General features: G+C 36.3%; 53 protein-coding genes and 1 other annotated feature (1 of these 54 running past the window's edge). Of the genes, 6 read left to right on the top strand and 47 right to left on the bottom strand.

What is annotated here, in order from left to right; genetic code table 11:
* From Q0E08_RS02140 to recA, 7 genes are all read right to left on the bottom strand, one after another.
* A protein-coding gene (locus tag Q0E08_RS02140) for an aldo/keto reductase (protein ID WP_294775756.1) crosses the window boundary here: on the bottom strand, positions 1 to 771 show its 5' portion. It extends 360 nt beyond the left edge of the window; only the first 771 of its 1,131 coding nucleotides appear in the window; it begins with the start codon at positions 769 to 771; its stop codon lies beyond the left edge, outside the window.
* Between the two features lie 3 nt (positions 772 to 774).
* Positions 775 to 2,169 (bottom strand): cysteine--tRNA ligase, encoded by a 1,395-nt coding sequence (cysS, locus tag Q0E08_RS02135; protein WP_294775753.1) that lies wholly within the window; start codon positions 2,167 to 2,169, stop codon positions 775 to 777.
* Positions 2,156 to 2,809 carry a serine O-acetyltransferase gene (gene cysE, locus Q0E08_RS02130; protein WP_294775750.1) on the bottom strand — a complete coding sequence of 218 codons (654 nt, stop codon included), beginning with the start codon at positions 2,807 to 2,809 and terminating at the stop codon, positions 2,156 to 2,158. The genes cysS and cysE overlap by 14 nt, the downstream gene beginning before the upstream one ends.
* 42 nt (positions 2,810 to 2,851) lie before the next feature.
* Positions 2,852 to 3,063: a binding site (T-box leader), on the bottom strand.
* Between the two features lie 36 nt (positions 3,064 to 3,099).
* Complete coding sequence (gene pgsA / locus Q0E08_RS02125) at positions 3,100 to 3,684, bottom strand: CDP-diacylglycerol--glycerol-3-phosphate 3-phosphatidyltransferase (RefSeq protein ID WP_294775747.1); 585 nt, start codon at positions 3,682 to 3,684, stop codon at positions 3,100 to 3,102.
* Positions 3,671 to 5,005, bottom strand: coding sequence for a 30S ribosomal protein S12 methylthiotransferase RimO (rimO, locus tag Q0E08_RS02120; protein ID WP_294775745.1), 1,335 nt, complete (start codon positions 5,003 to 5,005; stop codon positions 3,671 to 3,673). The genes pgsA and rimO overlap by 14 nt, the downstream gene beginning before the upstream one ends.
* A complete protein-coding gene (locus Q0E08_RS02115; protein ID WP_294775742.1) occupies positions 5,005 to 5,616 on the bottom strand; it encodes a regulatory protein RecX in 612 nt (203 codons plus the stop codon). The genes rimO and Q0E08_RS02115 overlap by 1 nt, the downstream gene beginning before the upstream one ends.
* Positions 5,616 to 6,740 carry a recombinase RecA gene (recA, locus tag Q0E08_RS02110; protein WP_294775739.1) on the bottom strand — a complete coding sequence of 375 codons (1,125 nt, stop codon included), beginning with the start codon at positions 6,738 to 6,740 and terminating at the stop codon, positions 5,616 to 5,618. Before recA ends, Q0E08_RS02115 begins: the two co-directional genes overlap by 1 nt.
* A 192-nt stretch (positions 6,741 to 6,932) precedes the next feature.
* Here recA and rpmB point away from each other — a divergent pair, with 192 nt between their 5' ends.
* Positions 6,933 to 7,118, top strand: a complete 186-nt coding sequence (gene rpmB / locus Q0E08_RS02105) for a 50S ribosomal protein L28 (RefSeq protein WP_078768495.1) — start codon at positions 6,933 to 6,935, stop codon at positions 7,116 to 7,118.
* Positions 7,119 to 7,225: 107 nt separating this feature from the next.
* On the opposite strand, the gene plsY is transcribed toward rpmB, so the two are convergent.
* The 7 genes from plsY to Q0E08_RS02070 form a co-directional block, all read right to left on the bottom strand.
* Positions 7,226 to 7,882 carry a glycerol-3-phosphate 1-O-acyltransferase PlsY gene (gene plsY / locus Q0E08_RS02100; protein WP_294775734.1) on the bottom strand — a complete coding sequence of 219 codons (657 nt, stop codon included), beginning with the start codon at positions 7,880 to 7,882 and terminating at the stop codon, positions 7,226 to 7,228.
* Positions 7,879 to 9,210 (bottom strand): ribosome biogenesis GTPase Der, encoded by a 1,332-nt coding sequence (der, locus tag Q0E08_RS02095; protein ID WP_294775731.1) that lies wholly within the window; start codon positions 9,208 to 9,210, stop codon positions 7,879 to 7,881. Before der ends, plsY begins: the two co-directional genes overlap by 4 nt.
* A 68-nt stretch (positions 9,211 to 9,278) precedes the next feature.
* Positions 9,279 to 9,458, bottom strand: coding sequence for a 50S ribosomal protein L32 (gene rpmF, locus Q0E08_RS02090; protein ID WP_177662600.1), 180 nt, complete (start codon positions 9,456 to 9,458; stop codon positions 9,279 to 9,281).
* 35 nt (positions 9,459 to 9,493) lie between these two features.
* Positions 9,494 to 9,997: a DUF177 domain-containing protein gene (locus tag Q0E08_RS02085; RefSeq protein ID WP_290912584.1), complete on the bottom strand. Its 504-nt coding sequence runs from the start codon at positions 9,995 to 9,997 to the stop codon at positions 9,494 to 9,496.
* Positions 9,998 to 10,106: 109 nt separating this feature from the next.
* Positions 10,107 to 10,523, bottom strand: a complete 417-nt coding sequence (locus Q0E08_RS02080; protein WP_177662596.1) for a hypothetical protein — start codon at positions 10,521 to 10,523, stop codon at positions 10,107 to 10,109.
* 43 nt (positions 10,524 to 10,566) lie between these two features.
* Positions 10,567 to 11,910 carry a glucose-6-phosphate isomerase gene (locus Q0E08_RS02075; protein ID WP_294775725.1) on the bottom strand — a complete coding sequence of 448 codons (1,344 nt, stop codon included), beginning with the start codon at positions 11,908 to 11,910 and terminating at the stop codon, positions 10,567 to 10,569.
* Between the two features lie 88 nt (positions 11,911 to 11,998).
* On the bottom strand, positions 11,999 to 13,141 hold the full coding sequence (locus Q0E08_RS02070) for a D-alanyl-D-alanine carboxypeptidase family protein (RefSeq protein WP_294775722.1): 1,143 nt from the start codon (positions 13,139 to 13,141) through the stop codon (positions 11,999 to 12,001).
* Positions 13,142 to 13,221: 80 nt separating this feature from the next.
* Between Q0E08_RS02070 and mtaB the strand changes: the two genes are divergently transcribed.
* Positions 13,222 to 14,508, top strand: coding sequence for a tRNA (N(6)-L-threonylcarbamoyladenosine(37)-C(2))-methylthiotransferase MtaB (gene mtaB / locus Q0E08_RS02065; protein ID WP_294775719.1), 1,287 nt, complete (start codon positions 13,222 to 13,224; stop codon positions 14,506 to 14,508).
* On the opposite strand, the gene Q0E08_RS02060 is transcribed toward mtaB, so the two are convergent.
* A complete protein-coding gene (locus tag Q0E08_RS02060) occupies positions 14,483 to 15,664 on the bottom strand; it encodes a glycoside hydrolase family 10 protein (protein WP_294775716.1) in 1,182 nt (393 codons plus the stop codon). The genes mtaB and Q0E08_RS02060 overlap by 26 nt on opposite strands.
* 50 nt (positions 15,665 to 15,714) lie before the next feature.
* On the opposite strand from Q0E08_RS02060, the gene Q0E08_RS02055 reads away from it, so the two are divergent.
* Together Q0E08_RS02055 and Q0E08_RS02050 are read left to right on the top strand one after the other, a co-directional pair.
* Entirely contained in the window at positions 15,715 to 16,005 is a 291-nt protein-coding gene (locus Q0E08_RS02055) for a hypothetical protein (RefSeq protein WP_294775713.1), read from the top strand.
* Between the two features lies 1 nt (position 16,006).
* Positions 16,007 to 16,282 (top strand): DUF1294 domain-containing protein, encoded by a 276-nt coding sequence (locus tag Q0E08_RS02050; protein ID WP_294776816.1) that lies wholly within the window; start codon positions 16,007 to 16,009, stop codon positions 16,280 to 16,282.
* 16 nt (positions 16,283 to 16,298) lie between these two features.
* Here Q0E08_RS02050 and spoIVA read toward each other — a convergent pair whose 3' ends face one another.
* The 6 genes from spoIVA to Q0E08_RS02020 all read right to left on the bottom strand — a co-directional run bounded on the left by spoIVA (position 16,299) and on the right by Q0E08_RS02020 (position 23,372).
* Complete coding sequence (gene spoIVA / locus Q0E08_RS02045) at positions 16,299 to 17,774, bottom strand: stage IV sporulation protein A (RefSeq protein WP_294775710.1); 1,476 nt, start codon at positions 17,772 to 17,774, stop codon at positions 16,299 to 16,301.
* Between the two features lie 8 nt (positions 17,775 to 17,782).
* A complete protein-coding gene (locus Q0E08_RS02040) occupies positions 17,783 to 19,264 on the bottom strand; it encodes a LysM peptidoglycan-binding domain-containing protein (RefSeq protein WP_294775706.1) in 1,482 nt (493 codons plus the stop codon).
* A gap of 120 nt (positions 19,265 to 19,384) precedes the next feature.
* Positions 19,385 to 20,650 (bottom strand): ATP-dependent Clp protease ATP-binding subunit ClpX, encoded by a 1,266-nt coding sequence (clpX, locus tag Q0E08_RS02035; protein WP_294776801.1) that lies wholly within the window; start codon positions 20,648 to 20,650, stop codon positions 19,385 to 19,387.
* 33 nt (positions 20,651 to 20,683) lie between these two features.
* Positions 20,684 to 21,274 (bottom strand): ATP-dependent Clp protease proteolytic subunit, encoded by a 591-nt coding sequence (locus Q0E08_RS02030; RefSeq protein WP_177662581.1) that lies wholly within the window; start codon positions 21,272 to 21,274, stop codon positions 20,684 to 20,686.
* A 32-nt stretch (positions 21,275 to 21,306) separates the two neighbouring features.
* Positions 21,307 to 22,587: a trigger factor gene (gene tig, locus Q0E08_RS02025; protein ID WP_294775698.1), complete on the bottom strand. Its 1,281-nt coding sequence runs from the start codon at positions 22,585 to 22,587 to the stop codon at positions 21,307 to 21,309.
* Between the two features lie 104 nt (positions 22,588 to 22,691).
* A complete protein-coding gene (locus Q0E08_RS02020; RefSeq protein ID WP_294775695.1) occupies positions 22,692 to 23,372 on the bottom strand; it encodes a metallophosphoesterase in 681 nt (226 codons plus the stop codon).
* A gap of 62 nt (positions 23,373 to 23,434) precedes the next feature.
* Between Q0E08_RS02020 and Q0E08_RS02015 the strand changes: the two genes are divergently transcribed.
* Positions 23,435 to 23,605 carry a DUF1540 domain-containing protein gene (locus Q0E08_RS02015; RefSeq protein WP_177662574.1) on the top strand — a complete coding sequence of 57 codons (171 nt, stop codon included), beginning with the start codon at positions 23,435 to 23,437 and terminating at the stop codon, positions 23,603 to 23,605.
* Between the two features lie 47 nt (positions 23,606 to 23,652).
* Here the strand turns inward: Q0E08_RS02015 and thrC are convergent, their stop codons facing one another.
* The 22 genes from thrC to Q0E08_RS01905 form a co-directional block, all read right to left on the bottom strand.
* Positions 23,653 to 25,149: a threonine synthase gene (gene thrC, locus Q0E08_RS02010; RefSeq protein ID WP_294775691.1), complete on the bottom strand. Its 1,497-nt coding sequence runs from the start codon at positions 25,147 to 25,149 to the stop codon at positions 23,653 to 23,655.
* 36 nt (positions 25,150 to 25,185) lie between these two features.
* On the bottom strand, positions 25,186 to 25,536 hold the full coding sequence (locus Q0E08_RS02005) for a YraN family protein (protein WP_294775687.1): 351 nt from the start codon (positions 25,534 to 25,536) through the stop codon (positions 25,186 to 25,188).
* On the bottom strand, positions 25,533 to 26,159 hold the full coding sequence (locus Q0E08_RS02000) for a ribonuclease HII (RefSeq protein ID WP_294775684.1): 627 nt from the start codon (positions 26,157 to 26,159) through the stop codon (positions 25,533 to 25,535). Before Q0E08_RS02000 ends, Q0E08_RS02005 begins: the two co-directional genes overlap by 4 nt.
* Positions 26,159 to 27,022: a ribosome biogenesis GTPase YlqF gene (gene ylqF / locus Q0E08_RS01995; RefSeq protein WP_294775681.1), complete on the bottom strand. Its 864-nt coding sequence runs from the start codon at positions 27,020 to 27,022 to the stop codon at positions 26,159 to 26,161. The genes Q0E08_RS02000 and ylqF overlap by 1 nt, the downstream gene beginning before the upstream one ends.
* Positions 27,023 to 27,130: 108 nt before the next feature.
* Positions 27,131 to 27,475, bottom strand: coding sequence for a 50S ribosomal protein L19 (gene rplS, locus Q0E08_RS01990; RefSeq protein WP_177662564.1), 345 nt, complete (start codon positions 27,473 to 27,475; stop codon positions 27,131 to 27,133).
* A gap of 156 nt (positions 27,476 to 27,631) precedes the next feature.
* A complete protein-coding gene (locus Q0E08_RS01985) occupies positions 27,632 to 28,297 on the bottom strand; it encodes a TIGR03936 family radical SAM-associated protein (protein ID WP_294775677.1) in 666 nt (221 codons plus the stop codon).
* Positions 28,284 to 30,128 (bottom strand): TIGR03960 family B12-binding radical SAM protein, encoded by a 1,845-nt coding sequence (locus tag Q0E08_RS01980; RefSeq protein WP_294775674.1) that lies wholly within the window; start codon positions 30,126 to 30,128, stop codon positions 28,284 to 28,286. The genes Q0E08_RS01985 and Q0E08_RS01980 overlap by 14 nt, the downstream gene beginning before the upstream one ends.
* Positions 30,125 to 30,664 (bottom strand): hypothetical protein, encoded by a 540-nt coding sequence (locus Q0E08_RS01975; protein WP_294775671.1) that lies wholly within the window; start codon positions 30,662 to 30,664, stop codon positions 30,125 to 30,127. Before Q0E08_RS01975 ends, Q0E08_RS01980 begins: the two co-directional genes overlap by 4 nt.
* A gap of 40 nt (positions 30,665 to 30,704) precedes the next feature.
* The gene (gene ruvX, locus Q0E08_RS01970; RefSeq protein ID WP_294775668.1) at positions 30,705 to 31,115 is read right to left on the bottom strand and encodes a Holliday junction resolvase RuvX; all 411 of its coding nucleotides are present in this window, start codon (positions 31,113 to 31,115) and stop codon (positions 30,705 to 30,707) included.
* Between the two features lie 52 nt (positions 31,116 to 31,167).
* Entirely contained in the window at positions 31,168 to 33,627 is a 2,460-nt protein-coding gene (locus Q0E08_RS01965; RefSeq protein WP_294775665.1) for a transglycosylase domain-containing protein, read from the bottom strand.
* A 100-nt stretch (positions 33,628 to 33,727) separates the two neighbouring features.
* Positions 33,728 to 34,600 (bottom strand): 3'-5' exonuclease, encoded by an 873-nt coding sequence (locus tag Q0E08_RS01960; protein WP_294775662.1) that lies wholly within the window; start codon positions 34,598 to 34,600, stop codon positions 33,728 to 33,730.
* Between the two features lie 60 nt (positions 34,601 to 34,660).
* On the bottom strand, positions 34,661 to 34,909 hold the full coding sequence (gene secG, locus Q0E08_RS01955) for a preprotein translocase subunit SecG (protein ID WP_294775659.1): 249 nt from the start codon (positions 34,907 to 34,909) through the stop codon (positions 34,661 to 34,663).
* 78 nt (positions 34,910 to 34,987) lie between these two features.
* Complete coding sequence (locus tag Q0E08_RS01950; protein WP_294775656.1) at positions 34,988 to 37,225, bottom strand: DNA topoisomerase (ATP-hydrolyzing) subunit A; 2,238 nt, start codon at positions 37,223 to 37,225, stop codon at positions 34,988 to 34,990.
* A gap of 17 nt (positions 37,226 to 37,242) precedes the next feature.
* Entirely contained in the window at positions 37,243 to 39,225 is a 1,983-nt protein-coding gene (locus tag Q0E08_RS01945) for a type IIA DNA topoisomerase subunit B (RefSeq protein WP_294775652.1), read from the bottom strand.
* 107 nt (positions 39,226 to 39,332) lie between these two features.
* A complete protein-coding gene (locus tag Q0E08_RS01940) occupies positions 39,333 to 40,700 on the bottom strand; it encodes a leucine-rich repeat protein (protein WP_294775648.1) in 1,368 nt (455 codons plus the stop codon).
* 145 nt (positions 40,701 to 40,845) lie between these two features.
* A complete protein-coding gene (locus Q0E08_RS01935) occupies positions 40,846 to 41,160 on the bottom strand; it encodes a hypothetical protein (protein ID WP_294775645.1) in 315 nt (104 codons plus the stop codon).
* A 122-nt stretch (positions 41,161 to 41,282) separates the two neighbouring features.
* Positions 41,283 to 41,912 (bottom strand): GDSL-type esterase/lipase family protein, encoded by a 630-nt coding sequence (locus Q0E08_RS01930; RefSeq protein ID WP_294775642.1) that lies wholly within the window; start codon positions 41,910 to 41,912, stop codon positions 41,283 to 41,285.
* A 444-nt stretch (positions 41,913 to 42,356) separates the two neighbouring features.
* Positions 42,357 to 42,827 carry a hypothetical protein gene (locus Q0E08_RS01925; RefSeq protein WP_294775639.1) on the bottom strand — a complete coding sequence of 157 codons (471 nt, stop codon included), beginning with the start codon at positions 42,825 to 42,827 and terminating at the stop codon, positions 42,357 to 42,359.
* A gap of 70 nt (positions 42,828 to 42,897) precedes the next feature.
* On the bottom strand, positions 42,898 to 43,632 hold the full coding sequence (locus tag Q0E08_RS01920; RefSeq protein ID WP_294775636.1) for an MgtC/SapB family protein: 735 nt from the start codon (positions 43,630 to 43,632) through the stop codon (positions 42,898 to 42,900).
* 328 nt (positions 43,633 to 43,960) lie between these two features.
* Positions 43,961 to 44,608: a hypothetical protein gene (locus tag Q0E08_RS01915; protein ID WP_294775634.1), complete on the bottom strand. Its 648-nt coding sequence runs from the start codon at positions 44,606 to 44,608 to the stop codon at positions 43,961 to 43,963.
* The gene (locus Q0E08_RS01910; RefSeq protein ID WP_294775631.1) at positions 44,584 to 45,417 is read right to left on the bottom strand and encodes an ABC transporter ATP-binding protein; all 834 of its coding nucleotides are present in this window, start codon (positions 45,415 to 45,417) and stop codon (positions 44,584 to 44,586) included. Before Q0E08_RS01910 ends, Q0E08_RS01915 begins: the two co-directional genes overlap by 25 nt.
* 4 nt (positions 45,418 to 45,421) lie before the next feature.
* The gene (locus Q0E08_RS01905; RefSeq protein WP_294775628.1) at positions 45,422 to 46,753 is read right to left on the bottom strand and encodes a hypothetical protein; all 1,332 of its coding nucleotides are present in this window, start codon (positions 46,751 to 46,753) and stop codon (positions 45,422 to 45,424) included.
* A gap of 945 nt (positions 46,754 to 47,698) precedes the next feature.
* Here Q0E08_RS01905 and Q0E08_RS01900 point away from each other — a divergent pair.
* Positions 47,699 to 49,024, top strand: a complete 1,326-nt coding sequence (locus Q0E08_RS01900) for an MATE family efflux transporter (protein WP_294775625.1) — start codon at positions 47,699 to 47,701, stop codon at positions 49,022 to 49,024.
* Positions 49,025 to 49,308: 284 nt separating this feature from the next.
* Here Q0E08_RS01900 and Q0E08_RS01895 read toward each other — a convergent pair whose 3' ends face one another.
* The 4 genes from Q0E08_RS01895 to Q0E08_RS01880 all read right to left on the bottom strand — a co-directional run bounded on the left by Q0E08_RS01895 (position 49,309) and on the right by Q0E08_RS01880 (position 57,574).
* Positions 49,309 to 53,862 (bottom strand): leucine-rich repeat protein, encoded by a 4,554-nt coding sequence (locus tag Q0E08_RS01895; RefSeq protein WP_294775622.1) that lies wholly within the window; start codon positions 53,860 to 53,862, stop codon positions 49,309 to 49,311.
* A gap of 162 nt (positions 53,863 to 54,024) precedes the next feature.
* On the bottom strand, positions 54,025 to 54,918 hold the full coding sequence (locus tag Q0E08_RS01890; protein ID WP_294775619.1) for a sensor histidine kinase: 894 nt from the start codon (positions 54,916 to 54,918) through the stop codon (positions 54,025 to 54,027).
* 386 nt (positions 54,919 to 55,304) lie between these two features.
* The gene (locus tag Q0E08_RS01885; RefSeq protein ID WP_294775617.1) at positions 55,305 to 56,003 is read right to left on the bottom strand and encodes a LytTR family DNA-binding domain-containing protein; all 699 of its coding nucleotides are present in this window, start codon (positions 56,001 to 56,003) and stop codon (positions 55,305 to 55,307) included.
* 959 nt (positions 56,004 to 56,962) lie between these two features.
* Positions 56,963 to 57,574: a YitT family protein gene (locus Q0E08_RS01880; RefSeq protein WP_294775614.1), complete on the bottom strand. Its 612-nt coding sequence runs from the start codon at positions 57,572 to 57,574 to the stop codon at positions 56,963 to 56,965.
* Positions 57,575 to 57,671: the final 97 nt, after the last annotated feature.

Genomic DNA, 57,671 nt, shown 5'->3' with positions numbered 1-57,671 from the left:
ATTCATACCACTGAGAATGGTGATAACATTATCATAACTCGCAACAAACTTCATAGCCCAAGATGCAATGCTTTTATCCGGAGCGTTTTGCTTCAAAACAGCCTCTGCATCTTTCGGCAAATCTGCAAGTTTACCGCCTCTGACCGGCTCCATAACTATAACAGGAATACCTGCATCGGTCAAAATTTGATATTGCGTTTTTGCGTCCTGATTTTTCCAATCAAGATAGTTCATTTGAATTTGAGCAAAGTCCCAATGATGAGCCGAAACGATTTTCTTTAAATCTTCAACAGTTCCGTGGAATGAAAAACCGATATTTTTGACCAATCCCTCTGCCTGTTTTTTAAGAACAAAGTCATAAGCACCGTATTTTTCGCACTTTTCAAAATTACTCTTATCAAGCGAATGAAGAAGATAAAAATCAAAACAATCAATACCTGTGCGTTGAAGCTGTTTGTTGAATATCTTTTCCATATCGGCAGGAAATTTGCACATCCAAATAGGAAGTTTATCAGCTAAAAAATAAGAATCTCTCGGGTATTTTTTAAGTGCCTGACCGATAAACTTTTCGCTCTTACCACAATGGTACATATACGCCGTATCAAAATAATTAACGCCGTTTTCGTATGCCATATCAACTATTTGTTGTGCCTTGTCGTAATCAATTAAAGGGTTAGCCTCTCGTTTAATCGGAGTTTTACACGGAAGCCGCATATTACCAAGCCCCAAACGGGAAACTTCAACATTTTTAAACTTAACTCTGTCTACCATAGTTTATTCCTTAATCCAAGTTACACCTTGAGGTGTATCTTTGAGCGTAATTCCCTGAGCTTTAAGTTCATCACGAATTCTGTCGGCAGTTGCCCAATCTTTGTTTGCTCTAGCTTGCTGACGCTCCTCAATAAGCTTTTCAATATCGTCATTGATATCATTTGACTTTCTGTTATAAACAAGCCCCAAAACGCCTGTAAGCTCATCGAACATATCGGCAGCCTTTTGGCAAACATTCTTTGAAACTTCCTTGTTGATGATTTTTGTATTGATATCACTTACCAAATCAAATACAGCGGAAATACCGTCAGCTGTATTAAGGTCATCATCCATAGAGTTGATAAACTGCTCTTTTCTTCCGGCAATCAAAGCCAAGATTTCTTCATCATCAGCAATATCGCTCTTTGCGTTTTTAATGGCAAAATCAAGGCTTTCACGGCAGTTATAAAGTCTTTCAAGTGCAGACTTGCACTGCTCGATAATCTCAAGATTGTAGTTGATCGGTGAACGATAATGTGAAGAAATAAGGAAGTATCTGATTACCTCATAGCCGTAAACATCGGCAATTTCTCTAACAGTTTTAAAGTTGCCGAGTGACTTGCTCATCTTTACATTATCTACATTTATATAACCGTTGTGCATCCAATATTTTGAAAACATACAACCGTTTGCGGCTTCGGACTGAGCAATTTCATTTTCGTGATGAGGGAAAATAAGGTCCTGACCGCCACAATGAATATCAATTGTATTACCGAGATATCTTTTATTCATTGCAGAACATTCAATATGCCAACCCGGTCTGCCTTTGCCCCATGGAGAATCCCAGTAAGGTTCGCCTTCTTTTGCGGCTTTCCACAAAGCAAAATCAAGTGGGTCTTCTTTTTTATCTCCGACAGCAATTCTTGCACCCGATTGTAAATCGTCAATAGGTTGATGAGAAAGCTTGCCGTAATCCTTAAACTTTAATGTTCTGTAATAAACATCTCCGTCAACGGCATAAGCGTAGCCCTTTTCTTCAAGAGTTTTGATAATTTCTATAATTTCATCAATGTTTTCCGTTGCCTTTGGATGAACGGTAGCATCTTTAAAATTAAGACCGTGTGCATCAGTCCAAAATTCTTTGATATACTTTTCTGAAATTTCTTCAAAAGTGCTGTTTTCTTCATTTGCTCTCTTGATAATTTTATCATCTACATCGGTAAAATTCTGAACAAACTTTACATTATATCCTCTGTATTCCAAATATCTGCGAAGTACATCAAAAACGCAGAGCGGTCTTGCGTTACCGATATGAATAAAATTGTATACGGTAGGTCCGCAAGCATAGATTTTTACTTCATTTGGATCAACAGGAATAAACTCTTCCTTTCTTCTTGACATTGTGTTAAATATTTTCATTACCAGCAATCTCCTTTAATTTTTCAACTTCATTTTGCAATTTTTTGATTTGCTCTTCATTATTTCTTATTGCATTCATAATCGGATCGGGAATATTGATTTGGTCCAAATCATCCACTCTTTCACCGTCTATTCTGACGATTTCACCCGGAACACCCACAACCGTACAGTTAGGTTCTACATCCTTAACCACAACCGCACCTGCGGCGATTTTAGCGTTTTTTCCGATTGTGATAGGTCCGAGTACCTTTGCTCCTGCACCTATCATTACACCGCTTTCTACGGTAGGATGGCGTTTACCGACATCTTTACCGGTACCGCCGAGCGTTACGCCCTGATATATCATAACATCGTCGCCGACTTCTGCGGTTTCGCCGATAACAATACCATGACCGTGGTCAATTACAACTCTTCTGCCGATTTTTGCACCCGGGTGAATTTCTATACCGGTTTTATGTGCGGAGCGTTGACTTATCGCCCTTGCGATAAACGGCATATTATGATTGTAAAACCAATATGCTTTTTTATGAGAACGAAGTGCTTTAAAGCCCGGATAAAGCAAAATAATCTCTAACGGATTATCTGTTGCCGGATCATGGTCAATAAAGCTCTGGATATCTTCTTTATATTGCTTAAACATTAATATATCTGCCTTTCAAAAAATAAAAAGCCCCTGTCAAACGACAGAGGCAGTAATACTGCGGTTCCACTCTGATTTATACTCAAGCTACATATATAGCCGTTGCAAATAACGGTGCCTACCGTCTCAAAATACTAAAATTCCTTTGAGAAGCTCATGGGTGCATTTCGCAATATGACCTATACAAACTTTCACCGACCGTTTGCTCTCTGAATAGGTACAATATCGGTACTTCTCCCAATCACAGCCTTTATATACATTATATTCATTTTGTGTATAAAATGCAAGTATTATTTTGTTTTGATATAATGCCAGCCGTCCATAGTATATTTTATGCCTGACAAGGCAGTTACTATGCCGGCAATCCAAAATGCGATTGTACAGTAAACACTGAGCCAATGCGGTGCATTAAATCCGTTGGTTGCAATAATGATTTCTCCGTCTTTTTCCATAATAGCAAGGATTAGGAATGTCATACCCGTTGTTGCCATTTGAATAAATGTTTTTGCTTTACCGAAAACATTTGCCGCAATAACTTCGCCCTCAACCGTTGCCGCCATACGCATACCGGCAACCAAAAACTCTCTCGCCATCATAATCATAATGACAATATCGGTTCTCACTCCGAGATTAATTTGGATAAGGAAAGCGGCTAACACAAGAGCTTTATCCGAAAGCGGGTCCATAAGCTTACCGAAATCCGTAACAAGCTTTTTCTTTCTTGCGATATTACCGTCAACGGTGTCACTTACACACGCCACAAAATAAATCAACAAAGCCACTACCCAATGGTATCTAAACTGCCATATTGAAAAGAGCCACAAAAAAGGTATACAGCAAAATCTGAAAACAGTAATTTTATTAGGTAAATTCATAATGCTCTCCTATCAAATCATATCCGTCAAAATCAGTGATTTTTACATTAACAAAATCACCGATATTAAGTTTTTTATTAGAAGTAAAAATAATTCCGCTGTCAATCTCCGGCGAATCCATATAAGAACGGCCTGTATACTTTCCGTCGGCAAATGAATCGATAATCACCTTGTAAACATTACCTACCCTGTTTTTATTTGAAGCTTCCGTAATAGAATACTGAGCGTTCATTAAAACCTCTTGACGGCGTTTTTTAACATCTTCGTCAATTTGATTATCCATATCAAAAGCAGGAGTATCCTCTTCGGGAGAAAATGTAAAGCAGCCCATTTTGTCAAACTTCATATCTTTTACAAAATCACAAAGATTTTCAAACTGCTCATCCGTTTCACCAGGAAAACCAACCATAAAAGTTGTGCGGAGTGCCAAATCGGGAATAGCTTTTCTCATTTTGTCAAGGAGCACTCTGTAATCATTTCCGTCCCCTACTCTGTTCATATTTTTTAGAACAGTGGTATCCGAATGCTGAAGCGGTATGTCAATATATTTGCATACTTTATCTTCGTTTGCAATTACATCAATCAGGCTGTCGGTAATTCTTTGCGGATAACAATAGAAAAGCCTTATCCATTCAAGTCCGTCGATTTTAACAAGTTCCTTGAGAAGTTTGTCGAGTGAATATTCGCCGTACAAATCCTGTCCGTATTTAGTTGTATCCTGTGCAACTAAAATTATTTCTTTAACACCACGATTTACAAGACTTTTTGCTTCATTAATAACAGACTCGATTTTTCTTGAACGAAACTTACCTCTGATACCGGGAATAGCACAATACGAACACCTGTTGTCACATCCCTCGGCAATCTTCAAATACGCCCAGTGAGAAGGCGTAGAAATCACTCTTTCATCATCAATGGGAAGATAACACTTATTTGGATAATTAGAGGTTTGAATGCCGCACAGAGCCTTGTCGCAAACTTTAACAATATCGGCATTTGCACCGATACCGATAACCGCGTCAACCTCAGGCATTTCTTTTAATATTTCATCTTGATACCTTTCGGCAAGGCAACCCGTAACAACAAGAGCGGATATTACTCCGGCTTCTTTATACTGTGCTACCTCAAGAATTGTATCAATCGCTTCTCTTTTTGCGTCCTCGATAAATCCGCATGTATTAACAATCATAACATCCGAATTTTCTATTTCGTTTACAATCTGATACCCTGCCGCCGCAAGTTTTGCAAGGAGTGCCTCCCCGTCAACCTGATTTTTCGGACAGCCGAGGGAAATCATTCCGACTTTATAACCCTTTGCCATTAATCGTATTCTTCATTTTCTATTCTTTCAAAAGCTTCTCTTATGTCAGAATAGGAAAATCCCTTTCTCATCAAGGCGGCAATAACTTTTTTATTACCGTCTTGAGCATCTAATTTGTTTCTGTATTTTGTAAAAATCAAATCAACAACAGCCGACACATTGTCTATTTCAGTTTCTTCAAGAGTGTAAGCAATTATGTCATTTGGTACGCCTCGCTTATACATTTCTTGTTTTATATGATTTCTTGACATTCGCTTTGTTTCGGACAGATATTTTACAAGATTTTTGGCATACTTTTCGTCATCCAAATATCCGTAGTCTATCATTTTTTCAATAGCTCTGTCTGCATTTTCTTCATCAACGGTACGAAGAAGTTTTGTTTTAAGTTCCTTTACCGAATGGTCACGCCTCGAAAGCAAATCATAGCACTTATCAACAGCTTTCTTATAATGAATGCCATTGCAAAGTTCCTGCCACTGCTCATCGGTTATTTCCTGACCGTCTTTAAAAAAGTGTTCTGCCCAAAAGTCAATATCTGTTGTTATTGTATATTCGTCATCAACAAAAATATGAATCTTTTTGCCTCTGCCCTTTGTATGAGATATTTTCATTAATCTTCATCATCGTCTATTGCAATATCAAGCTTAGCTCTTGCGGCTGCTCTTGTTTGAGTAACAGGAGCCTTTGCCTCAACAGGTGCTTTTGCAGGTGCGGGAGCTTCCTCCTGTGCGTCATTGTTTGCCAAAGCGTCCTTGATTTTCTTTTCAAGTTCTGCCTGAACATCAGGATTTGACTTGATATATTCCTTAAACTTTTCTTTACCCTGGAATCTTTCTTCTCCGTAAGTAAACCAAGCGCCGCCCTTTGTTGCAATACCGAGTGCAACGGAAAGGTCTGCAATTTCACCGACCTTATCAATACCTGTGCCGTACATAATATCAAATTCAGCCTGTTTGAACGGCGGAGCAACCTTATTTTTAACAATTTTTGCTCTTGTTCTTGAACCGATAAATTCATTGCCCGGTGCTTTAAGTTGCTCAACCTTTCTTACATCAATACGCATAGAAGAATAGAACTTAAGCGCTCTGCCGCCGGTTGTAACCTCGGGACTGCCGTAAATAACGCCAACCTTTTCACGAAGCTGATTGATAAAGATAATTATACAATTTGACTTATTGATTGCACCTGTAAGTTTACGAAGAGCCTGCGACATAAGTCTTGCATGCAAGCCTACATGAGAATCACCCATATCGCCCTCGATTTCCGAACGAGGAACAAGTGCCGCAACGGAGTCAACAACGATAATATCAACAGCACCGCTTCTTACAAGCTGTTCGGTAATTTCAAGAGCCTGTTCGCCGTTATCGGGTTGAGAAACCAAAAGCGAATCAACATCAACACCAAGATTTTTTGCATAACCCGGGTCAAGTGCATGTTCGGCATCAATAAATGCCGCTTCACCGCCGAGTTTTTGACATTCGGCAACGCAGTGAAGTGCAAGCGTTGTTTTACCTGATGATTCAGGACCGTAAATTTCAATAATTCTTCCCTTTGGAAGTCCTCCGATACCTGTTGCAAGGTCAAGAGTAAGTGAACCGGTTGATATAGCATCAACCTTTAAATGTGCGTTTTCGCCAAGACGCATAATTGCACCTTGTCCGTATTGTTTTTCAATTTGCTTCAATGCGGATTCAAGGGCAGTTTTTTTGTCATTTGCTTTCTTATCAACAGCCATTGACAATTCCTCCGAATAATACTTAAAATTTTACTGTTTTATTATACTATATATTGTATACAAAATCAAGAATTTATAGTACAAATATACCATAAATATCACCTTTACAAAAATTATTAAAAAAATGCTTGCATTTTATGTAACTTTCTGTTATTATATTTCCGTTGTAAATTATTAAGGAGGTGTTCGCAAATGGCTAAATGTGAATACTGTGGTAAGGAAATGTCCTTCGGTATCAAGGTATCCCACTCACACAGAAGATCAAACAGAACATGGAAACCAAACATTAAGAGAGTTAAGGCTATCGTAAACGGATCTCCAAAGAGAGTTTATGTTTGCACAAGATGCCTTCGTTCAGGTAAGGTTGAAAGAGCGTAAGAGTTACGCAAAAGATAAAGCTGTTCATTTTGAACAGCTTATTTTTTATGTAAAATCAATAAAAACAAAAACGAGCAGAAACGGAAGTAAACCGCTCTGCTCTTTGTTTATGTTTTCTTTTTCTTTTTTGAACCGATCTTATTTTCGGTATGATTAAAGAGTCGTTTTACATTTTCTCTGTGTGCCACAACCACTATAACCGTAAAGACAAGAGCGATGAGCACAAGAATAATATCTTTGTAAAAAATTCCGATAAACACAGGATAGAATATTGCCATAAGAATCGAACCGAGGCTGACATATTTTGTTATTAAAATAGTCAAAGCAAAAATCACAAGCAATATGAGAGCTATTCGCCAATCAATCGCAATAACCATTCCACCGCTTGTTGCAACGCCTTTGCCGCCCTTAAATTTGAAATAACAAGGAAAGATATGACCAAGTACGGCAAACAAGCCTGCAAAGGATTTTAGAACCACTTGCGGATAATCGGATGCACTGTCAAGGGTCATTTTAAGTTCTTCAACAGAAACAATCCTAAATGCGAGCCAAATAGCGAGCATAACCTTTAAAATATCGCCTGCTATAGTAAGCAATCCCAGTGTTTTGCCATAGGTACGCATCATATTTGTTGTGCCTGCATTGCCTGAGCCCGAATCTCTGACATCCTCACTTTTCATACCTTTTGAAAGGATAACGCCGAAATTAAGACTGCCGAGCAAATACGAAATTACGGCGATAATGATAAATTTGAAAGCTATCACTTTTTACCCTCATTTCTTTCCCTGACGATAAATCTTACAGGAGTTCCGTCAAGACCGAAAATTTCTCTGATTTGATTTTCCAAATATCTTTGATATGAGAAATGGAAAAGTTCGCTGTTGTTAACAAAGAATACAAATGTAGGCGGTCTTGTAGACGCCTGAGTCATATAGTAAATCTTAAGACGCTTTCCCTTATCGGTAGGCGGTTGAACTCTTGCGGTAGCAATTCCGAGAACTTCATTGAGCTTACCTGTTGAAATACGCATTGAGTTTTGAGAATGAACATGAACAATCATTTCATAAAGTTTATCAATACGAATACCCGTTTTTGCAGAAATGAAAATAAACGGTGCATAACTCATAAATGAGAAGTCAACAGAAAGTTTTTCTCTAAACTCTTTCATAGTGTTGCCGTCTTTTTCAACAGCGTCCCATTTATTAACCGCAATAATGCAAGCCTTACCCTGCTCGATTGCAATGCCAGCAACCTTGCTGTCCTGCTCTGTAAAGCCTTCTGTTGCATCAATCATAATAACACATACATTAGCTCTTTCAACAGCCATTCTTGCACGGATAATACTGTATTTTTCAATGCTGTCGTTTACTCTGCTTTTTCTACGCAAGCCTGCGGTATCAATAAAGTTAAACTTACCGAATTTATTTTCAATATAAGTATCGGTTGTGTCCCTTGTTGTGCCGGCAATATTGCTGACAATCGCTCTGTTTGTACCGCTGATACGGTTAATGAGTGAAGATTTGCCGACATTCGGCTTACCTATAACGGCTACATTGATTACCTCTTCATCTTCAACCTCGTCTTCGGATTCTTCGGGAAAATACTTGATAACTTCATCAAGCAAGTCACCTGTACCGTGACCATGAACCGATGAAACAGCAATAGGATCACCCAATCCGAGATTATAGAATTCGTAAAACTCGGGATCGGGAGCACCGATACTGTCGCACTTATTTACACAAAGTACGATAGGTTTATTGCTCTTTTGAAGCATTGAAGCAACCTCAATATCAGAGGCAACAACACCGCACTTTAAATCTGTTACAAGAATAATTACATCTGCGGTTTCAATAGCAATCTCTGCCTGAGTACGCATTTGAGAAAGAATTACATCGGTGCTGTACGGCTCAATACCGCCTGTATCAACCAACAAAAAGTTGTGATTGAGCCATTCGCAATCGCCGTAAATTCTGTCCCTTGTAACACCGGGTGTGTCATCAACAATAGAAAGTCTTGAGCCTATTAACTTATTAAACAATGTAGACTTGCCGACATTGGGTCTGCCGACAATAGCCACAACGGGTTTTGCCATATAATCACCTCACTGTTTATTATAACAAGAAAGGCGGCTTTAATAAAAAGCCGCCGATGCTCAAATAATTAGTCCTTGCTGATTACTTCTTCGCCGTTGTAGTAACCACAGTTTGCACAAACCTTATGTGGTACTGTGTATTCAGAACACTTTGGGCATTTTACAAGTGTTGGAGCAACTGCCTTCCAAACGCTTGAACGTCTCTTATTCTTTCTTGCTTTACCTGTTCTTCTTGCTGGTACTGCCATTTTTAATTTCCTCCTTATTATAAAAACAAGTTAGTTTACTCATCAATCAGCAAATCTGCCAAAGCAGCCAACCGTGGGTCAACTTCTTTTACACATTCGCATTTTTCATAATTTAAGTTTTTGCCGCAGTTTTGACACAACCCTTTGCAATCATCCTTGCAAAGCATTTTTGCAGGCAAAAACAACTGAATTTCCTCATTAATAAGCTCGTCAAGGTCAAGAACATTGTTTTCAACCACTATGTAATCGTCATAGTCATCATTTTCATTTTCCATTGCATTGACAATGATTTTATTAAGAGAAAAATCATACTTCTTTTCGATGTCGTCCGCACATCTGTCGCACACACCGAAGAAGTCAAAGTTAACATCAAGGTCAAGATACACAACTCCGACTTTTTGATACGCTCTTCCCTTTACATCAACACCGTTTTTGAGTGGTTTGTAGGTGTCATACATAAAATCCTCGGCGTCCATATGATAATCAATATTGATTTCATCAGCCGATGAATTAAGAAGATTTGTAAAATCAAGTTGCATACAGTTCACCTCATGTTTGCACTTTAAGTATTATATATATAAAGAGCTTTTTTGTCAATAGTAAAATTTAAAAAAATCGGCACACCTGCTATCAAGTGTGCCGTAAATTTTACGCTTCGTCGCAATAATCGAAGATTTCTACCGGAAGGTCTTCCTTATCACAGCTGATTGTGAAATAGAAGTTTACATCCGAAGCCTCACTTAAGCCGGAAAGCATTTCAAAGAATTGTGGCAACTTTTCATATTCTCTGCCAACAATCTTGAATGTAGCATCAATAAGAATATCTGTAACATCGTAATTGCCTGCGCAAATACCTGCAAGAAAACCGTAAAATGCCTTGTGACCGTTAATGCCGTAAGTTTCTGTTTCAAGCAAACGAGCCTTTGATGAAATATCATATGTAAGCTTCGGTTCTTTTTCGATGCAAACGATATTTCCGTCAGAATTCTCTACACAAGAATTAACCAAGTCAATAAGTTTCTTTGTTTTTCCTGCGCCTTTATTACCGATGATAAGTTTAATCATTATTTATTCCTCCTGTAAGGTATATGATCTTTTTTATATATTATCATATATCCAATTGTTTTTCAAGTTTTTCTTTTTCGCTTTCATAGCCCGGCTTACCGAGAAGTGCAAACATATTTTTCTTGTAGCTTTCAACACCCGGCTGGTTAAACGGATTTACACCGAGAATGTAGCCCGAAATAGCACAAGCTTTTTCAAAGAAATAGATAAGATAACCGATTTCTTCCGCTCCGAGTTTGTCAACCTCAACAATAAGGTTACCTACTCCGCCTTCTGTGTGAGCAAGCAAAGTACCGAGTCTTGCTTTGTCGTTTACAACGCTCATCTTTTCGCCTGCAAGGAAATTAAGACCGTCGATATTACCCTCTTGTTCGTCAATAACATAATCATTAAGGCAATTGTTGAACTTAACAACGGTTTCAAACATTTTATCCGAACCTGATTCCTGAATATACTGACCGAGTGAATGAAGGTCTGTTGAGAATACACACGATACAGGGAACAAACCCTTACCGTCCTTGCCTTCACTTTCACCGAAAAGTTGTTTTAACCATTCATTGAACATTGTCATATTAGGCTCATATGAAACAAAACATTCCATCTTTTTGCCCTTGTTATAGAAGCAATTTCTTACTGCCGCATATTTAAGTGCCGGATTCTTTTCAATATCTGTATCACAAAGCTCGTTTTGTGCATTTCTTGCTCCGAGCATAAGAGCGTCAATATCGATACCTGCAACAGCAATAGGAAGCAAACCTACGGCTGTCAAAACGGAAAATCTGCCGCCTACATCATCCGGAACAACAAATGTTTCATAGCCTTCCTTGTCTGCAAGTTCTTTAAGAGTGCCCTTGTGAGCATCTGTTGTACAGAAAATTCTCTTTGCAGCTTCTTCCTTTGAATATCTGCTGTTAATAAGTTCTCTGAAAACTCTGAAAGCAATAGCAGGCTCTGTTGTTGTGCCGCTCTTTGAAATAACATTTACGCAAACATCCTTGCCGTCGCAAAGGCTAACAATTTCGTTAAGGCTTGACGGGCTGATTGAATTACCGATAAAGTAAATTTGCGGAGTGTCCTTTGCAAGAAGATTGTAGTTGTATGACTTAACTGCTTCAACAACCGCTCTTGCACCGAGATACGAACCGCCGATACCGATTACAATAAGAACATCGGCATTTTTCTTGATATATTCGGCTGATTTTTTAATTCTGTCGAATTCTTCCTTATCATAATTTGTAGGGAGATCAATCCAACCCAAAAAGTCGTTGCCCTCGCCTGTTTTTGACATAAGTGTATCCATAGCCTCAACTGCCTTTGGAGCCATAGCTTTAATATCGGCAGGAGATACAATAGATTCACTGTATTTTGAATTAAATTTCAATGACATTGTATTTTACCTCTTGTGTTTATTTAACAAATTCATAGAGATACTATACTACATATTGAAATAAAAAGCAATAAAAAAACCGATTTTTCTAAATATGTTTAAAAATATTTAAAAATATGTATTTAAAATCAACGATTTCTATATCCTTATTTGCATATAAATCTATGGATTTAATCTTGTTGCCGTTTGAAATAACATCAACTTTACCGAGCTTATCGCCTTTTTTAATCGGAGCAGAAATCTCTTTTTTTACTTTGTATTTGTATGATAAATTATCGCTCCCTTTAGGAACAATCATCTTTAATTCGGTATTATAATACGGCTTTATTGATTTTTCTTTACCGTTTTTAACCTTTACGGATTTAATTTTTTTGCTGTCGATTTTTGCTTTGACGCAAGAATAATTTGCAAATCCTGTATCAAGTAAATATGCTGCTGTATCAAATCTATGTTCGCTCGTATCCGAACCAAGAACAACAGCAACAAGATTAAGTCCGTCACGACTTGCGGTTGCACTGATGCAAAATCCGGCATTTGATGTTGTACCTGTCTTTAGACCGGTAATACCGCTGTATGATTTTACAAGTTTGTTTGTATTATTAAGCTCCGTTTTACCGTTTCTTAAACTGTCAAGCCATACGGTTGAATATTTTGTAATCAACGAATGTTTCATTACTTCCCGGGAAATAACCGCCAAATCATATGCACAAGAATAATGTGCTTTAACGGTATCATCAAGACCCGTACAATTTTCAAAATTCGTATGTTTAAGACCGAGAGTTTTTGCTTTGTCATTCATCATTTTGACAAATGCAACATCCGAACCGGCTACATATTCTCCCAAAGCGGTACAAGCATCGTTTGCACTTGCGATAATTACGGCTTTTAGAAGTTCTTCAACAGTCATAACTTCTCCGAGTTCAAGCCAAATTTGCGAACCGCCCATCGCAACGGCTTCTTTTGATGCCGTTACCTTATCGGTTAACTTAATTTTACCGCTGTCAAGTGCTTCCAAAACAAGCAAAATAGACATAATTTTTGTAACCGATGCCGGCGAAAGTTCTTCGTACTCATTTTCTTTATAAAGCACTTCTCCGCTGTCAAGTGCCATCAAGCAAACAGCCTTGGCATTAATTTTTTTGCCTTTATCGTCATCGGTTTTTGCATAAACCGCTATCGGTATTTGAATTGAAATCACAAAACACAACAGCATTGCCAATATTTTTTTCATAGTAACACCCACTTTTTTATTGTAAAAGCAATATATATTTGATATAATATCTAAAAATTTAATGTATAAAAGGAACAAATATGAAAGCAGCATTTTATACACTCGGTTGCAAAGTAAACCAATATGAAACGGAATATATGGCAGAAGTTCTCAAAAACGCAGGTATGCAAATTGTACCGCACAATGAGGAAGCCGATTATTACATAATCAATTCTTGCACGGTTACCGCAACGGCAGACCAAAAGACAAGACAAAATGTTCGCAAATTTAAGCGTCAGCACCCAAATTCGGTTGTTATTCTTACAGGATGTATGCCTCAGGCATTTCCCGATCAAGCTTCGGCTCTTAACGAAGCCGATATTGTACTTTCCAATAAGAGCAACGATGACATTCTCGACCTCATCAATCAATTTAATGTTACGCATAATCGTATTGTAAAAATTGACAAACACCAAAATGGCGATGAATTTTCAAAATGTTCAATCAATCAATTCAGCGAAAGAATCAGAGCATTTGTTAAAATCGAGGACGGATGTGACAGATTCTGCTCGTACTGTATCATTCCGATGTCAAGAGGTCGTGTTCGCAGTAAATCGCTTGAGGATTTGAAAGAAGAAATTGCTATGCTCGGTAAAAACGGTATTAAAGAAATCGTTCTTGTAGGAATTAATCTCTCATCTTATGGCAAAGGTCAAGATTTTAATATTGTTGATGCGGTCAGAATTTGCAACGAGGACGAAAACATCAGACGAGTTCGCCTCGGTTCACTTGAACCCGATCATATAACCGATGAAGTTATTGAGGGGCTTGCACAATGCGAAAAATTTTGTCCGCAGTTTCACATTTCCCTTCAAAGCGGTTGTGACAAAACGCTGAAAGATATGAATCGTCACTACACCGCTGATGAATATCGTCAACTTTGCAAAAAACTTCGTGACACATTTGACAGTGCAACGATAACAACGGATATTATGGTTGGATTTAACGACGAGAGCGAAGAAGATTTTAATATTTCACTTGCATTTGCAAAGGAAATCGGATTTGAAAAGGTTCACACCTTCCCTTATTCAGAGCGTCAGGGCACCGTTGCCTCACGCAAAGGTGACAATGTGCCTAAACAGGAAAAAGAACGCAGAGCCGCTGTTATGATTGAAGAGACAAACAAGATTCGTCACGAATACTTCAACAAATTAATCGGTGCCAAAGAAGTTGTTTTATTTGAAAACAATCTCGGAGGTAACACATATCAAGGCTACACAAAGAATTATGTGCCTGTTCGTATGGAAAGCGATACAGACATTATCGGCAAAGAGATAGAAGTAACAATCAAAAGTGCCAACATTAATCTTGATTGTTGCTTTGCATAACTTTGAGCATATTGGATACTTCCTCTTTTGCATTTTCACTTGTTAATTGTGAGAATGAAAAGATGTAGTATCCTTTTATTTTGTCAATTTTTGAAATATATGTTATTTGTCTTGAAATGATATTGTTGTTATTTCTAAATTCGTTAATAATACTCTTATCATTTTCGGCAGCATATTTGTCTTTTGTATTTGCCTTGTAAAGAGGCAATCCTATGTATAAATCTATATCTGTATTTTCGCAAAGTTTAACCCATTTCTTTACAGTGAACATAAACGGCTGATACACATTTTTAAATCCGAAATACACCTGAGGACAAATATAATCAACATATTTGTTTTTTACCCAACTTTCAACATCTGCATAAAGGTTGTTTTTATCGTTTTTTATATTTGATGCGGGACTTATTCCAAACTCTACACCTTTATTAACAGTCTTGATTGCGTCATAAACTCTTTTTACCATATTGGTTACATTTTGCCTTCTCCAATCCGTTAGTGACAAATCACCGCCGTATTTCTTATATTCTTTTTTATCAAAGTTTTTGCTTTGAGTCGGATAAAAGTAATCGTCAAAATGTATTGCGGAAATATTGTAGTTCTCAACTATTTCCTTAACACCGTTTACAATCAAATCCGTAACCTTATCGTAAGCCGGATTAAAATATATCTTGCCGTCAACAACCTTGGTCATTTTTTTGTTTTTTATTGCAAAATTATCGGGACTTAATTTTGTATAATCATCGTCTTGACTCACTCTATAAGGATTTATCCATGCTTCAATATTAAGTTTGTATTTTTGTGCAACGGAACACATTATCTCAAGAGGGTCATAAGCCATTTCTCCGCCCTGTGTACCGTTAAAATAAACGCTTGACGGAAAATATTTTGACAAATAAAAAGCATCGGCACAAGGTCTTATTTGAACGGTTACCGTATTAAATCCATACGATGAGAGCTTTGAAAACTCATCATTAATTTTTTGTTCAAATTCATATTTGCTTTTGTCTTTTGTAAATTCGGACAATTCATAATAAGCAATCCATACGGCTTTTCTGTATTCGTTTTTTTGTGTAACCGGCTGTGTATTATTCTGCGGTAACGAACAAGAAGAAAAAGTAAAGCACAAAATTAATATTAAAGGAATTACTTTTTTCACTTGAACACTTCTTTCTAATATAGTATTATATATTCATATGAGGTGATTATATGGAATACAGACTCGGCAAAAGTAAAAGAATATATGAAGAAGGAACAACTGTACCGCTTGAATGTCCAAATTGCAAAAACAGTGTCAGCTTTTCTGTTTTTTCAAATTTAAATACAAGACTTATACCACAGTTACCTGTTGTTAAACTTGAAAATGTTTATTTTCTCATATGTCCGAAATGTGCATCGATTTACGGTGTAGACAGACAAAAAGGCGTTAATTTTAAAAACGGTGAAAAGCTTTCTATCGGTAATTATGATTTAAAGGAACTCAAAAAATTTGAAGTATAAAATCATAATTATATATCTTATTGCAATTAATATTATCGGTATTATCGTTAACATTGCGGATAAACAAAAAGCAAAGCACGGCAAATGGCGTATCCCCGAAGCAACGCTTTGGGCAATCGCACTTTTGGGCGGTTCAATCGGAAGCTATGCCACAATGAAAACAATCAGGCATAAAACAAAACACAAATCGTTTATGATAGGATTTCCTTTAATCATCGGTTTTCAATGTGCAATAATAACATTTTTATTATTTAAAACAGAATTCGGCAGCTTTTAACTGCCGAATTTTTATTTTACAGGATTATGCAAATAAGGCCGCTGCAGCCTTCATTGATAACTTTTTCTATTGTTTCTCTAAACTTATCTCTTGCTTCCGCCGGCATACGATAGAGTTTATTGTTAAGCCCTTCGTTAACAAGTGAATGAAGCGATTTTCCGAAAATATTTGTTTCCCAAATTTGTGACGGATTATTTTCAAATTCTTTAAGCAAATACATAACAAGTTCTTCACTCTGACTTTCGCTGCCTACGATTGGAGCAACTTCGGTATAAGTATTGCATTTTATCATATGAATGGACGGAGCGTGTGCTTTTAATCTTACGCCGTATTTACCGCCTTGTTTCATTATTTCAGGGTCTTCAAGCGAAAGTTCGTCAAGAGTCGGCATAACAATTCCGTAACCGGTTTGCTCAACCTGATTTAATGCGTCTTTAATTCGTGAATATTCCTTTTTTACTTTTGAAAGAACAGAAATTTCACGCATTAAATCCTGTTCGTTTTTAATGGTAATTTCACATTTGCTCGAAAGAATGCTGTAAAAATACGAATTATCTATATTTGCCCTTACGCTGACCTTACCGCAAGACAAATCAACAGACGAAATGCTTATATCGGTAATTTCATCAATGGCCGAAACTGCATTTATATAATCACTTACGGAACGGACATTGCTTACCTTGGTTGCATTTTCAAGAACCGCAGATGTTACAACAGTACGCATTTTGTCATCTTCATCAAGGCTTCTGAACCAATTTGGCAAATCAATTCCGATACTTGTTACAGGAAACTCATAAAGTATGCCCGAAATTATATCTTTAATTTTATTTTCATCAAGTTCAAGACAATTTACGGGAATTACCTGCTTGTTGTATTCCTTTGAAAGTTTGCAAGCTAAGTCCTTACAGGCTTTACTGTTTGGATTTGTACTGTTCAAAAGTACAACAAACGGTTTATTGATAGCCGTGAGTTCGTCTATAACGCGTTTTTCGGCTTCGGCGTACTCATTTCTCGGTATTTGAGTTACAGTGCCGTCAGTTGTCACCACCAGCCCGATGGTAGAATGTTCTTCTATAACCTTTTTTGTTCCGATTTCTGCCGCAAGATTAAACGGAATTTCTTCTTCGCTCCATGGCGTCATTACCATCCTCGGAGCCTCATCTTCAAAATACCCTTCACTGCTTGGAACTATATATCCTACGCAATCAATCATACGAACTTTAAACTTTGAAGTTTTATCTAAGCTGAGTTCGATTGCATCTTCGGGTATAAATTTAGGCTCCGTTGTCATTATTGTTTTACCCGCAGAAGATTGCGGAAGTTCATCGTTTGCCCTTTGCTTAACAAAATCATCATTGATATTCGGAATTACAAGTGTTTCCATAAACTTTTTTATAAAAGTTGATTTACCCGTACGAACAGGGCCTACAACTCCGATATAAATATCTCCGCCTGTTCTATTTGATATATCGCTGTAAATATCTGTATTCATATTTCCTCCTATAATCCCGGAATAATAATTACTTTGTTACTGTCAAGACTTTCGCAAGTAATGTTATTCTCTTTTTTTATAAGTTCAATATCCGAAGAAAACTGCTTTGCAATATCCCACAGTTTTTCATTTTGCTTTGCAAAATATAATGTCAATGCAGGATAATTAACCACATCATCCGAACAATCCATTTCTGTAAGAACATTAATCTTTTTTTCTTTTCCGATATATGCAAAATATGTATACATCAAATTAACCGAAATATTTTTATCGTTAACAATAGTATAATCAAATGAAGTTACAAAAGCCGTGCATGCCACTGCCGAATCATCCGTTTTTATTTCAACGATTTTGTTTTGGGTAATATACTGTATTCCCTGTTCGGAGGTTTCGGCTAAAATACAAATTTCAAATTCTACACAGAGTTTATGATTTTTTACCGTGCAATCATTAACCGAAACATTCAAATCATATACCTTGGTAATCGCTGTTGATAAATCAAGCGAAAGTTTAGTATTTGACGACTCACTTATGTTTTTTCCGTCAATCATACAATCAAGTGAAGCATAGCTGTTTTTTGCTTTTTTGCTCACTATATATCCGTCGGACACAATGTTTTTACTTTCTTCTTTAATTACAAGGAGTGTAAGAGACAGATCGCCGTATACTTCAATTTTTCCGCCGTTATCATCAGCAGAACTTTTTGCTTTAACATACAAACTGCCTTTACCTATTTTAACAATACAATTACAGTTTTCGTCAACGCCTGAAACCTCAACAATTTTTGAAATTTCAAAATTGAATTCCGCTCTGTCGATTTTATTATCGTTGTCCGTATAAAGTACCGATAACGAAACATTTGATTTTACAAGAGCTTTATCCTTAATTGTTTTTATATCAGTTACTGCAATATTTGTTTCAAAGCTGACAACTCTGTTGATACCGTTTGAATTGGACGGAAGATTAAAAGATTCTTCAACATCAATTTTAGAAATAACGGCATTTTCAACATAAGATACTTTTTCTTCAAAAGCACAAAGCTTTGAATTTTCACATTTACAAACACAGGGACAACTCTTTTTGTCATACACATTTACATTAAGTGCAAATGAAGTATGAACATCAATTCTACGCTGATTAATAATGCGATAATTACAGTATTTGTTACAAACATCTGCTACGGCAAAAGCATATTCGGACACATCGTCTGCCGCTATGCTTTCGCTGAAATCCTCTACAAAGTCCGTATAAATAAGCTCATTATTATCATTAAAATATGTCAGACATATTTCCGTCTTACCGAAAATATAAGCAAATGAATCTTTTATATCACAAGATGTCACATAACTGTGAGCGGTACATTTCACCACCTTAAATATATCGTCAAGATAAGCTTCGGGCGTTTCCTGATAATTCTTGTCTGCATTAATCACTTTGCTGAAAACAAGTTCATTTTTTTCCAAACAAGAATATTCTTTTTCAAGTTCCATAATTTTGCTCCTTTCTATTTCAATTAAGACTATGCAAAAAGAACAAAAAATATCACAGCTTGGCAAAAATAAAACACCGAGAATGAAAAATCATTCTCGATGCAGTTAAAACTTATTAAATTATGCGTTTTTGATGTCCTTTGGATGAAGAACCGTCGGTTTCCTTGATTTGTTTGTAAGAAGCAGCGGTTGTGTAGCATTGCGAACAGAATCTTCCGTTACAACAATCTTTTCGATTGAGTAATCGGATGGCACACTGAACATCAAATCGCCGAGTATGCTTTCAAATACCGAACGAAGTCCTCTTGCACCTGTTTTTCTCTCAAGTGTTATATCAGCCATTGCTTGCAAAGCACCCGGTTCAAACTCAAGCTCAACATCATCCATTTCAAACAACTTGGTATACTGCTTTACAATAGAATTCTTCGGTTCGGTCATAATCTTAACAAGTGCGTCCTTATCAAGTTCATCAAGAACCGTTAAAATAGGAATTCTGCCGATAAGCTCGGGAATTAAACCGTATTTAACCAAATCGTGTTGGTTGATATTCTTAAGAACATCTTCTTTATGTTCAATGTTTTTTGAAAGTTCGGACTCAAATCCAAGTGAGCCTTTGCCCAAACGCTTTTCAATAATTTTATCAATACCGTCAAATGCACCGCCGCATATAAACAGGATATTAGTTGTATCAATCTGAATAAATTCCTGTTGCGGATGCTTCCTTCCGCCTCCGGGAGGAACATTTGAAACAGTACCCTCAAGGATTTTCAACAAAGCCTGTTGAACACCTTCACCGCTTACATCACGGGTTATTGAACGATTTTCGCTTTTGCGTGAAATTTTATCAATCTCATCAACATAAATGATACCACGCTGTGCTTTTTCAATATCAAAATCAGCCGCCTGAATAAGACGAAGAAGAATATTTTCAACATCTTCACCGACATATCCGGCTTCGGTAAGAGTTGTGGCATCCGCAATAGCAAACGGCACATCAAGAATCTTGGCTAAGGTTTGTGCAAGCATTGTTTTGCCTACACCGGTAGGACCGAGAAGCAAAATATTGCTTTTTTGCAAATCCACATCGCCGTTGTTTTCGTAATAAATCCTTTTATAATGGTTATATACGGCAACAGAAAGGCTTTTCTTAGCTTCATCCTGACCTACTACATACTCATCAAGCTGAGCTTTTATTTCCATAGGTTTTGGAATAACCATCTCCGAAAACTTCTTATCATATTTAGGCATCGGTGTGCTTTGACGAATTAAATCTTCACAAAGTGCAACACATTCGTCACAAATAAACACTCCCGGGCCTTCGATAAGACGATTAACCATAGATTCACTTTTACCGCAAAACGAACATCTTGCCACATCTACATTAATTTTTGAATCGTCTTTTGCCAAAATCGATACTCCTTATCTCTTCTCGATTACTTTATCAACAAGGCCGTATTCCATAGCCTCGTTTGCAGACATCCAATTATCTCTGTCTGTATCCTTAACAAGAGTTTCATAATCTTTACCACAGTTTTCGGCAAGAATTCTGTTAAGCTTTTCTTTAGTCTTTAAAAGATTTTTGGCAGCAATTTCAACATCGGTTGCCTGACCTGTAATTCCGTTGCCGCCGATAAGCGGTTGGTGAATAAGGATTTCGCTGTTAGGCAAGGCAATTCTCTTTCCCTTTGCACCGCTGCTCAAAAGAAACGCTCCCATACTTGCAGCCATACCGACACAAATTGTTGATACATCGCACTTGATATAATTCATTGTATCGTAAATAGCAAGACCGGCAGTAACCGAACCGCCCGGTGAATTAATATAAAGTGAAATATCCTTTGTGCTGTCCTGACTTTCCAAGAACAACAACTGAGCAACAACAAGCGAAGCTGTTTGATCGGTTACTTCATCGGACAAAACAATGATTCTGTCTGAAAGCAGTCTTGAAAAAATATCAACACTGCGTTCGCCCGAACTTGATTGTTCAATTACATAAGGCATTGATGCCATAGTTATCACTATCCTTTAACAAATTAAAATGATTACTCTTTTACAGCATTGTCAACAACAAAGTCAACAGCCTTGCGAGTAGTAATATCGGCAGCAAGTTGCTCGTTTGGAACAGCAGCCTTAATCTTATCGGCCTCCATATTGTACTGTTCTGCAAGCTTATTTACTTCTGCTTCAATTTCTTCTTCAGAAGCCTCAATGTTTTCAGCTTTTACGATTGCGTCAAGAGCAAGCTTTGTCTTAACCTGTTGCTTAGCGCCTTCCATAAATTGTTTCTTAAACTGATCCATTGTTTGACCGAGATACTGAAGATATGTATTGAGGTCAAGGCCCTGCATCTGAAGTCTGTATGCGTAATCCTGAACCATTTCGTCACACTTTTGAGTAAACATACATTCAGGAATTTCAACTTCCATATTTTCACAAATCTGCTCAAGAATCTGATTTTCAAAATCTGTCTTTGCGTTTGCTTCTTTTCTTTCTGCAATTTGCTTTTTCAAATCGTCCTTAAGTTCATCAAGAGTATCAAATTCAGATACATCCTTTGCAAACTCATCATCAAGTTCAGGAAGTTCCTTTGCCTTGATTTCGTTAATTGTACACTTAAATACAGCTTCTTTGCCTGCAAGTGAAGGTTCATACTGTTCAGGGAATGTAACATTTACATCAAATTCTTCTCCTGCCTTATGACCTGCAACTTGTTCTTCAAAGCCGGGAATAAAGCTGTTTGAGCCGAGTTCAAGAGGATAATTTTCACCCTTGCCGCCGTCAAAAGCAACATCGTCAACAAAACCTTCAAAGTTAATATCGCATGTATCGCCCATAGCAGACTCTCTGTCTTCAACAGTTACAAGACGAGAATTTCTGTCCTGCATATTTTTAAGTTCTGTTTCAACATCTTCGTCTGTTGCTTCTGTATCGAGCATCTTGCCCTTAATACCCTTGTATTCGCCAAGCTTAACTTCAGGATATGTAGTAACCTTCATCTTGATAACTACACCCTCAGTCTTGCTCATTGTAGGAAATTCAACATCAGACGGTTGATCAACAACATTAAGACCTGCTTCATCAAATGCAGCACCTACTGCTTCAGGATAAACGATTTCAAGTGCCTCTTCATAAAAAGCACCCTCGCCGTATACCTTTTCAATCATACCCTGAGTAGCCTTACCCTTACGGAAGCCAGGGATTTGAATTGACTTTCTTTGCTTCAAATAAGCTTTTTTACAAGCTTCTGTAAATGTTTCAGCATCTACAGTAATTTCAAGTTCATAAACATTTGTCTCTACTTTATTAGATGACTTAAGTGCCATAATAATGACCCTCCTTCATTAATTTACAATTTGATACCGTAGCATTATACCACAGAAATAAATATATTTCAATATATTTATAAAATTTATTATTATATATTATATTAACGAATAAGTTTCGGAACAAAACCGAGCCTGTCACACGATATAAGTCTAAACTCAATTCCGTCAATCGTATCATCAATAGCGGTTTTTGCAGCCTTACCGTGAAGATGCCCGTAATAGCATTTTTTTATACCGTATTCCTTTAGCAAATTCAAAATTTCTTCGCATTTTGTGTCGGTTGTAATCGGTGGATAGTGCAAAAAGACAATTTTATTTTCACATTCCGCACTGTCAAGCGACATCTTTATTCTTCCGACTTCCCTGTTAAGTACCTTTTCGTTATGCTCGTCATTAACATCAAAAAGCCATCCTCTGCTTCCGCAGATAGAAACATTTTCAACTGTATAAGAATTATTTGAAAGAATTTTTATTGTATTAAAACCGTTTTTATCGATAAATTCATTCATTTTTTTAGCAGTATTCCACCAATAATCGTGATTGCCTTTTAAAATTATTTTTTGTCCGCTAAGCTTATTGATAAAATCAAAATCGGCAACAAGCTGATCAAAATTCATTGCCCAGCTTATATCTCCGGCGATAACCACGGTGTCATTGTCGGTTACAATTTTATTCCAATTTTTTTCAATTCTTTCTACATAATCATTCCAGCCCGGGAACGAATCCATAGGCTTATCGGTGCCGAAAGAGAGATGAGTATCGGCGATCGCAAAAATTGACATAAAATCTCCTTGAATAAAAACAAAAAATAATCAAATGATAAAAATGAAAGGGAGTGAAAATAATGAAGCACGAAATCAAAGGAATCAACTGCGAAGTTAAAAATTGTGTTCATCACGATATGTCAAACTGCTGTACGGCAGGCAGCATCAAAGTAGGCTGCACAACAGCTAAATCAACAAACGAAACAAATTGCGAAACATTTGAATGTTGCAGTGATTGCAATTGTAATTAAGCTGAACTTAATAAAAAAGAGGCTCAATAATGGGCCTCTTTTATTTTTTACAAATTCAAAAGTTTAAATACCATTTCGCTCATATTTTCTTTGTCGCAAACATTATTAAAGCGAACCGCCTTATCTTTAAGTGCCTGAAGCGGTTTTGGAACATCAACACCCGAAACCTTATTAAGCTCATCGACCATAGCAAATTCATCAAGATTTGCTTCTTCACCGCCCATAACAGCAGTCAAAACGCTTTTTGAGAACTTATACGGTGAAGCGGTTGAATCAATTACCGTAGGAATATCATCACCCGTACGCTTTACATAATCGTCATAAACATTAACGGCTACTGCGGTATGAGTGTCACAAAGATAATGATATTTATCAAAATGCTCTTTAATGGTTGCATCAACGCTTGCTTCATCACAGCAACCTGCGTCAAACACATCTTGAACAGCCTCAATGAGAGTCTTAGGTACTTCATACTTTCCTTCGACAGAAAGAGCTTTCATAAGGTCATTAACAAGGCTGTCGTCCTCGCCGCTCATATGATAGAGAAGTCTTTCGAGATTTGAAGAAATAAGAATATCCATAGACGGTGAAGTTGTTGTAAAGAACTTTCTGTTTTTGTTATATTCACCTGTCTTTAAGAAATCCGTAAGAACATTGTTTGAATTTGAAGCACAAACAAGCTTTTTGATAGGGAGACCCATATTCTTTGCATAATAAGCAGCAAGAATGTTACCGAAATTACCTGTAGGTACAACAACATTTATCTCATCACCGAGAGCAATTCTTTTTTGTTCAATCAAATCACAATATGTTGAGAAATAATACACAATTTGAGGTACAAGTCTGCCCCAGTTAATTGAGTTTGCGGACGAGAACATCATATTCTTATCGGCAAGTTGTGCCTTGATTTCATCGTTTGTAAAGATTGCCTTAACAGCACTTTGAGCATCGTCAAAATTACCGTTAATTGCACAAACGGAAACATTTTCGCCTTCTTGAGTTGTCATTTGAAGTTTCTGCATAGGAGAAACACCGTCAACAGGATAGAAAACAAGAATTCTTGTGTGGTCAACATCTTTAAAGCCCTCAAGTGCGGCTTTACCCGTATCGCCTGATGTTGCAACAAGGATAACGATAGTTTTGCCGTCAGCTGTTTTCTTTGCAGAAACAGTCATAAGATAAGGCAAAAGCTGAAGTGCCATATCCTTAAACGCACAAGTAGGGCCGTGCCACAATTCAAGAATATTTTTATTACCTGCAACATTTACGGTTGGGGCAATTTTTGATGAAGAAAACTTTTCAGCAGCATAAGCACCGTTTACGCAATAATCAAGTTCTTCCTCAGAAAAGTCTGTCAAGAAATCCTTTAGAACGGTTTTTGCTCTTTGTGTATACGGCATATCTACCATAGAAGCAATTTTATCAAGTGAAAACTGCGGAAGCTCACAAGGTACGAAAAGTCCGCCCTCTTCGCTGATACCCTGTGCAATAGCCTGTGCGGCAGTTACTTTAATGTTTTTATTTCTTGTCGAAGTATAGAACATAATATGTCCTCCTAAAATTTTAGTAGTACTATTTTATTACAAAGTAAAAGCATTTTCAAGATGTTTAATGGATTTTATTCGGTTATTCTCCAAAAAAACTTCAATAACATCAAATCTCGGCTGTAATTTTACCTTATATTGCATCATGTAAAGGTTTGCCGTTGAAATAATTTTCTTTTGTTTAATTTCGTCAACAAACTCACGCGGCTCGGCTATTGAATTCTCACTTCTTGCTTTTACTTCGGCAAAAACAATGAAATTTTCATATTCAAAAATAAGATCAATTTCACCGAATCGTGATTTATAACTGTGTTCAAGCAAAAAATAACCTTTGTCGCGTAAATAATTTGCGGCTTTCATTTCCGCAAGTCTGCCTTTGTTATTCATTTTTTAGCATGCCATGTTTTTAAAAATGTTTGTCTGTGTATTTCGCTCGGACCGTATTCATCAAGCATTTGATAATGGAGTTTTGTTCCGTAGCCTTTATGCTTTTCAAATTGATATTCCGGATATTGTTCTGCCATTTTGAGCATATATCTGTCCCTTGATACCTTAGCAAGAATTGAAGCTGCGGCGATTGATACTGAATTTGCATCGCCCTTAACAATAGACTCGCAATCAATAGATAAATCAAGTGTTTTGTTGCCGTCAATCATAGCATAATCGGGTTTTATTTCAAGTCCCTCAACTGCTTTTTTCATTGCAAGAAAAGTTGCATTGAGAATATTAATTTCATCAATGGTTTTTTCATCAACAGAAGCTATAAAATAACACAATGCTTCTTTTTTTATTTTATCAAAAAGAGCTTCTCTCTTTTTTTCCGAAAGCTTTTTTGAATCGTTTACGCCCTCAATAATTTGACCTTTTCCAAGAACAACGGCAGCGGCAAAAACAGGACCCGCAAGCGGACCTCTGCCTGCTTCGTCAACACCGCAAACACAGGTGTATCCGTTTTTATAAGCCTCGTTTTCAAATTTAAGCCAATCAATTTGTTCTGTTTCTTTTTTCATTACGGTAATTCGAGGGTAATTCTACCCAACTTTCCTCCTCTGAATTCATCAGCAACAATAACGGCTGCTCGCTCGTAATCAATTTCTCCGCCTTTAATTAAAAATCCACGCTTTTTGCCTATCATTTCAAGGATTTCCCAGCCTTGAAGTCCCTCAACACCTGAAATCTTGTATCTTTCTTCTATAGCGTTTGGATTTGTTTTTGCAAGGCTTTCAAGCAATCTGCAAGCAATTGTTTCTTTGTCGGTTACCTCATCTTTAACAGAGCCGATAAAAGCAAGTTTATCGCCAACCTCGGGGTCATCAAACTTTGGCCACAATACACCCGGAGTGTCAAGGAGTTCAATTCCGTTACCGACAACAAACCATTGATTTTGTTTTGTAACACCGGCTTTATCGGCAACCTTTGCTTTTGCGTTTTTGCCCATTCGATTGATAAATGAGGACTTGCCTGTATTCGGAATACCGACCACCATAAGACGAAGCGGTTTGCCTGTCATTCCTTTTTCTTCATTTCTGGCAATAACCCTTGCCAAAGCCTTTTTTACAACCTCATCAAATTTATTAAGACCTTTTCCTGTCTTACAGTCAACAGGTATGGCGTAAGCACCTTTGCTTTCAAAATATTTTATCCACATTGCGGTTGCGGTAGGATTAGCGACATCGCATTTGTTAAGTAAAATAATTCTCGGTTTATTATTTATTATTCCGTCGAGTTCGGGATTTTGTGAGCTGTAGGGCACTCTTGCATCAAGAAGTTCAACCACACCGTCAACAAGATTAAGCGATTCCTTAATAAGTCGCCTTGTTTTGGCCATATGTCCCGGAAACCATTGTACATTTTGTTTTATAAGTTCAGGCATATTGTTCACCTACCTTTTTATTTATTATACATTATAAATCAAATAATAGCAAATAAAATAAATAAGCCGTATCACAGGCAAACCTACGATACGACTATTTTTCGGTTATTATCTGAGTGCTTCTTTAACCTTAGCAGCCTTACCAACTCTGTCACGAAGATAATAGAGTTTAGCTCTTCTAACCTTACCGGTACGAATAACCTTAACATCAACGACATTTGGTGAATGAACCGGGAATACACGCTCGATACCAACACCGTATGATACTCTGCGAACTGTGAAAGTTTCAGAAATACCTGAACCTCTCTTTGCAATTACAGTACCTTCAAAGTTCTGAATTCTTTCTCTTTGACCTTCACGGATGTTAACCGATACCTTAACAGTGTCACCGATGTTGAACTTTGGTACTTCTGCCTTGATGTTGTCTTGTGCGATAATCTTGAGTGCGTCCATTTTAATTTCCTCCTTTATAATTTATGAGATGTTCATATCTATAAGAAAGCGGACCATCTTCTAAAATGCGAAACGCTACATCTTACGCGTTGCAGGGATATGCAACGGATAAATGCTGAAATATAATAGCATATGTTTGCACAAAATGCAAGCATTTTATTTATATTCTTTAAAATCTTTTGTTAAAAGATTGATTCTGCCTATACTTTTCCACTCATAATCCATATCAATAAGCCTGATTATTGTATCAAAAAGGAGTGTTGGATTTAAGTTTTTATCCGGTCCGGCAAGCAATCTGATATTTAATATAATATTATCATCTCTGATTGAAATATTATACTTTACAATAAATTGTTTAATATCTGTTTCTTTAAGGACACGCCTTTTGCCCTGCTTTGCCTTTTTCTGAGCCATAATGGCATCGCTTTCCAAAACAGCTTTTATTTTTTCAAGTGCAAGTTCATTATCCTTAAACTCAAACTTATAAACATAATCACTGTAAACAATATCATGGCAATCCATAAAGTCATCATACACATCAACAATTCTTATGCCAAGCGGTAAAGCGTCATTTACACGGACTTTGATTTCTTCATCCGTCAAATCATCAATGATTCTTATATCAACATTTTCGCAAAAGCTCTCAACTCCGAGAGAAAGCGGAAGCGAAAAACTCATATACGGGCGTGGATTGAAGCCCTGTGTATACCAAAGATTAATTTTTGCTCTGGCAAAAGCCCTTGAAAACACACGATTTGTATCAAGGTGGCTTATATATTTAGCCTGTCCTGTTTTTGAAAATCTAAGTCTAACCTCTCGCATCACAATGACCTCCGTTCAGTCTGTTTGCTCCGCAACCGGCACATTTGATTCTGCAATGCGGTGTTGTTTTGTTTTCGTGAGCTTTCAAATTTTCTTTTTCAAGGAATTTTCTGCTGATACCGTAATCAAGATGGTCCCAAGGCAAAACTTCGCCGAAATCTCTTTTGCGTTGTGTATAAAAATACGGGTCAAGATTATGTTCATCAAACGCTTTCAGCCATGAATCAAACTTGAAGTGTTCATCCCACGAATCGAATTTGCAACCGTCTTTAAATGCCGAATAAATAACAGCCGAAAGCCGTCTATCGCCTCTTGCGAGGACGCCTTCGAGAAGTGAAGTCGGAGTTTCGTGATACGACACCTTAATTTTCTTTGACGGAATAGACTCAAGCAAATGTTTTTGCTTTGCTTTAAGCGATTCCATAGTATCTTCAGGCTCCCACTGAAACGGAGTGAACGGCTTCGGGATAAAAGACGAACACGAAATATTAACTTGAAGTCCTGTTCCCTTTTGGCGGTTTGGATTGTTGTAAAACGCATGCAAAACATCCATACCGAGATTTGCAATGCCCTCAATATCCTCCATCGTTTCGGTAGGAAGTCCCATCATAAAATAGAGTTTAACGGTTGTCCATCCGTTATCAAACGCTTTTGTGCAAGTGTTGATAACCTCTTCCTGCGTAACATTTTTATTTATAACATCACGAAGTCGTTGTGTACCGGCTTCCGGTGCGAAAGTAAGACCGCTTTTCCTTACTTTGTTAAGTTTATCCACCAATTCATCCGAAAAATTATCCACTCTTAGGCTTGGAAGCGAAAGATTGATTTTATCCTTAACGGTCCAGTCAATAAGAGATGTAAGCATCTCGTTTACCTGCGAATGGTCCGAAGTGGAAAGAGAGCAAAGCGAAAGTTCGTCATATCCCGTCGAATCAATAAGTGCTTTACTTTGAGCATTGATAGTTTCAACGCTTTTTTCCCTGATAGGTCGATAAATAAATCCCGCCTGGCAAAAGCGACATCCTCTTATACAACCTCTGAATATTTCTTCAACCGCTCTGTCATGAACTATGCTGATAAAAGGAACAACAAATTCTTTTGGATAATAACATTTGTTCATATCCGACACAATGGATTTTTTAACCTTTTCCGGTGCTCCGTTAATCGGAACAAGTTCTTTTAATGTACCGTCGGCATTATAGCTGTCCTTATAAAAAGACGGAACATAAACACCGGTAATGTCTTTTGCTTTGAGCAAAAATTCTTGCTTTGTGGCACCGCTTTTTTTACATTTCTTAAGCAAATCAAGAACAGCATTTGTACTGTCCTCACCGTCACCCAAAAAGACAATATCAACAAAATCGGCAATGGGTTCCGGATTACACGCACACGGACCTCCGACACATATAATCGGAGCAAGCTCGGTTCTGTCTTTGGAATATAGCGGAATGCCTGCCAAATCAAGCATATTAAGCACATTTGTGTAGCAAAGCTCATACATCAAGGTAAATCCGATAATGTCAAAATCCTTAATATAGTCGCCGCTTTCAAGAGCAAAAAGAGGAACATTGTTTTTACGCATCTGTTCTTCCATATCAACATCGGGAGCAAATACACGCTCGCACCACGAGTCCTCACGGTCATTAACCAAACCGTAAAGTATCTTCATACCGAGATGACTCATACCGATTTCGTATATATCCGGAAAGCAAAACGCATAGCGAATATCAACCTTTTCGGGGTCTTTAATCACACTGTTAAGTTCACCGCCAACATATCTTGCAGGTTTTTGAACATATTGCAATATTTTTTCTACTTCTTTTTTAATCATAAATTACCTCTTAAAAGCCAAAAAGCCAAATAAGCCGAAACAATCAATATACTGTAATTTTTACTGTATATCGAATAGCAAATCAATAATATAAGCGTTGCAAATCCAAAAGCATAAAGCACAAAATACGAAACGGATATATTAAAATATTTATCAAGCACAAGCTTTAAACATCTTCCCATATCAAGCGGATAAATCGGCAAAATATTAATAACAATCAATGCAATATTAATATCTCTTCTAAAATTAAGAATTGCAAATACTGAATTTACCGCAATTCCCGACAAGAGAAAAACAATCTCTTTTGATACAGTCAAATCCGATGAATGTTTTAATCCCACGCCATAAAATGAAACATTAATTTTATCTGCTTTACCGCCAAGCAAATAAAGTGATGCAATATGCCCCAATTCGTGCAAAGACGAAAACAATAAAACATATAAAAAGTCATAATTGTTTGCAAACAGTGCAATACAAACTATCGCAAAGAACCAAAAGCTTATTTCAAACTCAATATCAAAAAGTCTAAATTTCAAATTATCACCATATAAAAATACGATGATACCAAATCAATAATTACTTGTTTTTATCAAGATAGCTTTGAAGAATCATAACAGCCGATACCGCATCAATCGTTTGCTTTCTCTTGGTTCCTCTGACATTGTTGTCGGACAAAATATTGTGTGCCATGACGGTAGTAAGTCTTTCATCCTCAAAAACAACATCTATATCTGTTTTTTCGCCGATAGCCTGACCGAGTGACCTACATTCATCACAACGGTACCCATACGAGCCATCCATATTTCTCGGAAGACCGATAACAATTTTTTCTGCCTTATTTTCGTTTATAAGTTCAATTATTTTATTAACAAGCTTAGGTTGATAACTTTCTTTTATAACGCACAACGGAGAAGCAAGGATGCCTCTTATATCCGAAACAGCAATGCCTGTTCTAACATCTCCGTAATCGATTGACATAATTTTCATATTTCCTCATTAATAATAGGAAAACCAAATTTGATTTTCCTATTATTGTCAATTATTCATTTACAGTATCCTCATCAATATAATCATCCGAAGAATCATCAAAATCATCCGAACCGTCTGATGTATCATCATCAGCTTCTGTAGGATCTTCCACATAGAAGTCCGGTTTTTTTGTAGTGGAAACTTCAGGGATTCTGTCATTCAAGGTTGTGTTTTCACTTATATATTCACTTGAACCTGTTGACGGAAGGTTGTTAACATCAAACCAGCCCCATCTGCCCGAGCCTTTACTCAAAGTACCGTTTGAAGAATATTCTCTGTGAACAATGCCGTCACATTCAGGGAATTCTTTAACATTTTTACCTTTCTTTTCGTAAATTTGAGACATAATTGTGTTCCAAATTGTACCTGAAGGGTTTGCCGAAAGTCGATATACAACTTCTTTGTTTTTATCGTATCCATACCAAACACCGCCGATATATTCAGGTGTGCCACCGATAAACCAACGGTCGTTTGACCCTGTTGTTGTACCTGTTTTACCGATACACTCAACACCGTCAATCTTATACGAACGACCTGTACCTTCGGTCATAACGGTTTGAAGCATCTTGTTCATAACCCAAGAAGTATTCTCCGACAAAGCAATTTCCTTATCCTTTTCAGGATTCTTTTCAAGAATTACATTGCCTTGTGAGTCCTCAATTTTATAATAGCTGTAGCCCTCATAATAATAACCGCCGTTGCCGAAAGCCTGATATGCGGCTGTCATTTCAAGTACCGTCACACCGTAAGTCAAAGAACCGGTTGCCATAGGAGCAAGGTCACAGTCCTGCACGGTAAGAGTTGAAATATGGAACTTGTTGGAAATATATTCATAAGAATAGGTTGTACCGATTTTATCCAAAGTTCTTGCAGAAATTGTATTCTTGGAAAGAGCCAAACCTTTTTGAACGGTTATAACCTCACCTGAATATCCGCCGCCCTCATTTGTAGGCCACGGTTTTCCGTCAATTTTTGTAAGCGGTGCATCCTTTGTAGGCGTTGACCAATAAACATTGGTGTCGCCGTCCTGCAATGTTTTTTCAAGTGCAGGCCCGTAAACAGAAAGCGGTTTAATAACAGAACCTGGTTGACGCTTTGATTGCCATGCACGGTTAAGAACACGATTGGCTTTTTTCTTACCCGTACCGCCGACCATTCCGAGAATTCTGCCGTGATAATCCATAATTACACAAGCACCCTGAACGGTTTCATCCGGCATTTTTCTGTAATTTTCATACACATCTTCAATAGCGTTCTGAACATCAAAATCAATAGCCGAATAAATTTTCAGACCGCCGCCGTAAATCATTTTTTTAGCTTTTTTTGCACTGTATCCCGAATTTTGAAGGTCATTAATAACTTGATCAATTACATAGTCTGTATAGTAAGAATTGATTTTTTCGGCTTGCTTCTTTTCAGAAGCAGACTTTTTAATTTGACTGCCCTTATAATCAGGAGAGTTGGTAAATACCATTTTATATGCAACAGCTTCGTCATATTCTTGTTGAGAAATAAATCCTCTTTCAAGCATTTTTTTAAGAACACGAAGCTGCCGCTGTCTATTGTTTTCAGGATTGATAAGAGGGTCATACTTTGTCGGAAACTGGGTTATGCTTGCTATACAAGCACATTCGGCAATGTTAAGGTCCTTTACTTCTTTACCAAAATATGTTTCAGCCGCTGTTTTTACGCCGTAACATCCGTGTGACAAATAGATTGTATTGAGATACGCTTCCATTATCTCATCCTTGGAATAATGCTTTTCCAAATTGAGAGCCGAAAGGATTTCGTTAAACTTACGGATAAATGTTACATCATTTTCATCGGTAAGGTTTTTAATAAGCTGTTGAGTGATTGTAGAACCACCCTGTCCGCTGTTGGACGGCTTAACCATAACGCCTATGGTTCGTTTCCAGTCAACACCGTGGTGCTTTTCAAATCTCTCGTCCTCAATGGCGATAAATGCTTTTGACATATATTTTGTCATATCGTTTTTATCAAGCCAAATACGGTTTTCTTCACCGTGAAGTCTTGTAATTTCTATAAGTTTATTGTTATCGTCATAGCCATAAATAAAAGATGTTTGGTTTTGACTTGATGCTTCGTCCTCAAGGTTGAAAACCACATCTCCGTGTACAACGGAAAAGCCGTATACAAACAAGACGGATGAACAAATTATTCCGACAACGGCAACAACCAAAACTATACCTAAAATAATTTTACCGAAAGTACCGAGTGCCTTTTGTGCCGGAGTTTTGTTTTTACCGGTTCTTTTTTTCTTATCCTTGGATGATTTAACGGAAGCAGCATATCCGGACTTATCCTTTTTGTTGTCTCCGTTAGAAAATGTATTATAGGCAGACGGCAATTTGCCACCGTTCTTTTTTCGTGTTTCCCTGTCGTCATTATAGGCTTTTTGAGAATTATTCATAAACGACTCGAGAAGATCATCATAATCTTTATTTGCCACGAAACCGTCCTCCTTATATGCAATATTAAATATATTATAATATATATTATCAAAAAAATAAAGAAGAATTTTTATATTATAAAAAATTTCTTCTTCAAAACTAATCCTTCTTTATTTTTTTAGCTTTTTTTCTATTCATTTCGATACTGCGTTGATTAACTTCAACCTTATCATATGTTTTTTTGGCTCTGATGGTTGTCCAATATGTTTTGCCGCATTTTTTGCACTTTGTGGGACATCTGAAAGATTTGTTTACACATTCAAAATCTTTAACTCTAACCATACTCCCCTTACAAGCGGGACAAATAATATCTTGCTCATAAACATTAAAAATATCCGAAACCGGATTTGTAATAAGATAAGGCTTATATATAAGTCGCTCAAAAAATGAACTGTCACAATCGTGAACAAAATTCTTGAGTTTTTCTTTGTCAAATACTTTTTTAAAGCACTCGGCTGTAAGATAGCAATCGGTTAAGGCTCTGTGAAGCTTTTTAACATCAATTTCAATTCCGAAGGCATTTCCGCAATCGGCAAGAGAAATTTGATTGTTGTTTTCCCGTTCCATAAAAGACATACAATATTTTTGAGCATCACAATACCTTGTAATAAAATCAATATTTACATTACCCAAAAATGTTTGATAATTGTTTGTAAGAACATACAAATCAGAATTGCTCCAAGACATAAAAACATTGTTTTCTCCCCTGCTCCATCTTGAAAAATCCTTAATGGCATCGGCAAAAGGAATTCCGTTTGTTTTCAGTTCTTCATTTGTAATATTGGTAAGACTCTTACATCTGCCCGAGAGTTTTTTTGTAATCTTGGGCAAAATAAGTTGTTTAAAAGTATCAACAATTTCCAAACGTTCATTCAATTTTACGGCGCCTATTTCTATAATCTCATTCATAAATCCTTTTTTTGAATAGCTATAGGCATTATTCCATTCCAAATCAAATATAATATAATTCAAAACTTAACCAAACCTCAAAACAAAAATAACCTTGCATAACGCAAGGTTATTACTTAACTGTTATACAAAAAGAAATACTAAAAATGCAGCTAAAACAAGAACAAAGAAGAATGCAATAAACCACTTTGTTACTCTTTCAAGCTTCTTTTCGTTAGTCATACCTTTTGATTTGCCGCCGTAAGACTCGGAATTACCGCCGATAACGCCGGACAAGTTTGATGATCTGCCCTCTTGCATAAGGACAACGATTGTAATAATAATTGATGCAACAATAAGTACTGCACCGAATACATAATGATACCAGAGCATAATATTTCCTCCATTAGAATTTTCAACTACTGCATTATAGCATAATAAAATACATAATGCAAGACTTTTTTTAATTTATCAAAATGTTATTTGATCGGTGTTATCGGCAGCTGTAGGCAAAGCGCCCGCAGCAGGAAGATTTTTTGTTCTGAATCTCCAGGTTTTTTCAAATTCACCCTCTGTATAATGGTGCATTGATTCAACCTTATGATTTTTCTTTTGAGTCATAACAGACACACCGATCGTATCCTTTGAAGATTTAGGAGTTAAAGCTCCCGTATTAAGAATTAACATTCTGCCGCTTGTAGAACAAAGAACGAGTTCGCAATCTTCTTCAATGTATTCAATACAAGCAAGCGGAGATTTAAGCGAATATGCTTTAAGGAGCTTTTTCCTGTTGGTTTTTGTTTGGTAAGCGGAAATGTCAACCTTGGCAACCTTGCCGTTTTCAAAAACGAAAATCATATATCCGACATATTCTTTAATTACGCAAATATATATTACTTTTTCGTCTTGGTCCATTTCAAGTTTACCGGCAACATAAACACCGAGTTGGGAAGCCTTTCCATCCGGGAAGTCATCTACCTTAGCCTTGTACACCTGACCTTTATCGGTAAATACAAGAAGCTCGTCTTTATTGGAACATTCAAAGGTCGTTTCAACTTCATCGCCTTCTTTTACCTTTTGTTCACCGGACATACGAAGATTGGCTGTCCTGATTTTATTGAGATAGCCTTCTTTGGTAATAAACAGAGTAACGGGATAATCCGGAATTTCAGCTTCTGCAGAAGCATCAAATTCTTCAACTTCATAAAGAATTTCGGATTTTCTTTCACCCGAATACTTATCGGCAACATCATTAAGTTCCTTAATAATAATCTTCTTCTGTTTATTTTTGCTGTCAAGTATACCTTGAAGTTCTTCAATCTCGGCCTTAAGAGTTTCTATATCTTTTGTGCGTTTTAAAATATACTCTCTGTTAAGATGACGAAGCTTAATTTCGGCAACATATTCTGCCTGAACCTTGTCAATTCCAAAGCCTATCATCAAATTAGGAACAACATCCGCTTCACTTTCTGTATTGCGAATAATCTTTATTGCCTTATCGATATCAAGAAGAATTTTTTCAAGACCCTGAAGAAGATGGAGCCTTTCGGCTTTTTTGTTAAGGGTAAACTGCGTTCTTCTTCTGACACATTCAAGTCTGAATTCAATCCACTCTTTAAGAATATCAGAAACGCCCAAAACCTTTGGATAGCCTTTAATAAGCACATTAAAGTTACATGAAAATGTATCTTCAAGCGGAGTAAGCTTGTAAAGCTTTGTCATAAAAGTATCGGGATCTACACCGCGTTTTAAATCAAGGGTTATACGCAAACCTTTAAGGTCGGTTTCGTCACGAATATCCGAAATTTCTTTTACCTTATTGGTTTTTACAAGTTCAACAACCTTGTCAATAATCGCTTCGGATGTTGTTGTAGGCGGTATTTGCGTGATGTCAATACAATTATACGATTTGTCATAAGTATACTTGGCACGAACCTTAACCGAGCCTCTGCCCGTTTTGTAAATTCGTTCAAGTTCTTCCTTATTATAAATAATGTATCCTCCGCCTACAAAATCAGGAGCAAGCAAAGTTTCCGACACATCATGGTCAGGATTTTTAATGAGTGCAACGGTAGTATCGCAAAGCTCTTTAAGATTAAAAGAAGCGATAGAAGACGCCATACCAACGGCAATACCCGTTGTAACATTTGCAAGAATAGACGGAAAAGTAACCGGCAAGAGAGTCGGCTCTTTCATTGTATTATCGTAGTTATCAACAAAATCAACAGTATCTTTGTTAATATCCTCAAAAAGTTCTTTTGCAATAGGTGCCAATTTAGCTTCTGTATAACGAGAAGCGGCGTACATCATATTTTTGCTGTAAGCCTTACCGAAATTACCTTTTGACTCAACAAACGGGTACAAAAGGCTCTCATTTCCTCGTGACAATCTAATCATAGTTTCATAAATAGATGAATCACCGTGAGGATTAAGTTGCATGGTTCTTCCGACTATATTGGCACTCTTAATTGTACCCCCCTGTAAAAGCCCCATATTATACATTGTGTAAAGAAGTTTTCTGTGTGACGGCTTAAAACCGTCGATTTCGGGAATGGCACGCGATAAAATAACACTCATTGCATAAGGCATATAATTTGATTTAAGAGTATCTACTATCTGCTCATCTTTAATCAAGCCGGCATCCTGAATGTGTACATTGTCAGCCAAAGGGGCTTGTACTTCATTATCTCTGTTCTTTTTTCTTGCCATAATAACGAAAACCTCCCTTAGCTTACATCTGCCGCATCAAGGTACAAATGACCGTAATCGGCAATATATGTTTTTCTTCCGTCAAGATTGTCACCGAGAAGTAAATCAAAAATATCGCTTGTTGTTATCGCATCACTCGGAGTAACCTTGATAAGTCGTCTTGTAGCAGGATTCATAGTGGTGAGCGACATCATATCAGCCTCATTTTCACCAAGACCCTTTGAACGCTGAACGGTATATTTACTGTCGCCGAGTTCAGCTTTAATCTCATCCATTTCAATTTCATTATAAGCAAAGTACGTTTGGTCTTTGCAGGTAACCTCATAAAGCGGAGATTCGGCTATATAAACTTTGCCTTCTTCAATAAGTTTTGGCATAAGTCGATAAATCATTGTTAAAATAAGAGTTCTGATTTGGAAGCCGTCAACATCGGCATCGGTACAAATCATAATTTTGTTCCATCTAAGCGAATCCATATCAAACATTGAAACATCTTTTGCGGCTTTGCTTTTTACTTCAACGCCGCAGCCGAGAACCTTAATCAAATCGGTAATAATATCGCTCTTAAATATCTTATCATAATCGGATTTAAGACAATTAAGAATTTTACCTCTTACAGGCATAATTGCTTGGAAATTGGCATCTCTTGCCTGCTTACAAGCACCGAGAGCAGAATCACCCTCTACAATAAACAATTCCCTCTCATCAACATTTTTTGACCTGCAATCAACAAATTTTTGAATTCTGTTTGTCATATCCACCTTGGTTTGCAAAGTGGTTTTGAGTGTTTTCCTTGTTTTTTCGGCTTTGACACGAGAACGCATATTTATCAAAACTTGGTCTGCTATTTTGTCAGCATCCATTTTATTCTCGATAAAATATACTTCAAGCTGTTTCCTGAAGAAATCGGTCATAGCATCTTGAATAAACTTGTTTGTAATCGCTTTTTTGGTTTGATTTTCGTACGAAGTTTGAGTAGAAAAAGACGAAACCACAAAAATAACACATTCCTCAATATCCTGAACCGTGATTTGTGAATCGGTTTTGTTATATTTATTTGTGGATTTGAGATAAGCATTAATTTGATTTACGAATGCACTTCTAAAGGCTTTCTCAGGAGCACCCCCATGCTCAAGAAATGATGAGTTGTGGTAATATTCCTTTAGCTGTGTTTCAAGAGAAAAGCAAAGAGCCGCTCTGATTTTAAGCTTATAATCCTTAAGATCATCTCTGTCCCTACCGACTCTTTCGCATTCCCAATATTGAGGAGTTGTAAACGCTTTGTCGCCCGCAAGTTCGGTAACATAATCCATAATACCGTTTTCGTAGCAATATTCAAAAGTTTCAAATTGAGTTGCGGTAAGCTGATTTTTAAAGATAAACTTAATTTTATCATTAACTATTGCCTGACGCTTCATTGTTTCTTTGTAAAATTCAACAGGCACATTTATGTCGGTAAACACCTGCAAATCCGGCTTCCATCTGATTCGTGTTCCGGTATCGCCTCTCTTGCCGTAAGGCTCTTTTTGCAAACCTCCGACATTTTCACCGTGTTCGAAGTGAAGATTGTACTTATAGCCGTCGGTTTTAATTTCAGCGTCCATATATTCGGAAGCATATTGTGTAGCACAAAGTCCCAAGCCGTTTAAGCCAAGTGAGAACTCATAGTTATCTCCGCCGTTATCATATTTACCTCCGGCATAGAGTTCACAAAACAAAAGTTCCCAATTATATTTATCCTCATTTTTATTGTAATCAACAGGAATTCCGCGACCGTGGTCCTGAACCTCTACAGAGCCGTCAAGAAAACGGGTTACGGTAATTTTTGTACCGTGACCCTCTCTTGCTTCATCAATAGAGTTTGACATAATTTCAAATATAGAATGCTGACAACCGTCAATGCCGTCAGAACCGAAAATAACCGCCGGTCTTTTTCTTACACGATCGGCACCTTTTAAAGATTTAATACTTTCATTTCCGTATTCTTGTTTCTTTGCCAAGTAAATCCCTCCATAAGAAGTATACATACTTTATAAGTATACAATATATTGTGGGCAAAAGTCAAGTAAACAAAATCCCTCGAAAAAAATCGAAGGATTTTACTGTACTATAACATTTTAGCTGTACCTGTTCTCGACCATTGAGAAAAGAACACATTGCTCTCGGTAACATTTTTAAATGATCTTATTCTGAAATAATATCTTGTTTTTGATTTCAAATTTTGAAGTTTAAGGCTTTTTGCATTTTTATTATTAACCGTCATATAATGATTATCCGACATAAAATTTGAAACGGTGCTGTACTGAATCTCATATCCGTCACATTGTGCCGATATTTTATTCCAGCATAATTCCGCACCTGTTTTTGTTAAAATAATCTTATTAAATATCGGACTTTGCGGATAAATAAACAAAAGTAATCTTGATGTGCCTTTATAATTACCAAAGTATGTAATGTCGTAATTATAAATTCCGACACTTCTTCTGCCAAGAGGCAAGCTGTAAACATAATCAACATTTTTCACCAAAGATTTACTGCTTGAATCAACAACATTTACATTCGGCGAAAATTGATGGTTACCATAAACAACGCTTGAATAATCCAAGGACGCACTTTCTATTTTATTGATTATCTTATCTTCTTTTATATGACCGCAAACTATACACACCGTAACAATATGACCATTTGATTCGGTGGTTGCAGGTGTAATTTTTTCGGTATATTTATGTTTAGTGGGACAGATGTACTTATTGATAATCTTTTCATCACAGGTTCTGCATGTAACCTCAATATACCCGTATTCAGAACAAGTGGGATATACAGTTTTATAAATCGGTTCGTGATAATGTGCGGAATCGGGATTAGGCAATTCATTTTCACATTCAAGAGATATGCCCAGATTTTCAAAATTTTCCTCTATATTTACGGTTTCGGATGATAATGCAATCGTTTTTAAATTAACAGAACCTTTAAATGAGTTCTTACAAATCGTGGTTGTATTTTTAAGAGTTGCAAACCTTGCATCATTTTTAGCCGACGGATATTTAATAAGCTTTGATAAATCCTTTGAATAAAGAACACCGTCAAAAGAAGAATACACTTCGTTTTCTATATCAACGCTGAATTCTTTTATGCCTTTACAGCCGTCAAACGCTGTTACATCTATGTCTAAAACAGATTCGGAGAATTTAATATATTCTATAAAACTGCAATTTCTAAACAATCTTGAACCTATTCCCGTAATACCCTTTTCAATAACAACGGATTTTATATTTGTTCCGATATAACCAAACGGAGAATTAACATAATCGTTGGTGTCACCATTCCCTTTTATAACAAGTTTTCCTGTTTTACTGTTAAATGTATACGAAATGTTGTCACTTAATTTATCATTAATCGTCTGAGCGTTTACACACATAGGAACAGAACACAGAACTAAAACTACAATAATAAATAGAGATAAAAACTTTTTCATTGATATTCACCATACAATCTGTCACAAATCAATAAATATGTTATAATATTTCTATTAAATCATAAATAAGAATTAAATTCAACTTGCAAAAACTACAAATTTCGACATTAATAATTGTAATTAATGCGTCAAAAATGAATAGCGTTTATTTAAATCTTTTTTCAACTATGTACATATAGAACACATAAATAATCAATATAACGGCAACAACGCCCATTGCCCAAAACAAAGAATTGTAAGACTTTGAAAGTACAGTAACAAATCCGGATATTGCAATTCCAACTCCTAAAAATATAACAGGTTTGGAACTTGCCTTGGCAAAAGGCACCTTTTCATTATCTTTAAGTCTGTCAAAAGTTTTACCATGAAGCCAATTATAATTCCCTTTTGCAAGCGAAATTCCTATTAAAATCATAAAAAGTGCCGCAAACCACGCAATGATACTGTAAGCGATTAACATAATAACCCCTTCTTTCTTAGCACATTATATCAATAAAAATAAATATATTCAACAAAACGGCCTGCAATTTTTAGAAATTCATAAAAAACGTTTCATTATTACACTTTTGAAGAAGTTTCAAATTACACTATATTTGCACCGACAAGCGTATTGTAAATAACACCTGCAAGAATTTTGTGTCCGTCCTCTGTTAAATGTTCCTGGTCAACATCGCTCGGTTCCACATAATCGGCGGCAGATATAATACTTGTTCCTTTTTCATCTGCAATTTTTTTATATTCCTCAAACAAATTGTGGGCAATTTCTACCGAATTTGTGTCAAACTCAGGGTCGTATTCTTCTCTCCACACTTCTTTGCCCAAAAATATAGGTGATATAATCAATATCTTTTCAGGAGAAATATATTTTGAAAGTTCATCAATACAAAGGCTCAAGCCTTTTGCAATTTTGAATGAATTGGACTTATAATAAGACTTGCAATCATTTGTGCCGAGCATTATTACAGCCGCATCAACAGGATAACTTGACTCCAAAATTTCAGGCAAAGATTCAAGACCGTTGCGATTTTTACGATAAGCATCATCATAAACAGTTGTTCTGCCGCAAAGACCTTCCTCAATAACTCTGACATCACGATTGTTAAGCATTTCCTGAAGAACACTTGTCCATCTGACTCCCCAAGAATATCTGTTTGTTGTTTTGGGTATAAGACCCCATGTGTTTGAATCTCCAAAACACAGCAGTTGTTTCATACAATCACCCGATTTCTTTTTTGTATAATCGAATTATACTACTCAAAGCCTACTATGTCAATAGGTTAAGTATAAATTAAGTGGTTTTATAATATACTTTATCTTTACAAAATATTTTTGACACGCTGTAGGCTGTTGAGAAAGGTTCTGAATTTTGTTTTCTTGCGAAGGAAGATGTATATAGATACCTCGACTGAGCAAAAAACGAAAAATGCCAAAAGTGCCGTAAGCTCGATGTTTGCGGCACTTTTCTTTAAATAGTATTATCAAATTACGGGATAGGCAAGCCGGTCTCACCTACCGGTTCGGTCGGTGCTTCTGCATTAAAATGCAGAGGTCTCCACAGGAGACCCGCACCCCCTACAAAGTTTCGCTGAAATAATTTTGGCGTGTTTCAGGGGCTTTATCGACAGTCTGAAATCCCGAAAAATCGGGATTTTTTCATTAGTACCAATTCCATTTGAGCTTTGATGCTTCTGTATTAATGACGCACCAAGTGTATTTTTTGTATTTTTTGCAGTCACCCTTTGCGTCATAAAATTCAATTGTCAAATCAACAATGATCTCACCGCATCTGACATAACAGTCAACAAATTCTGCACTTGAAGCATTGTTCAATGCGTCAACAAAATCATCAACCTCAAGCTGAAGCCCTTTAAACTCTCCTTTGCTGTTTGCAGTGGTTTGGAATTGTAAATTTGGGTTTGAACATTCAGGCATCTCAATAATCATATCGCAATGCTTGAAATCCTTGTATTGATTATAAATAGTATCGTCCGAATAATTCTGCGGATACAATTCAATATCAAAGGTGAGCACGATAGTGTCATTTTCCACCTTAACATTCGACAGTTTTTGGTCGTGAATCAACCCGCAAGGAAGATCAAAACCGTACAAAACAAATTCAGTGTCCATAGCGTTCTCCTTTATAATTAATGTTTTTATATTGTTTTCTTAAAAAATGTTGTGTTCCAAAATTGAAAAATCAATCCTCAACCGTTTTCCAGCCGGCATAAATAATATCTTCAGCCTTTCCGACCTTGGTTAATATGTTTTCAATCAAATAATCGTTGTTTGTTTTAGTTGTAATAAAAGCCTTGATTTTCGATTCGTTATTTTCGCCGTCAATTGTTTCCAAATTATGCAACAACGCATTCGGTTCGTTTTTGATGATAGACATAATGTTTTTTCTGATTTCAAGTGCCGCTTCCTCGGGACAAACAACGGTGATTTTATAAAACTTCTCTCTGTTTTCTTTTTTGGATTTATCATATTTACGAGCTTTGTCAATTTTATCCGACAATGGATGAATCACCAAGTGAACAACTACAATTGCTAATGCCGCAACAACGGCATATTTTAGTTGATTAAGGCAACAAAGAATTCCGATTGCAGAACTTGTCCAAACAGTAGCGGCTGTGTTCAGTCCCCTTACATTTGCACCCTCTCTTATAATCAAGCCGGCACCGAGAAAGCCGATACCGCTGACAACCTGTGCGGCAATACGAGTCAAATCTGTATCCGGACCCTGAACCAAATATCCAAACGAGGTAAACAAAAAAGCACCGACACACACAATTATGTTAGTAATAATTCCTGCATTGTGGCGGGTCAGCTGTCTTTCCAAGCCGATAATAGCGCCCAGAATAATCGCCAACGAAATCCTTAATAAAAACCCTCCCGTATCGGTTATATCAGAGTTTAAAAGTAGTTCTCTCAAAGTACAGCCTCCAAAAATCGTTTTTCTTTTACCTAATAATATAATACTGCATTTTGAAAAATATTACAATAACCAAAGACTGTAATTTATTAATACTTCTTATGTTCGCTCAGTGAGCGATTATTTAACTTAAAAATATTCAACTTATCAAAACAGGATTGCCCAAAATTAAAGTTTTGAATCGTACTGATAAAATCAAATAAACAATCCTCCTACGGTATATTTGAACCGCCATAGGAGGATTGCTTTTATATTACTCCAAATCAAATCAATATCGTTTGTTTAAGTGCTTTTATAGATTGTAAAACAAACATATTTGAGAGAATTGTTATCGGCAATCGGTGCTTTTTTTACCGTCTTTAAACACAACGGCAATAAAAATGACCGCTACGATTATTAACGGAAAATAATTGGTCAAAAACATTTTCAAAGTCAAGATTTCAAAATTTTCATACAAAAGAAAGACGTTGGTACTGCTGACAAAAGTGTTTATCAAATCGTATAACAACAAAACCATTATAGTTATCGGTGCGGATTTTGAAAAAAACATTACAAACATAGATAATCCGTAATAAAACACAGCTACACTTAAAATCTTAAAAAAGAACCCAATCAAATCATCTATGCAATAAAAATGCAAAAGTATCACTGCCAAAGCATTAATCAAAAAGCACAAAAAATACACTATCGTAGTTTCAAATCGTTTTTTATTGCCGTAAAAGAAAAACACATCTTTAGTTTTTTCTGAGAAAAATATTTCCGCCACAAAAACACCTGTCCATACAGAAAACATCGGAAAAAAGAAAAAAATAATTTTTTCTATATCTATTACCATATCGTTGTTATTTAACTTATATATAAAAAAATCAAACAACGGCACAATCAGGTTAATTATCACTATGGGCAGAATCCATAATCCGTGAATGGATTTCAGAAAGTATTTGTGTTTTTTCAACTCAGATTTTCTATAAAGCATATATAACCATCCTCTACTGTGGGAGCAAGCGGCAAAGCATCAATTTTGTTTAAACAAATAACTTTTTCATATGTCTTGCCGTCAATATAAATCGTTCCCATTGAATAAAAAGGAGCATCGATATCATCAGCGCTGTTGACTGCAAAAACTTTTCCGTTTGCAACATTAGCCAATTCGTCACAAGAGTTAAATTGTGTAATAACCCCGTTTGAGAGAATCAATATTTTGTCGCATAAGGATTCTATGTCGGTTATTATGTGCGTTGAAAGAACAACACATCTGTCTTTTTTTATTTCTCTGACAACATTTTTAAAATTCAATCTTTCCTCAGGGTCAAGACCTGCTGTCGGTTCATCAAGCAAAACAATGTCCGGATTTCCTATCAATGCCTGTGCAATTCCGAGTCTTCGTTTCATTCCGCCCGACAGTTTTTTTACAACAGTATCTTTTTTAGAAAAAAGATTAAGTGATTTCAACAGATTGTTGATTTCGTCATTTGTAATGCCATAATCCTTTAAATTTGCAAAAAACTGCAAAACTTCATACGGAGTAAGTTCATTAAAAATCTCAAAATTTTGCGGAAGATAGCCAATGTGAGTCAAATAATCATTTGTTTCTTTAACGCCGTCTGAATAAGTGATGCTTCCGCCGTTAAGTTTTTCTATCTTGGTTATGCACCGCAACAAAGTGGTTTTGCCGCTTCCGTTTCTGCCCAACAAGCCGTATGTGCAATTTTCAAGCTGAACATTGACATTATCAGCCACAACGATAGATTTGAATCTTTTATTAATACTGTTAAGCTTCAACATACAATCACCTCAATTCGCAAAGAAATTCCGAAAAACTTCTCTCATCAGCATTATCAATCAAATAATTATTTATTTTTTCGAGCTTTTTACCGTCATAATCATTTTTTAAAACTTCTTCCAAAACAGGAATTGCTTTTTGTAATTCTTCGGAAGAATTCTCTTTTAAGAACTCAAAGTATTCGGGATAATTCATATAAGCGTTTACGGCGTCGTATAACTCCATCTTGTTTGCACTGATTTTGGAAACAAAGCTCAATCTGTCTATATCGTCAATCGACGCAGTTATCATATAATCATTGAAAGTTTTTGCAAATTCAATATCTTCCAAATTTATATCGGGAATAATAAATATTTTCTTGATGTTCGGATTTTCCGAAACAAAAGTCTCTAATTTTTCATTAATGGTGTCGCTGTTATACGCATCGTTAAAATACGGATAATAAATCTGAGTTTCATTGATTGCAACACAATTAATAAATCCGCTCAACAATGTTAACGAATCACTTTTTCCTTTGAATTCGTTATTAGTTCCGCTTTTTAAATTACATTGCACTTTTTTCAAAGAATGAACAGTAACATTAAAATCGGTTTCATACGGAAGTGATAAATTATCAAATCCGGAATATGAATGTGTGCTATATATTTCGTTAAATCCCGGAATAGGATAAAACGCAAAATTTCCCGGAAGAAATACGGATAAATAATTGCTGTAATATTTATCGCAGGAACCATGATAATATATTTTTATCAGTTTGGATTTTGAAGTGTTTTTTATCGTAAGATAATCCGAATCTCTTGTAAAATCCAACTCATCATTGTTACTGTCGGTGATTTTACTGATTTTATATCCGTGATACAAAGTGAATTTGTATTCGTCTTTAAAATCATCTGTTTTGATTGTTGCAACGGCGTTTAAGTCGTTTCTGAAATTAAACTCCAAATCATAACTTTCAACCCTAAAATCGGCAGGTTCCGAAACTTGTTCATTGTTCTCGTAATATCTTTTATCTGCCGACACACCCGAAGCGCTCAAATTCATTTGCGGAGCAGAAAACGGCAATATATATCCGACTAATGTTATTACACACAGGCAAGAACAAATCGTGCTTTTTAATATCTTGTTATTCTTTGAAATTTCATTATCAGTTAAACAGTAAAAAAGCAATGCCAAAAATATAAAAAACAATATTTGAGAAAACTTGTCCAAAGTTATTATATATCCCGAATGCATATTTGGAGTCCAACCGATTGAAGCGGGAGCTATATTGAAAAATTTAAGGGATTTTGTTATGTCTGTGCCGGTTGAATTATAAACGCCGACAGAAAGCGAGTCCATAAGGTTTGTTTCCGATATAGCTATAATAAGCATAATGATATATGAAACAAATCTGCCCTTTATTTTCGACAGCAAAAAGCCAATAAATATTGCAGACAAAATGCACAACAAAAAGTAAATTATCAAAACAACTAAAGTATGTATCACTAAAGAGAGTGAAAACTGTTTATTCACAAAAATATAAATAACATTAAACAATAAAGCCTCTGCAAACAGCAACAAATCATACAAAAAAATTGATTGCAACTGATTTTTGTATACACACTTCATACCTTTTTTGGTAATGCATATAGGCTCATAGTACCTATTGAGTTTGTAAGAACATTCAAATGTGAAAAATATAAAGAATATTATTAAATAAGGCAATGTGTATAATGTATTACCTAACATATACAAAGATGGGATGTTAACATCATTTATACAAGAAATAAACGAATACAATAAAAACGCAGAAAACGACAAAACCATAAGGCTAATCAATATCTTATAGAATTTATTTCTTTCTATCGACTTTTTTTGCAAATATAAATTAGTCATAAAATTCCTCCTGTATCGGTTATATCAGAATTTAAAAATAGTTCTCTCAAAGTACAGCCTCCAAAAATCGTTTTTCTTTTATCTAATAATATAATACAGCATTTTGAAAAATATTACAATAACAAACGATTATAATTTATTAATATATATATAAAGCGTTGACACGATAAAACTATATTGATTTATTTTGATGGAATAATTGGCTGACCTATGTTTAATTAATATTGACAATTATTTTTTACAATGCTATACTTCTAATGTTCGCTCAGGGAGCGATTGTTTAGTTATAGCAAAAGCCAAACAGGTGCAAACTGAGATAGTTGCGTCTTGTTTGGCTTTTTAATTATATGTGATGCTTTTTCGGAAAACGAACGCAGAAACAGTTCAAAGATTTTCAGGAGAATAAAGATGACAAAAGATGAATATTTAATAACAGATCCGCCGCTCAAGGCGTTAACTGTTTTTGCAATGCCTATGATTTTGGGCAGCTTTTTTCAACAAGTTTACAATATGGCTGATTCAATCATCGTCGGTCAATTTGTCGGTTCTTCTGCACTTGCCGCCGTCGGTGCTTGTGCCGCACTTACAAATGTTTTTATTTGTATAGCTCTCGGTGCAGGTGTAGGTGCAGGCGTGCTGGTCAGCCGTTATTTCGGTGCTCAAAATTACGGCAAGATGAAAACAATCGTTTCTACTTCATTAATCAGTTTTTTACTTTTAAGCATATTTCTCGGCGTTTTTGGGTTTTGCAGTTCTCATTGGATGATGAGCATATTGCAAACGCCGGCAGATATAATGAAAGATGCGGTGCTGTATTTGCGTATCTATTTTGCAGGATTTCCGTTTTTGTTTATGTACAACATTCTGTCAACCATGTTTACTTCCATCGGTGAATCGAAAATTCCGTTATGGCTTTTAATATTTTCATCTGTTTTGAATATCATTATGGATCTATGGATGGTTGGCGGTCTAAAACTCGGTGTATTTGGTGCAGCACTTGCAACTCTTATTGCACAAGGCATTTCCGCCGTTCTTTCCCTTTTAATTTTTATTCGCCGTATGCGCAAATACACAATGCCGTTTAATTGGTTTGACAAAAACGAACTGCGTTGTATGCTTAAAATCGCCGTTCCGTCTATTCTTCAGCAATCAACAGTATCAATCGGTATGATGATTGTGCAAGCGGTTGTAAATCCTTTCGGCACGCAAGCACTCGCAGGATATGCGGCAACAATGAGAGTAGAAAATGTTTTTTCACTGATATTTGTATCTATCGGAAATGCCGTGTCACCTTTTGTTTCGCAAAATCTTGGTGCTAAAAAAATCGACCGTATCAAGAAAGGTTACCGTGCCGCTTTGCTGTTAGATGTATGCTTTGCCGTTCTTGCATTTGTAATTATCGAAACAATGCACACTCAAATTTCTTCTCTTTTCTTAGGCAAAGACGGAACAGAATTGGCATATCAAGTATCCGGTGATTATATGAAATGGATCGGCTACTTTTTCATATTTATGGGCATCAAGATGGCAACAGACGGTGTTCTCCGCGGACTTGGAAATATGCGACCGTTTTTAATTGCCAATATGGTTAACCTTGCAATTCGTTTGTCCGTAGCATTAATTTTTGCTCCGCGTTTCGGTATTGAATTTGTTTGGCTTGCCGTACCGGCAGGCTGGCTCGCCAACTTTATAATTTCTTATGCGGCATTAAGAAAATCTTGGCCCAAAGGATAATTTGGCTTAAAAACATTCAACTTATCAAAACAGGATTGCCAAAAATTAAAGTTTTGAATCGTACTGATAAAATCAAATAAACAATCCTCCTATGGTATATTTGAACTGCCATAGGAGGATTGCTTTTACTTTACCCCAAATCAATTTTTTAGCTTTTTTAATAATCTCCGCCTATATCTATATCGGGTTCTGTAGTGCTTGTTGAAATAATTTCACAATTTGTAAAATTAACAAAATCAGAATTTGGTTTAATATATACCTTTTTGATAAAAAACACCTCCTTTTTAAATGTTATCGGTTAAATATTTTTTCTTTATTAAATCTGAATATAATGTTTTTACTTCTCCGTTTGGTTTTTGATATATAACATAAGCAACCGCACCCCAAGTCCTAACCTCATCTACAATCTTTTTATTTGCCGAATAAGTTCCTACATTGCCTTTAGTAATAGATGTACATTTAATTAATGTACCGTCATAATCTAAAGTTAAAGGAATTCTTCCCATTAAAATTTCATTATCTCTGGAAAGCAAAATACCATGTTCTAACACCGTATAATTATTAGGTATATCTCTTTCAGATGTAAATACCAATCTTTTGTTTTCTGCGTCCTCAAAAACTTTAGTTATCTTAATAATCGGTTGTTTAGTAGCAGGGGTTTCGCCGTAAACAGCAGTTAATTCAAGATTGTTTGACATATAAAACTTATATTCGCTGCGATAGCTTACAATGTTGCCGTTGCCGTCAACCCAATATCTGAATATCGGTGTTTCAAAGCTTGCCTTGACCGTAACGGTTGAAAATTCTCTGAAAGACATTTCGCCGTTGTAATCGTCACTTGAAGTATCTACTACCTCTCCGCCGTTTAATACAAGGCTGTAGTATGTCAAATTCTTTTTATATTGAGCCGTTACCTTTACGGATTTGCCTGCTTTGACCGCTTCGTCAATTTCCTCTGCGGTTTTGTCCCAACCCGTAAAGGTGTGACCGTACAGAGTTGGTGCGGCAGGGAAAGAACCGATTGTGAATTTTGTGAACTTCTTTGATGAGATGAGGTCACCGTTTGCATTGTAAAATGATACAACGCCCGCATTTTTTGAAACGCAGTTAATCACGGTGTCGCCGGCAATTCTGAAAGTATAATTCGCTTTGTCCGACACGGTTCGGTTTTTATCATTTATCCATGCTTCAAAATCATCGTTGAGATAATCTACCGTTACAAGATTTCCTTTTGGAACAGACACATTGATTGAATATGTTTCTCCGTTTTTCTCTGCCGTATATGTGTAATTATCGGCAGATACCGAAAATTCGTTTTGAGCCGTTACGGTTAAATTAACCGAAGGATTTACAACTCTTTCATCGGTGTAATTACATACAGAAGATCTCTTTGTGCCGCTTTGTGTATAATTGCTTTGGATTACATCAACGCAATAATATCCCGGCTTTGACGGTGAGAACGATTCATTAACAGCACCTTTAATCGGCTCAAAATTTGTATTGTCCTTTGAATAATACCATTGATACGAAATGTTGAAGCCCGAAACATCAATACTTAAATCTCCGCCGGATTGAGTTGACGGCAAATCTTCAAGTATTTTAAATGAAGGAATTTTCCCGTCAAGAAATCCATGACCGTATATACCTAATGCTTTTTTATCGGCATAATACGGTGCGTTTACTATTTTAAGCTTACATTTATCTTCATATGAGTAATCGGATATGGTGTTAATAAGTTTACGCTTACATTCGGGTTTGTATGAATCGAAATCAAGACTCGGTAAATCTATTTTTTCAAGATTAAAGCAGTCAAGGAAAATAGAATGCGTAGCTTCATCATTTCCTGAAATACTTTTGAGTTTTGGTAAATAAGCATATAAAAGATTCGGACATTTAAAGCCAAAGGTTTTCTTGTTTGATGTATACTCATTCAAATATTCAAGATTAGGCAAATATACATATTTTAATGAATTTGAATATACGCTTCGCAGGTTTTTACACTTTGGCAAATCAAGTTCTCTCAGATAATATGACCAAATCTGACCTGTAAACGATTCACAATTAGGCATTGATACTCTTTCGATATTTCCGTAATCATAACCTACACCTTTAATATGTATACCCGTCCATAAATTACTTTTAAATTCTTTTACATTTTCCAAAACGAGTTCTTTAAGGTTTTCACATTCATCAAAAGCACCGACCTCCACCGAAGTGACTTTCGGCAAATTAACCGTCCTTAATTGAGATTTAAAAAAGGTATCACGAGGTATTTCGCCCACAAGATTAGGCAAATCTATCGAATAAAGACTGCTGTTGTAAAATACACCCTCACCCAAACCCGAAGCATCGGTTAATTCCGGTAATTCAATGTGATGGACTCTGCAATTTTCAAAAGCGTGATAGCCTATTTCTGTTACTTTAGGGAATTCAAAGTCCATTGAAAAATAATGGTCATCCTTAAAAGCGTTTTTGCCTATTGAAGTAACATTCGGAGCATACAGATATTCAATACCACACCCTTGCAATGCAGATTCCGGAATTTCCGTCAACTTTTCGGACACCAATGATTTATATCCGAATGTTTCGTAAAACGCAAATGCTCCTATTTTTTTCAATTCACCTAAGATGATTTCATCTTTTGAATTGTTGTTTCTTTCTCCTGTGTTGGAATTATAAAAAGCATATTTTCCGACATTTTCAACGCCTTTACCGTTTACCTTGCCCAAATTGTTACAATCATAAAAGGCATAATCTCCGATTGAATTGCATCTTTCAGGCAAAAAGATTGTTACAAGGTCATCGTTATCTTTAAACACATTGTCGCCTATTCCGAATACATATTCACCTTTTACCATATCCGGAATACGAAGATATTTATCTTCTCCCTTTGTATAATCAAACGATGTAATTACGCCGTAGTTATCCCTTGTGAACTTGCTCTCATCGGCTGTAACAACCATAATGTAATCGTAATATTCCTGATAGCTTTGTCCTTTTCCCTCACAATATGCAATAACATGAATACGCATGGTTTTATCAACCGCTATAGGTTCCGTATACAAGGTGCCGTTTTCTTTTGAAGCACGGGAACCGTCGGTAGTATAATAAATTTCTGCATTTTCATCTTCACAAGTGATGGTGTTCATTTGAGTTTCCGTAAGGTAATCGGGATATGTGCTTACCGTCGGCATTGCTGTACGGTTAAAATCTATAAGGCTTCTGCAATCAAGTACACCCATTACCCAATCCTTATATTCATGATGAACATATTTTCCCGACAAAAACGGTTGACATTCGCTTCTTATTCTGTCATGAACATATTGTGCCGTATATTCACTGTCGTATGAATACATATTTGCAACAGCGGCGGCACAAAACGGAGTGGACATAGATGTTCCCGTACATTCCCTGTAGCCTTTAAAGTTATCATCATATATCCATGTGCTGTATATATTTAATCCCGGAGCGTAACAGTCGGTTGGATAACCGCCGTTTGTAAATCTTCCTGTTAAATTATGTGCAACATCATTATCGACCGCCGCAACTGTAATACATTCAACTATTCCGGCAGGAGTGAATTCATCGGCAAACCAATGCTCATTACCTGCCGCAACAACAACGGATATGTTTTTGTTCCAAAGTTCTTGAACATATTCGGTAAGCAAATCACTTTTGCCGTATCTGCCAAGGCTCATATTAAGAAGTTTTGCGCCATTGTTAACCGCATACTGCATTGCTTGGTATATTTGATAATCTGTTCCTTTACCTTCTCCGTTCATAGCCTTAACAGCAAGAACTTTAACATTATCAAGAGTGTTATCAAGTACAATACCCGTAACATGCGTACCGTGACCGTTATTATCTTCGGAGGTTTCCTGTTCGTCAGAGCTGAAATCAACATTGGCACAGATGGTTCTGTCCTTTAACGCTTCGTGAGTTGAGCAAACACCGCTGTCAATAACACCAACGGTTATATTGTTCAATTTTTCATTCTTTAACGGCTCGAGCATATCGTCAACATGTATTGCTTCGCTTGCGCCTTCATCTCTGTGACCCGCCGTTGTGTCAAGTTCTCCGCTACCATGATTAAGTCCGGCAAACATATTTGTTGACATAATACAATCAGGCTCAACATTTGTTACACCTTTAGTTTCCGCAAGGCTTTCCATTGCCGATTTTGCTTCTTCGGCAGTATTATATTGCAAAACGGTTATATCATTTTTTTCATCTCTGACCGATGCAAGTGCACCCTCGGTGTTAATATTTCTCTTATTTGTTGAAACAAGCAAACGGGCGGTTTGATACGGTTGAGTGAGGAGATAATGAGTTCCGTCTTGATTGCTTTCTTTAACTTCATATCCCAATGCGTCGGCAAAAGATTCGAGCGGAACCATAACAGTGTCATCGGTTTTATACGGCGTTTCATCAAGCACCTCAAAATTGTCTTCGCCGTCAACGCAGGTGTTGATTACACCCGAAGTTTCGCTGAACCAAACCACAGAATTTTCATATTCGATTTTGGAATATCCCCTCAATTCGTTAGCCGGCATATATGTTGCGGTGATATGGTCGCACAGGCTGTCAATCGGCACCATAACGGTTCCGTCTACAGTGGTGACCTTTTCATCGCACGAAACGGTCATATCGTCAATCATCACTTCATCCGAATCTTCCGTGAGAATCACTCCGCCGATAAATCTTTTGCCTGCATCGTATTCGGACACAACGGCGTTGTAATCGCTCATTACATCCGTGCTCTCATTTGCATACGAAATCATCGGAACGCATGTTGCTATTATTGTTGCTGTTAATATTGCAGATATTAGCTTTTTCATTTCTAAAATCTCCTTTCTGTTGCATTTAATATATATCAGAAAAATATAAAAATCTGCAAATTTGCAAAAATGTGCTATTTTTTATGTAAAATCGGTAAAAAAATGATAAAAAAGAGTGCACACAAAAATTTGTGTGTACTCTATAGGCTGTTGAAAACACTTTTATCTTTTGAATATCAATGTTGATACAAATATGTTTTTGTCGTTTTCATAATGCCATTCGTATTCGGCATTGTTTTTTCGTGCGTATTTTTCTATCAGCCTCATTCCGTAACCGTGGGAGGTTTTGTCTTTTTTGCTTGTGGCTATTTTGCCGTTTGTGGATTGTGGCTCGGCGTCGCAGGAGTTTGTGACCGTCAGCACATCAAAATTGTTCACTCGTCGCAGAGAGAGTGAAATTTGTTTTGCGTTGCTTTTTGACGCAGCTTGCACGGCATTGTCAAGCAAATTGCAAATGATGATTGACAAATCACTGTCGTCGATATAGTTTAGATTTGCTGTTTTGACCTCGGCATTGAATTCAACTGCGTTGGCAGAGCACTCAACTTTATACTTGCTCAAAAGCAAATCAAGCATTTTGTTATTTGTTAATTTGACAATCTGATATTTTTGTATATCGTTTGCAATGCTTGAGATATAGTCGTGTATTTCATTTGCATCATCCATCGAAGCAATGGCGGCGTAGTGGTTTTTTACATCGTGAACAATCATATGCATTTCGTTGTTTTGGCTTTCCAGCACTTGCATATATGAATCGTTCAGTTCCACAAATTGTTGTTCTTTTTCAAATTCCTTTAGCTTTTTGTCCTGCTCGTTCAGTAAATCATAATAGATGAAAATAACAATACACATTACGGTAATCATTACCGAAATAAATATGTATTTATTTAGGTCGGATTTTGCAAAATCATATTTGTCTGTCAAGACACAAATTTCAGAATTATAGTACAATGAGATTATAGGATAAATAAACAACGGCAAAAGCTTTTTGTTTTCGTTAAATTCTCTATGCTTCAACAAAAGTATAAACAATTGAACAAAAATGAAATTTAGCATTTTTGAACCCAGCGAAATCAAAAGAATCTGTGTATCGGATAATGTATCAAATTGGGTTATTGTCGTGTATTTAGGGAACATAAAGGGAACAAAAACAGCTTCTGATACATAATTGATTATGCATAAATAAGCAGTATAGATTATTTGCTTCAACACTTTTTCTTTATATCCGATAAACATCGTGAAAAAGTAGATTAAAAAAGTAATTATATTGTTTAACAAAATATTTTCAAAAACAAAATACAAAGCAAAAGCGAGGACATACAAAGGGAAAGTGAAAAGCAGAATATTTGTATATTTAAACTTCTTTTCCATCATTCTGTTGCAAAATGAAACAACAATTAAAAATTCAAAAATATAGTTTAGTCCGATACATAAATAATTCATCACTTGCCCTCCATAAATCTAATAAAAGCAGTATGAAATTCCGTTTGCTTACTGCGTGAAACAGGTATTTTGTACTTATCATCAAGCACAATGCCGGTTCGCTCATAAGCCGTGATATAATTCAAGTTAACAATATAGCTTTTGTGAGGCTGGGCAAAAACCGAGCTTACAAGTCGCTCTTTGAAATAATCAAGCGTATGTGTTGTGTAATATTCTTTTTCGTCTGTTACGATTTTTGTTTTTCTGCGTTCTATTTCAACATAAACGATATTTTCTGCTGAAATTCGTACCTGCGTTTTGTCATCTCGGATATAAAAGCTGATTGAACTGTTGTCTATTCTTTCAAGTGCGTTGTCGATTCCGTTGAAAAAACGAGCCTTGTCAATCGGCTTTTCAAAAAAGCGAGTGGCATTCAAATTAAGCGCAGAATCAAGATACTGACTGTGCGCCGTAAGATAAATAAGTACAATTTGCTTGTTTTGTTTACGCAAAGCTTCGCCAAGCTTAATGCCGTCCATATTTGGCATTTCAACATCAAGGATAGCAATATTAAATCTTTCGTCACTTTCAAGCACGGCTTGTCCGTCGTTGAAGGTCGAAATATCAAGAGAAAGATTTTTGCTCAAAGCGTACTCATCAAGCAAATTCTTAACCTCATCAACTATATTCAAATTATCATCACAAATCGCAATTTTCATCTCTGCACCACCAAAAAACACAGTATTGTTAACACAATTATAATATCACAAAAGATTGCATTTTTCAAATAAACTAAAAAAGCAAGGATATCGAATAAAATTATCCGTTAATTCATAACTAATAATTTCTTATAAAATATTCAAATAGGGAGGCAATTCGATTTAAACTGCCTCCCATGCTTTTGGTTATTTAATTAATCCGCTTTCTCTCAAAAGCTGTTCCACATCGGTACCTTTAACTTTATTCATCACTGTTTTGAGCAGGAGTTTTACCTTATTTTAAAAATATAAATATAAAATTAATAGATGTAAACCGAAGCGTTTTACAAAATTTTTTCATTGAAAAGCACTAAAACGGCAGGGGCAGAAGGAATTGAGGCTAATATTTCATTATCAAAACCCTTATAAATAGGCTGTTTTACCAACACGTATAAATCAAATGAGGGCAATAATGAGGGCAAAATGTTAATTTTATTGCATTTTTGTTATCTTAAATATAAAGTTATAAAAAAGTAATCAGTCGGACTCAATCAAATCCAAATCCACGAGGTTAAAAAAGAATGGTTTGAATCCGAAGAACAATACAATATGTTCTGCCGGCGACTAAATGTTTTGAACCAAAATTTGATATAATTATATTAAAAGTAATATTTGAGCTGTAAATGGTTTTTGCCGTTTGCAGCTTTTTGGTTTTTTAATAAATATCAAAGGATGGTAAAGGAGTACGCAAAGCCGTATTCTTTATTTATTCTTTTATAAAGATTTTCGTATTGGCTCAAATTCTGTTATTTTTTCATAAACACTTATGTTTCGATAATTTCTTGGCATTAAAAATCCCTCCTGATGTATATTCTACATCAAGAGGGTCCTTTTTTCTATTGTCCATTTTTTACGGACTTGTTCAAATCGAATTCCGTCCTTTTTGTATGTCTTATCACTTTCAGGCTTGTATGAGAAATTTAAGAAATGTTTTTTAAAATCTTTGATTTCTTAACAATGCTTACGGTTGCCTGAATTATCGGACCGGAGAGCAAAACGGTGACAATTGTGCAAATTCCGAATTTACCGCCGAGCAAAACGCCGATAATTACCATTATAATATCAAGAACCATTCGCACGATTTTGATTTTCCACCCGTTTTTTTCGGCAAGCGAAAATGTGACTGCTTCATATGAGCCCCTGCCGAAATCAGCGGCGGAGTAAAGCCCCGTTCCGAACGAAAATATAGCAATGCCAAGTAGCATTATAACAAAATTAACCGCTTTAATATCTGTATAATGCTGAATCTTTGTGAATACATCCACAAAAAAACTGTAAATGATTTGGTAAAGAATTGTGCCGACATTGATTTGCTTTCTGTCATAGAAAAAGGCAAAAATTATCATTGCCACAGCCACAACAAACGACGATGTGCCGATTGACATACCTGTTACATTCGTCAGCCCTTGCCACAATATCGCAAGTGTTGCGCCGCCGAAACCTGCGCCTATTGCAAGCGTAATTCCGTATGCGGATATTATTGATCCGATAACGATCATCAGCGTTTTTGTTGCATATTTTTTAAATTTCATATTATCACCTACAAAAAAATAAGACTGTAAACTCTGCTGTTGTGTTCAGAAACAGCAAAATTTATAGTCTTCATCAGCCGAGACAGCTTTATTTTTT

The sequence above is a fragment of the uncultured Eubacterium sp. genome, from assembly GCF_934561735.1.
In the GTDB taxonomy this organism is placed as follows: Bacteria; Bacillota; Clostridia; order Oscillospirales; family Acutalibacteraceae; genus Eubacterium_R.
Note: the sequence above shows the minus strand (reverse complement) of the source record. Positions and strands in the feature narration are given on the sequence as shown.

Coding starts and splice junctions, on each gene's coding strand:
- Q0E08_RS01940 (WP_294775648.1), bottom strand. CDS start 40,700: ATGAAAAAGTTTTTATCTCTATTTATTATTGTAGTTTTAGTTCTGTGT.
- spoIVA (WP_294775710.1), bottom strand. CDS start 17,774: ATGAATACAGATATTTACAGCGATATATCAAATAGAACAGGCGGAGAT.
- Q0E08_RS01930 (WP_294775642.1), bottom strand. CDS start 41,912: ATGAAACAACTGCTGTGTTTTGGAGATTCAAACACATGGGGTCTTATA.
- Q0E08_RS01910 (WP_294775631.1), bottom strand. CDS start 45,417: ATGTTGAAGCTTAACAGTATTAATAAAAGATTCAAATCTATCGTTGTG.
- Q0E08_RS02000 (WP_294775684.1), bottom strand. CDS start 26,159: ATGAAAAAAGAAACAGAACAAATTGATTGGCTTAAATTTGAAAACGAG.
- Q0E08_RS01905 (WP_294775628.1), bottom strand. CDS start 46,753: ATGGACTCGCTTTCTGTCGGCGTTTATAATTCAACCGGCACAGACATA.
- ruvX (WP_294775668.1), bottom strand. CDS start 31,115: ATGAAAATTATGTCAATCGATTACGGAGATGTTAGAACAGGCATTGCT.
- Q0E08_RS02040 (WP_294775706.1), bottom strand. CDS start 19,264: ATGGAACTTGAAAAAGAATATTCTTGTTTGGAAAAAAATGAACTTGTT.
- secG (WP_294775659.1), bottom strand. CDS start 34,909: ATGCTCTGGTATCATTATGTATTCGGTGCAGTACTTATTGTTGCATCA.
- Q0E08_RS02075 (WP_294775725.1), bottom strand. CDS start 11,910: ATGTCATTGAAATTTAATTCAAAATACAGTGAATCTATTGTATCTCCT.
- Q0E08_RS01980 (WP_294775674.1), bottom strand. CDS start 30,128: ATGATTAAAAAAGAAGTAGAAAAAATATTGCAATATGTTCAAAAACCT.
- pgsA (WP_294775747.1), bottom strand. CDS start 3,684: ATGAATTTACCTAATAAAATTACTGTTTTCAGATTTTGCTGTATACCT.
- Q0E08_RS01935 (WP_294775645.1), bottom strand. CDS start 41,160: ATGTTAATCGCTTACAGTATCATTGCGTGGTTTGCGGCACTTTTTATG.
- mtaB (WP_294775719.1), top strand. CDS start 13,222: ATGAAAGCAGCATTTTATACACTCGGTTGCAAAGTAAACCAATATGAA.
- tig (WP_294775698.1), bottom strand. CDS start 22,587: ATGGCACTTAAGTCATCTAATAAAGTAGAGACAAATGTTTATGAACTT.
- Q0E08_RS02055 (WP_294775713.1), top strand. CDS start 15,715: ATGGAATACAGACTCGGCAAAAGTAAAAGAATATATGAAGAAGGAACA.
- rplS (WP_177662564.1), bottom strand. CDS start 27,475: ATGGACGCACTCAAGATTATCGCACAAGACAACATCAAGGCAGAAGTA.
- Q0E08_RS02070 (WP_294775722.1), bottom strand. CDS start 13,141: ATGAAAAAAATATTGGCAATGCTGTTGTGTTTTGTGATTTCAATTCAA.
- der (WP_294775731.1), bottom strand. CDS start 9,210: ATGGCAAAACCCGTTGTGGCTATTGTCGGCAGACCCAATGTCGGCAAG.
- Q0E08_RS02115 (WP_294775742.1), bottom strand. CDS start 5,616: ATGAAAATATCTCATACAAAGGGCAGAGGCAAAAAGATTCATATTTTT.
- Q0E08_RS02085 (WP_290912584.1), bottom strand. CDS start 9,997: ATGCAACTTGATTTTACAAATCTTCTTAATTCATCGGCTGATGAAATC.
- ylqF (WP_294775681.1), bottom strand. CDS start 27,022: ATGCCTGAACTTATAAAACAAAATGTACAATGGTTTCCGGGACATATG.
- Q0E08_RS01985 (WP_294775677.1), bottom strand. CDS start 28,297: ATGCGAGAGGTTAGACTTAGATTTTCAAAAACAGGACAGGCTAAATAT.
- Q0E08_RS01885 (WP_294775617.1), bottom strand. CDS start 56,003: ATGAAAATTGCGATTTGTGATGATAATTTGAATATAGTTGATGAGGTT.
- rpmB (WP_078768495.1), top strand. CDS start 6,933: ATGGCTAAATGTGAATACTGTGGTAAGGAAATGTCCTTCGGTATCAAG.
- Q0E08_RS02080 (WP_177662596.1), bottom strand. CDS start 10,523: ATGATTAAACTTATCATCGGTAATAAAGGCGCAGGAAAAACAAAGAAA.
- rimO (WP_294775745.1), bottom strand. CDS start 5,005: ATGGCAAAGGGTTATAAAGTCGGAATGATTTCCCTCGGCTGTCCGAAA.
- cysE (WP_294775750.1), bottom strand. CDS start 2,809: ATGTTTAAGCAATATAAAGAAGATATCCAGAGCTTTATTGACCATGAT.
- Q0E08_RS01950 (WP_294775656.1), bottom strand. CDS start 37,225: ATGGCAAGAAAAAAGAACAGAGATAATGAAGTACAAGCCCCTTTGGCT.
- Q0E08_RS01890 (WP_294775619.1), bottom strand. CDS start 54,918: ATGCTAAATTTCATTTTTGTTCAATTGTTTATACTTTTGTTGAAGCAT.
- rpmF (WP_177662600.1), bottom strand. CDS start 9,458: ATGGCAGTACCAGCAAGAAGAACAGGTAAAGCAAGAAAGAATAAGAGA.
- Q0E08_RS01915 (WP_294775634.1), bottom strand. CDS start 44,608: ATGCTTTATAGAAAATCTGAGTTGAAAAAACACAAATACTTTCTGAAA.
- cysS (WP_294775753.1), bottom strand. CDS start 2,169: ATGAAAATATTTAACACAATGTCAAGAAGAAAGGAAGAGTTTATTCCT.
- Q0E08_RS02005 (WP_294775687.1), bottom strand. CDS start 25,536: ATGAATAACAAAGGCAGACTTGCGGAAATGAAAGCCGCAAATTATTTA.
- Q0E08_RS01925 (WP_294775639.1), bottom strand. CDS start 42,827: ATGGACACTGAATTTGTTTTGTACGGTTTTGATCTTCCTTGCGGGTTG.
- Q0E08_RS01880 (WP_294775614.1), bottom strand. CDS start 57,574: ATGAAATTTAAAAAATATGCAACAAAAACGCTGATGATCGTTATCGGA.
- thrC (WP_294775691.1), bottom strand. CDS start 25,149: ATGTTCTATACTTCGACAAGAAATAAAAACATTAAAGTAACTGCCGCA.
- Q0E08_RS02030 (WP_177662581.1), bottom strand. CDS start 21,274: ATGGCATCAATGCCTTATGTAATTGAACAATCAAGTTCGGGCGAACGC.
- recA (WP_294775739.1), bottom strand. CDS start 6,740: ATGGCTGTTGATAAGAAAGCAAATGACAAAAAAACTGCCCTTGAATCC.
- Q0E08_RS02015 (WP_177662574.1), top strand. CDS start 23,435: ATGAAGCACGAAATCAAAGGAATCAACTGCGAAGTTAAAAATTGTGTT.
- Q0E08_RS02020 (WP_294775695.1), bottom strand. CDS start 23,372: ATGTCAATTTTTGCGATCGCCGATACTCATCTCTCTTTCGGCACCGAT.
- Q0E08_RS01900 (WP_294775625.1), top strand. CDS start 47,699: ATGACAAAAGATGAATATTTAATAACAGATCCGCCGCTCAAGGCGTTA.
- Q0E08_RS01895 (WP_294775622.1), bottom strand. CDS start 53,862: ATGAAAAAGCTAATATCTGCAATATTAACAGCAACAATAATAGCAACA.